This is a genomic window from Massilia sp. SYSU DXS3249, assembly GCF_053668055.1.
On the sequence record NZ_JBSIPX010000002.1, the window covers coordinates 114794 to 172118 of the forward strand.

Consider the following 57325-nt stretch of genomic DNA (forward strand, 5'->3'; position numbering starts at 1 on the left):
CGCCGTCGTCGCTGTCGATCTGCACGTCGATGCCCTGGCCGTGATAAGGCTCGCCCGTCGCGCGCACCCGGTCGAGGATGGCGGTGAAGCCCTGCTCCACCATTTCCGGCAGCGCCAGGCGCACCGGCTTGCCGACCACCTGGCGATGCTGCACCAGCTTCAGGTAGGCGTCGTTGGCCAGCTCAAAGACATGATCGGGCCCGGTGACCACCGCCATGAAGCTGGGCGCCTGGCGGAACAGGGCGTTGAGGAAATCCATGTCCCCGGCCAGCTGGCGGTTGGCCTGCTCGAGCCGCACGCGCAAGGCGTCGAGGTCGGCGTTGGCCTGGCGCAGGTGCTCTTCCTGGCGCGCGCGCTGGCGCTCGCCCTCGATGCGCGCCGTCGTCTCGATCACGGTCGAGATCGCCCCGCGCACGCGGCCCTCCTCGTCGACGACCGGCGAGTAATACAGGTCGAACCAGGCGTCTTCCGCGCCGCCGTCGCGCTCGAGCACGAAATGGCGGTCGCGGAAGACCCGCTCCCGGCCCGCGTAGCAGGCGTCGTAGACGCTGTCGTTGAAGGCGCGCGCTTCGGGCCAGGCGTCGGACACCGCCACGCCGAACATGGCGGGATGGCGCACGCCGGCAATACCCGCATAGGCATCGTTATAGATCAGGACGCGATCCTCGCCCCAGACCACCACCATCGCGACCGGCGAACGCAGCACCATGTCGACCATGCTGCGCAGCGCCTGCGGCCAGGCGTGCGTGGGACCGAGGGACGTGTTGCTCCAGTCGTGGCTGCGTACCAGGGCGGCGGTCGCGCCACCACATGCCGGCCAAACGATCGTGCTCATATGTGCCTTACGTGGTGGAGGTTGGAGGATCGCCGGGGAGTCGACGGGACGAAATCAAGGGCAACAGTGTATCACCGGAAAAAGCTTCCACTGCATGGATGGCCGGCGCCGGCTGGCGCGTGCCCCGCTTGTTATCGAACTGGTAGCATTTGTTCCGCACCGATTCCGATCCATGGCCCTGGGCCGACCCCGTCGAAAGGACTGTTCAATGTTAAGAGTAGGAAACACCGATAACGGGCTGGTGGACCGGCTCGGCACCCTCGCCGCCCGCGCCGTCGAGGACGCGCTGGCCTCGGGCCTCTCCTGGGACGAAGCCATCGTCGCCTTCGGCATCGCCAGCAAGGCCCTGGCCGCCAAGGCCGCCACCCAGGGCACCGGCACGCTGGAAGAATGCACGGCCCATGCGCAGGGGCGCCTGCAGTTCGGCATGGAGCACAGTGCGGAGGTGCTCAGGGCCTTGCTGCGCTGACCGCAGGTTCGGCCGGCCCTCTTGTGGCCTTGCCGGGAGACCCCATCTGGCTTCTGCTTCGTTTGCTCCCGGGCTCTCCCCCGGAACTCGCCCATGTGGCCAAACTGGTATCATGCGCGTTTTTCGGACCCTGGCCCCGATCCTGTCTGACAGCGCGCCGGTCCCTTACCTTACAGAACATCAAGAATGAGCACACCGACCCAACTGCCCTCTTTCTGGAGCCGGCTCTCCCTGGCCTTCGGCACCTTCTTCAAGACCGTCGGCGATGCCGAATTCGCCGCGCGCGTGCGCGATGACCAGGTCGGTCCCGTCGCCGCACCTCCTTCGGCTGCCCCTGCCCCTGCACCAGCGCCGGGCCCGGCCCCGGCTCCCGTCCAGCTGCGCGTGGCGACGCCGGACGCGGCCCTGCAACTGCTGACCCTGCTCCAGCGCGAAGCGCGCCTGGTCGACTTCGCCCACGAGAACCTGGCCGCCTATGCCGACGCCGACATCGGCGCCGCGGCGCGCGTCGTCCACGAAGGCTGCGCCCGCGTGCTGAAGGAGCACTTCACGATCCAGCCCGTGCGCAGCGAAGCCGAAGGCGCGCGCCTCACGCTCGAAGAAGGCTTCGATGCGGCCAGCGTGCGCCTGACCGGCAACGTGGTCGGCAAGGCGCCCTTCAAGGGCACGCTGTCGCACCGCGGCTGGCGCGCCACCGACGTACGCCTGCCGCAACTGGCCAAGGAACACGACGCAACCGTGATCGCACCGGCGGAGGTGGAACTGTGAGCGCCCGCTACGCCATCGGCATCGACCTCGGCACCACGCACAGCGCGCTGTCCTGGGTCGACCTGGAAGCGAGCGACGGCGAGAAGACCGCCCACGGCGTGCTGCCGGTGCCGCAGCTGACCGCGCCGGGCACGGTCGACGCCCTGCCCCTGCTCCCGTCCTTCCTCTACCTGCCGCACCCGGACGAACTGGCGCCGGGCGAACTGGCCCTGCCGTGGGGCAGCAGCGAAGCGACCGTCGCCGGCGAAATGGCGCGCAGCCGCGGCGCCACCACGCCGATCCGACTGGTGTCCTCGGCCAAGAGCTGGCTCTCGCATCCGAGCGTGGACCGCCGCGCCGCCATCCTGCCGTCCGACGCGCCGGAAGAAGTCACGCGCGTCTCGCCGCTGGAGGCCTCCACGCGCTACCTGCAGCACCTGCGCAGCGCCTGGGACAGCGCCCATCCGGAAGCGCCGTTCGACCAGCAGCAGGTCACCGTCACCATCCCGGCGTCGTTCGATCCGGGCGCGCGCGAACTGACCGCGGAAGCGGCGCGCAACGCCGGCTACAGCTCGGCCACCCTGCTCGAAGAACCGCAGGCCGCCCTCTACAGCTGGATCCAGGGCAGCGGCGGCGCCTGGCGCAAGCAGGTCAAGGCCGGCGACATCGTGCTGGTGGTGGACGTGGGCGGCGGCACCAGCGACTTTTCGCTGATCGCCATCCTCGAGCGCGACGGCAAGCTGGAACCGCACCGCGTGGCTGTGGGCGACCACATCCTGCTGGGCGGCGACAACATGGACCTGGCCCTGGCCCACCTGGTGGCGAGGAAGCTCGCCGCCAACGGCACCCAGCTCGACGCCTGGCAGATGCGCGCCCTCACCTATGGCTGCCGCGGCGCCAAGGAGCACCTGCTGGCCGACGCCAACGCCACTACCTGGCCGATCGTGGTGCCGAGCCGCGGTTCGAAACTCATCGGCGGCTCGATCCGCACCGAACTCACGCGCGAGGAAGTCACTGCCTTCATCACCGACGGCTTCTTCCCGCGCGTCGAGGCCAGTGCGCGTCCCGCGACGCGCACGAGGGCCGGTCTGACACAACTCGGCCTGCCGTATGCGCACGACGCCGCCGTCACGCGCCACCTGGCCGCCTTCCTGGCACGCCAGGCCGGAGCGACCGCCGAGCTGGAAGGTTTCGAAGGCCGCGTCAATGCCGAGCACTCTTTCCTGCATCCGAGCGCGGTGCTGTTCAACGGCGGCGTGTTCAAATCAAGCATCCTCGCCCAGCGCGTGATGGACACCATCAACGACTGGCTGTACATGGAAGGCGCGGAACCGGCGCGCATGCTGGAAGGCGCCGACCTGGCTCTCGCCGTCGCCCGCGGCGCGGCTTACTACAGCTATGCGCGGCGCGGCGGCGGCGTGCGCATCCGCGGCGGCACGGCACGTTCCTACTACGTGGGCGTGGAGTCGTCGATGCCGGCGATTCCCGGCATGGAGCCGCCGATCCAGGCGCTGTGCGTGGCGCCTTTCGGCATGGAAGAAGGCGGCGAACTCGAACTGCCGGGCCAGGAGTTCGGCCTGGTGGTGGGCGAGCCGGTGCACTTCCGCTTCTTCGGCTCGACCACGCGCCGCCAGGACCAGATCGGCGACGTGCTCGACTTCTGGGGCCCGGACGAGCTGCAGGAAATGAACGAGATCCAGGCCACCCTGCCGGCCGATGGCCGCATGCCGGGCGACGTGGTGCAGGTGAGGCTGCACGCGCTGGCAACCGAGGCGGGCACCCTGGAACTGGCGGCGGTGGCGCAGGACGGCCAGCGCTGGAAGGTCGAGTTCGACGTCCGCAACGCAGCGTGATGTCCTGGCTGGTCGGCATCGATCTCGGCACCACCAACACGGTGCTGGCTTACACCGCACCAGGTGCCGAACGGATCGAGCTGTTCCCCGTCGACCAGCTGGTCGCCCCTGGCGAAATCGCCGCGCAGCCGCTGCTGCCCTCGAACCGCTACCATCCGGCCGAGGGAGAACTGGCCGCCGGCGACCTCCAGCTGCCCTGGCGCCAGGATGATGTGGCCGGCGTCGAGCGGGTCGCCGTCGGGCGCCTCGCACGCCAGCTCGGCGCCGCGACGCCCGGCCGGCTGGTGGCCAGCGCCAAGAGCTGGCTCTCGCATCCGGGCGTCGACCGCATGGCGCCCATCCTGCCCTGGGGCGCCGAGCCCGAGGTGCCGAAAGTCTCCCCCGTCGCCGCCAGCGCCAGCTACCTGGCCCACCTGCGCGCCAACTGGAACACCCGTTTTCCCCAGCAGCCGCTCGAACGCCAGGAACTGGTGCTCACCGTTCCCGCCTCGTTCGACGAAGGCGCGCGTGCGCTGACCCTGGAAGCGGCGAAGCTGGCCGGCCTGCCCCACCTGCGCCTGCTCGAAGAACCGCAGGCCGCGCTCTACGACTGGCTGTACCGCCACCGCACAAGCCTGGCCGAGAACCTGGCCGGCACCCGGCTGGTGCTGGTGGCCGACGTGGGCGGCGGCACCACCGACTTCAGCCTGGTCAAGGTCGAGCTGGAGGATGGCGAACCGAAGCTGACCCGCATCGGCGTCGGCAACCACCTGATCCTCGGCGGCGACAACATGGACCTGGCGCTGGCGCACCTGGCCGAATCGCGCATGGCCGGCGGGGATGGCGCGCAACGTGAACGCCTGTCGGCTGCACGCCTGGCACAGCTGACCGAACGCTGCCGCGCGGCGAAGGAACAGCTGCTGGCAAGCGACGCGCCGGAAGCCGTCACCGTCACCCTGCTCGGCGCCGGCTCACGCCTGATCGGCGCCAGCCGCAAGGCCGAGCTGCGGCGCGAGGACATCGAACGCATCGTGCTGGACGGCTTCTTCCCGCTCAACGAGACGCAGGAAGGGGCGAAGCGGGCGCGCGCCGGCATCGTCGAATTCGGCCTGCCGTATGCGAGCGACCCGGCCATCACGCGCCACCTGGCGGACTTCCTGCGCCAGCATGCGGCGGCGGCGCGCGAGGCGCTCGGACTGCCGGACGATGGGACTTCGCCTGTCCCCGATACCCTGCTGCTCAACGGCGGCGTCTTCCGCGGCACGGCCATCTCGAACCGCCTGGCCGACACCCTGGCGCGCTGGCGCGGGCAGCCGCTGCGCGTCCTCCACAACGACAATCCGGACGTTGCCGTCGCGCGCGGCGGGGTCGCCTATTCGCTGGCACGCCAGGGGCAGGCGCCGGGCATCGAAAGCGGCGCGGCGCGCAGCTACTACCTGCTGCTCGAAGGAGAAAAAGGCGCGGCCGGGACCCTGCGCGCGGTCTGCCTGCTCCCGCGCGGCACGCCGGCGGCGATCGAGGTCCGCCTGCACGAGCGCAGCTTCGCCCTGCGCCTGGGTCGCCCGGTGCGCTTCCACCTGGTCTCGACGATTGCCGACGCGGGCCACCCGCCGCAGCCGGGCGAACTGGTCGACCTGGCGCCGGCGGACGTCGTCCGTCTGCCGCCGATCGCCACCGTGCTGCGCGCCGCGCCCGGCGCCGCCGCCCGCAGCGACATCGCCGTGCAACTGGTCGCGACGCTGAGCGAAGTCGGCTCGCTGGAAGTGCATTGCGTGGCCGAAGACGGCAGCGGGCGCTGGCAGCTCGCCTTCGAGCTGCGCGAAGCCGAAGGGGCGGACGCCGCCGAGCCGGTGGATGATGGCTTGCCGCCGCAACTGGACGCGGCCATCGAGCGGATCGACCGCATCTTCGGCACCCGCTCGAAGGCCGTCGACCCGAAGGAAGTGCGCCAGTTGCGCGCCAGCCTCGAGCACCTGCTGGGCGCGCGCGAGCGCTGGGCCACGCCGCTCCTGCGCCGCCTGTTCGATGCACTCATGGAGCGTGCCAAAGGCCGGCGCCGCTCAAGCGAACACGAACGCGCCTGGCTGAACCTGGCCGGCTATTGCCTGCGCCCCGGCTTCGGCGACCCGCTCGACGGCTGGCGCATCGAGCAGCTGTGGGCGATGTTCGAGACCGGTGTGCAGTACCACAAGGACACGCAGGTGCGCGCCGAGTGGTGGACGCTGTGGCGCCGCGTGGCCGGCGGCCTCGACACCGAATCCCAGCTGCGCCTGCTCGACGACTTCGCCTTCAACCTGCAGGCCGACGCCTCCGAGCGGGGCAAGCGCCCGGTCACCCTGGTCGACGGCAGCGAGGACGACATGCTGCGCCTGGGCGCCTCGCTCGAGCGCATCCCGGCGGCCTACAAGGCGGAGATCGGCAACTGGATGATGGAGCAAATCGAGGCAATTCCGTCCGCCGGCGCCAAGCTCGATGCGAAGACCGCGGCTGCCTACACGCGCTACCTGTGGGCGCTGGGTCGCGTCGGCGCCCGCCAGTCCTTCCACAGCAGCGCGCACGAGGTGGCGCCCGTCGAAGCGGCCGAGGCCTGGCTGGGCAAGCTGCTGCTGCTCGACTGGAAAAAGGTCGAACCGGCCGGCTTCGCCGCCAGCCAGATCGCGCGCATGACGGGCGACCGCTCGCGCGACATCGGCGCGGCGGTGCGCGAGCAGGTCCTGCGCCGCCTGCTCGCCACCGGCGCCCCCGCCACCTGGGCCACGATGGTGCGCGAAGTGGTCGAACTCGACCAGGCGAGCGAAACGCGCATGCTGGGCGAGGCGCTGCCGCCGGGGTTGAAGCTGCTGCGGTAGGGTGGGCACGGCCGAGTACCAGACCCGTAGGGTGGACGGCTACACCCGACGGGCTGCTTTAACGCTGCGTGAACGCCGTCCACGCGTTCAACCAACCTGTGCACTGTCGGGTCGTTTCGACCGTTGGTTGAACGCGTGGGCGGCGCGAGAGCCGCGTTGATGCATCATGCGGGGTGGAGCCGACCACCCTACGTCCTGCTGCACGCACTCCATAGATGCATGCTTCAACCAAACGGAATGATCGAACCGTCTTACTCCACCCTGATCGCCAGATCCCGCCCTTCCAGCGCGACCTGCCCCGCGTAATCGGCGGCATAAATGCGCAGGATGTAGTCCCCCGGCGCCAGCGCCCCGATCTGCCAGCTGCCGGGCTCCACCTCCCCGTCGCGCAGCCGGTTGTTGACCGCGTAGGCGAAGCGCGTCGCCTTGCTGCCGTAGACGGTGATGCCGCTGTTGGCCGCATACACCAGCTTGACCGCTTCGCGCTCGCGCGGCAGGCGGTCGTAGACTTGGGTGACCAGGGGCTGCTCGTAGCCGGCGGCCGGGCGGCCGTCCGCGTGCAGCAGCTGGTAGCCCAGCTTGTAGAGGCCGAGGCGGCGGCGCGCCAGGTTGCCGTCCATCTGGTCGTAGCCGTCGGCCACGATCGCCACCTCGCCCAGCGTGCGCGCGAGCTTCACGGGCTGGCCGCGCTTGGCCGGAATGCGGCGGCCGATGCTGTCGTACAGGGCCACGCCCTGGATGCGCGGCGCGATCGTGTCCTTCAGGCCGGCGAAGGGCAGCGTCTGCGGGTTGACCAGCGCGCCGCCCGGGTAGTACTCCATGTGCACGTGGGCCATGCTGTTGATGGTGCCGAGGGCGTCGCCGACGGCGAAGCGGGTGCCGCGCGGGACCCGGACGCGCATCGGCTTCCCGCGCGCATCCAGCAGGAGCTGGAAGCGCGGGTCCAGGGCCCGGTCGCGGCTGTCGCGCCCGACGCGCATGTGGATATACGACAGCGGCCCGACGGCGATGCCTTCGCTGAGCGTGCCGTAGCCCCAGTTCGCGTAGGGGTCGCTCACCTTCGAGGGCGTCACCGCCAGCACCGGGGAGCCGATGTCGGCGCGGATGTCGAGCCCGGCGTGAAAGTGGTCGCGGCTTTCTCCGTTGTAGCTGCCGCGCACCTCGCCCATCAGGCCCACGACCTCGTGCACCTGGTCCTGCGGCCCTACCGGCCAGGGCATGGGCGCGGTCCTCGCCGGCTGGGCCGGCGGTGCAAACGACGGCGCCGCTTCGCCCCGTACGGGCGGCGCCAGGCGCAGCACGCGCAGCGCCAGCGCGTCGGCCACCAGCACGGCGCCGCCCGGCTCGACGGCGATGCCGCGCGGCGCGTACAGGCGCACCGTGCCGTCGCTGGCGTAGCGCGACTCGGGCGGCCGGTCGGCGTCTGGCAGCGCGCGCAGTGCGCCGTCCGGGGACAGTTGCAGGATGCGCCCGCCGGCGCCGCTGGCGATGTAGAGGTAGCCGTCGTTCGTCACGGCCAGGCCGGCCGGGCGCCGCAGTACCGGGTCAGGCTCGCCCTCGACCGGCGCCGCAACGGTCGACACGGTGCCGTCCGGCGCGATCTGCCGGATCGCGTTGTTGCCGGTATCGGCGACGAACAGCGTGCCCTGCCTGTCGACCGCGATGGCGCTCGGCGTGTCGAAGGCGGCCATGAGGGCCGGCCCGTCGGCATTGCCCGGCTGGCCGCTGCCGGCGAGCGTCGTGACGCTGCCGTCGGGCGTGATCCTCCGGATGCGGTCGTTGTAGGTGTCGGCCACGTACACATTGCCGCGCTGGTCGACCGCGATGCCGACCGGCGCATGGAAGCGCGCGGCCCGTCCCTGGCCGTCGGCGTGGCCCGGCTGGCCGTCGCCCGCGAGCGTGGCGACGCTGCCGTCGGGCGCGATCTTGCGGATGGCGTGGTTGCCGGTGTCGGCCACGTAGAGGTTGCCGCGGCGGTCGAACGCGAGCGCGGACGGGGTGTGGAAGGCGGCGGTGGCGCCGGGACCATCGCGGAAGCCTTCGCTGCCGCCGGCGAAGGTGGAGACCATGCCGTCCTTGCCAATGCGGCGGATGCGGTTGCCCTCGCCGCCGTCGGCCACATACACGTCGCCGTGCGCGTCGAGCGCCACGCCGAAGGGGTCGCTGAAGCGGCTGGCGGCGTGCGGGCCGTCGACGACGCCGCTGTGGCCGCTGCCTGCAATCGGCGTCACGCGCGCCGCCCAGAAAGCCTGGGTGGGTGCGGGCGCCGGCACCAGGACGGCCTGGCGCGGGGCGGATGGGTCGCGCTGTTTCAGGAACACATATCCGCCCACGCAGGCGGCCAGCACGCCGGCGCCCGCCAGCGCGGCGATGATCGATTGTCGGTTCACTCTGTTGCCTGCGGATTGTACAAACCGCAAGTCTAACCGATGGGTCCGGCGCGCACGGCAGGCGCGTATTCAATGATGTTCACGGGTGAATTGCCAGCTTTATACTATCGGGCTGACAACATCACTTCTTGCCTGCGATGACGAGCTTTGCGCTTTACAACTCGACGTGGAGAAATGCGGCCGATGCGGCCGTGTGGACAGTCGCGTCGCTGCCCTTGCTGTTCGGCATGGTGTTCAAGCCGATGTGGTGGGCGTCGCCCGGCTTCGCCCTGCTCGCGCTGGCGGCGGCCGTGTCATGGGGACGCGCCTTCGACCGTTCGCTCCAGGCACGGGTGGACGGGAACGGCATCTGGACGAAGCGCTACGGCATGATCTCGTGGAGCGAGATGGCCGAGGCCCGGGTCGTCCCGGGCAAGATGAGCTATCTCCGGATCACGTTCAGGGAGGTGGAGCCATGGAAGTCGCGCGCGAGCCTGCTGCGGCGGCTATTCCACGGCCGCATCAAACAGGGCCCGTTCCTGGTCAGCCTACCACTGCAGCACACGGGCGTGGACGCAGCCGCGCTGAGCCGCTTCCTGAAGGAACGCTCGCCGAAATCAGCGCTTGCCTAGCAGGCGCGCGAACAGCGAGGACAGCGAGCGGGTCGGGATCCGTTTGGCCAGCGGGCCAGGATGGTTGCAGCGTGCGGTAATGGTCATGGTTGTAGGCTCCGAAACATTGCTTAGCAGGATAGCCACACGGTTGAGTTCGCTCTGTGCGCCATTTCGCTTAGCGTCGCATAGCAGCATGACGGGCCCATGACAAGCGCGCGCGCCTCGGCACGTTTGAGCCATATCATGGGTATTGCAAGGCCGCGCCCTACCCTGTTGGAAGGGCCAAGGCTTGCAGGCGTTGTCAAACACAGACCAGGGAGAAACGAGATGAGCTACGCAGATCGTGACAAATATGGGATGTACAAAGGCACCGGCCACGCCGGCCCAGGTCCGGCACTGATGGGGGCGGACACGCTGATCGGCGACGACGTCGTCAACGGTTCCGAGGAAAGCCTGGGCGACATCAAGGAAATCATGCTCGACATGAACACCGGCCAGGTGGCGTATGCGGTGCTGGCCTTCGGCGGTTTCCTCGGCATGGGCGAAAAACTGTTCGCCGTGCCCTGGCAGGCGCTGCACCTCGACACGGCCAACCACCGCTTCGTGCTGAATGTCGAGAAGGAGCGCCTGAAAACCGCTCCCGGCTTCAACAAGGATGCCTGGCCCGACATGAGCGACATCAACTGGGCCAACCAGGTCCACACCTTTTACGGCACCGATCCCCGCGGCGGCGCGCCGACCATGGCGCCGGGTGTGGGCATGCGTACCGGCATGACCGAGGGCGGCGGTGCAGGGATCGGCTCAGGCATGGGTGCCGGCTACGCGGGTAGCGCAGGCCCGGGCGCCGGCGCCGGCAGCGGCATGACGGGGGGCGGCGCAGGCGGCGGTATGGGCAACACGGAAGCTTCGGTCCACGGATCGGGCGCCAGCGCCGACCCGCGTTCAGGCAACCTGGGCGACGACAAGGACATCAGCCGGATCCGGGGCAGCAACATCGGCTGAGGAGCGAAAGGTGGACGGCTCGTCATTCAGGCCAGGAGCGTGAAGGACAAACCGTTCACCCCACCGCTCACCTGATCATCGACTCCCACACCTTCTGCAGCCGCTTGGCCGACACCGGCATCGGCGTACGCAGTTCCTGCGCGAACAGCGACACGCGCAGCTCTTCCAGCATCCAGCGGAATTCCGTCATGCGCGGGTCGTTGCTCTTGCCCGGCTGCTTGGAGATGCGCTGGAACTGGCTGGCGGCGTTCTGCCATTCGGCCATCAGCTGGGCGTCGCGCGACGGGTTGCCGCGCAGCTTTTCCAGGCGGATGTTCATCGCCTTCAGGTAGCGCGGGAAATGCGCCAGCTGGCTGTACTCGTTGTCGGCGATGAAGCGCTTGTGCACCAGGCCCGCCAGTTGTGCCTGCATGTCGGCGGCCACCGCCTGCGGCAGCCCGTTCAGGCGCTTCGGCATGCCGTGGAACTCGGACAGAATCGAGCCCACCAGGCGCGCGATTTCGTTGATCAGGAGGCCGATGCGCCCCTTCCCTTCGTCCTTGCGCTTGTTGAAGGAAGCCGCATCGAGCGGCAGCGGGTCCTGCAGGCAGGCGATGTCGATCGCCTTCTGGATGATCTGGTCGCGCAGCTCTTCCTGCGAGCCGACCGACATGAACTGCATGCCCATCCCCTGCAGGCCCAGGATGTTCTTCTCGGCGAATTTCAACTGGTCCTTCAACTGCAGCGCGAACAGGCGGCGCAGGCCGACGCGGTGGGTGCGCGCCGCCACGTTCGGGTCGTCGAACACCTCCAGGTCGCAATGCGTGCCCTTGTCGACCAGGGCCGGGAAGCCGATCAGCGTCAGCTTGCCCTGGTTGATCTCGAGGAGCTCGGGCAGGACGCCGAAGGTCCAGCTGGTGAGATTCGTATGCTGGCTGACCGCCGGCGCTGCCGCACCCGGCGTGGCGGCCGGCGCCGCGCCGCCCTTGGTCTTGCCAGGCTGCGCAGCCGGCGTCGCCGGTGGCGCCCCTTTCCCGCTGCCCCAGGACGCCGGCGTGGCCACGCCCTGCTTGGCGGCCGCACCCGGCGCCGCCTCGGCCAGCTTCTGGAAGCTCTGGCGCGCCTGGTTGCCGAGTTCCGCCTGCAGGCTCGACAGGTTGCGCCCCATCTCGAGCTGGCGCCCGTGCTCGTCGATGACCTTGAAGTTCATGAAGAGGTGGGCCGGCAGGGTCTCGAGCTTGAAATCGCCAGTCAGGACGTTGACGCCGGTTTCGGCCCGCACGTCGAGGATCAGCACGTCGAGCAGGTCGCCCCGTCCGAAGACCCCGGCCGCGTTGACGCGGTCGACGAAACGCGCCGCGTAGTCCGGCAGCGGCACGCAGTGGCGGCGCAGCTTCTGCGGCAGGGATTTGAGCAGCAGGTGGACTTTTTCCTTCAGCATGCCCGGCACCAGCCAGGCCACGCGTTCGAGCGGAATCTGGTTCAGCGCGAACAGCGGCACCGACAGGGTCACGCCGTCGCGCAGGCTGCCCGGCTCGAAGTGGTACGAGAGCCCCATCTCGATGCCGGTGACGTTCATCGTCTTCGGGAACAGCTCGGTCGTGACGCCGGCCGCCTCGTGGCGCATCAGCTCTTCGCGGTTCAGGTACAGCAGCTTCGGGTTGTCGCGCGCGGCGTCCTTGTACCATTTCTCGAAGCCGGCGCCGTTGACGACATCCTTCGGGATCTCGGCGTCGTAGAAGGCGGCGATCAGCTGGTCGTCCACCAGCACGTCCTGGCGGCGCGACTTGTGCTCGAGGTTCTCGATCTCGCGCACCAGCTTGTGGTTGTGGGCGTAGAAAGGAGCGCGCGTCTCGTAGTCGCCCGCCACCAGCGCGTCGCGGATGAAGATCTCGCGCGCCTCGTACGGGTTGTGCAGCGCGTGGTTGATGCGGCGGCCACTGTAGACGACGATGCCGTACAACGTCGCGCGCTCGAGGGCCGATACCTGCGCCGGCTTCTTCTCCCAGCGCGGCTCGCCCCAGGATTTCTTCAGCAGGTGCGCCCCCACCTTCTCTACCCACTCGGGCTGGATCTGCGCGATGCAGCGCGCGTACAGGCGCGTGGTTTCGACAAGTTCCGCGGCCATGATCCACTTGCCCGGTTTTTTCGTCAGCGAGGAACCCGGCCAGACGTGGAACTTGATGCCGCGCGCGCCCAGGTAGGCCGCGCCCGGCTCGTCCTCGCCCTTGAAGCCGATGTTCCCGAGCAGGCCGGTCAGCAGCGCCAGGTGCAGCTGGTCGTAGGTCGCCGGCGCCTCGTTCAGGCGCCAGCCCTGCTCGCGCACGATGGTCAGCAGCTGCGAATGCACGTCGCGCCACTCGCGCAGGCGCACCTGCGACAGGAAGTTGGCGCGGCAGTTTTCCTGCAGCAGCCGGTTCGATTTCTTGTGCTCGATCGCGTCCTCGAACCACTTCCAGATCTTGATAAAGCTGAGGAATTCGGACTTCTCGTCGGCGAACTTCTTGTGCTTCTCGTCGGCCTGCTGCTGGTATTCCATCGGCCGGTCGCGCGGGTCCTGCACCGACAAGGCCGAGGCGATGATCAGCATCTCGGACAAGCAGTCGTTGTCGAGCGAGGCCAGGATCATGCGGCCCACGCGCGGGTCGAGCGGCAGCCGCGCCAACTTGCGGCCCAGGGGCGTCAGTTCGTTGGTCTCGTCGACCGCGCCCACTTCCTGCAGCAGCTGGTAGCCGTCGGCGATCGCGCGGCCCTGCGGCGGCTCGATGAAGGGGAAGGTCTCGACGTCGGTCAGGTGCAGCGACTTCATGCGCAGGATGACCGCGGCCAGCGAGGAGCGCAGGATTTCCGGGTCGGTGAATTTCGGGCGCTGCAGGAAGTCCTCTTCCTCGTACAGGCGGATGCAGACGCCGTCGGCCACGCGGCCGCAACGGCCGGCGCGCTGGTTCGCCGCCGACTGCGCGATCGGTTCCACCTGCAGCTGCTCGACCTTGTTGCGGAAGCTGTAGCGCTTTACGCGCGCCAGGCCCGCGTCGACCACGTAGCGGATGCCCGGCACGGTCAGCGAGGTCTCGGCCACGTTGGTGGCCAGCACGATGCGGCGCGCATTCGTCGTGCGGAACACCTTGTCCTGTTCTTCGACCGAGAGGCGCGCGAACAGCGGCAGGATCTCGACGTGCGGCGGATGGTGCTTCCTCAGCGCCTCGGCGCAATCGCGGATCTCGCGCTCGCCGGGCAGGAAGACCAGCACGTCGCCCTGGCCGAGGCGGCAGAGTTCATCCACGCCGTCGACCACGGCGTCCATCAGGTCGCGTTTTTCGCGCGCCTGCTGCGCCGGTTTCTTCCCGCTTTGAGCGGGTTTGTTGTCGGCGCCGCTGCCGGCTTGAACAGGATCGCGGTCCACGGGGCGGTAACGCACCTCGACCTTGTACAGGCGGCCCGAGACCTCGATCACCGGCACCGGCTTCTTGCCTTCCTGCGTGAAGTGGCGCGCGAAGCGCTCGGCGTCGATCGTCGCCGAGGTGATGATCACCTTCAGGTCGGGACGGCGCGGCAGCAGCTGCTTCAGGTAGCCGAGCAGGAAGTCGATGTTCAGGCTGCGTTCGTGGGCCTCGTCGATGATGATCGTGTCGTAGGCCTTCAGGAGCGGATCGGTCTGGGTCTCGGCCAGCAGGATACCGTCGGTCATCAGCTTGATCGAGGCGCCCGGCTGCAGCGTGTCGTTGAAGCGCACCTTGAAGCCGACGTGCTCGCCCAGCGGTGTGCCGATCTCGAAGGCGATGCGTTTCGCCGTCGAAGACGCGGCGATCCGGCGCGGCTGGGTGTGGCCGATCAGGCCCTTCTCGCCGCGGCCCAGCTGCAGGCAGATTTTAGGGAGCTGCGTCGTCTTGCCGGAACCGGTTTCGCCCGAGACGATGATCACCTGGTTCTCCATCAGCGCCTTGGCGATCTCCTCGCGGCGGCTGGAGACCGGCAGGTCTTCGGGATAGGTGAGCGGCGGCAGCGGGGTCTGCACGCGCGGTGTGCGCGGTGCCCTGGATTCGTCACGCGGCGCGCGCTCGCGCGGTGCGCCTTCGCCCTGTGCAGACTGCGGACGTCCGCCGCGCCCGTCCTGCGTGCGCCGTTCGTTCTGGCCCGCGTCCTCTCCTTGCGGACGGGGCGCGCGTTGCGCACGGCGCTGCCCACCCTCGTTAGCTTCGCCCGCCGGGCGGCCCTGGGCGCGCTCGTTCGGGTGCCGGTGCTCCGGCTTGGTCTGCAAGGCGCCTTCACGCGTCTGCGTCATCGGCGCGCGCAACTCCCCCGCGGCGCGCTCGCGCGGCTGCTTCGGAGACTGGTTCGGGGATCCTGCGCGCGCCGTGTCCGGCGAAGGCTTGTTACTCTGTTCAGACATTGTTTTTACGAGGTATTTGGTGCGCAAGTCGCGCAGCGAATTATAATGCGGCAAATGGAAAACCCTACCCAATTCGTCCAGTGGTTGCGCTCTGTCGCGCCGTATATTCATGCCTTTGGCGGCAAGACCTTCGTCGTCGCCTTCCCCGGCGAACTGGTGGCCGCCGGCGCCCTGCCGGTACTCGCGCAAGACCTTTCCCTGCTGGTCGCACTCGGCATCCGGATCGTGCTCGTGCACGGCTCGCGTCCGCAGGTGGCCGAACAGCTTGGCCTGCGCAGCGTCGAGGGCCGCTTCCATAACGGCGTGCGCATCACCGACACGGCCGCGATGGAATGCGCCAAGGAAGCCGCGGGCGAACTGCGCCTCGACATCGAAGCCGCGTTCAGCCAGGGCCTGCCGAATACGCCGATGTCGAATGCCCAGATCAGCATCGTGTCCGGTAACTTCGTCGTCGCCCGCCCGCTGGGCGTGATCGATGGCGTCGACTTCGAGCTGACGGGCATGACCCGCAAGATCGCCGCCGACAAGATCGCCCCGATCCTGCAGACCGAGGACAACCTGGTGCTGCTGTCGCCGCTTGGTTTCTCGCCGACCGGGGAAGTCTTCAACCTGACGATGGAAGACGTGGCCGCATCGGCCGCCATCGCCCTGCACGCCGACAAGCTCATCTACATCACCGAAACGCCGATGATGTCCGACGCCGCCGGCACCGAAATCCGCGAACTGTCCTCGCACCAGGCCGAGGCCGTGCTGCAGGCGAACTTCCTGCCGCCGGATGCCGCGTTCTACCTGCGCCACGCGATCAAGGCCTGCAACAGCGGCGTCGACCGCGCGCACATCGTGCCGTTCGAGATGGACGGGTCGGCCCTGCTCGAGCTGTTCACCCATGACGGCGTGGGCACCATGATCAGCCACGAAAACCTGGAAAGCCTGCGCCAGGCCACAATTGAGGACGTCGGCGGAATTATCAAGCTGATCGAACCACTGGAAGCGGACGGCACGCTGGTCTACCGCGGCCGCGAACTGATCGAGCGCGAGATCGAACAGTTCTCCGTCATTGAGCACGACGGCGTGATCTTCGGCTGCGCCGCCCTCTATCCCTTCCCGGAAGCGAGGATGGGCGAAATGGCCTGCCTCACCGTGAACCCCGACGTGCAGGCCCAGGGCGACGGCGAGCGCATCCTGAAGCACATGGAAAACCGCGCGCGCGCCGCGGGTCTTACCAAGCTGTTCGTGCTGACGACGCGCACCGCGCACTGGTTCAAGAAGCGCGGCTTCCAGCCGGCGACCGTCGACGACCTGCCGAAGGACCGCCAGCACATGTATAACTGGCAGCGTAAATCACAGGTCTTCATCAAGACCTTATAATCGCCCTTTTACTCTTTACCGAATCAGGAGCACACCATGGCCCGTATGGTCCAATGCATCAAACTGAAAAAGGAAGCCGAAGGCCTGGACTTCCCGCCCGTCCCCGGCGAAATGGGCAAGAAGCTGTACCTGTCGGTGTCGAAGGAGGCCTGGCAGGGGTGGCTGAAGCACCAGACCATGCTGATCAACGAAAACCGCCTGAACCTGGCGGACGACCGCGCGCGTAAATACCTGGCGCAGCAGATGGAAAAGCATTTCTTCGGCGAAGGCGCCGACCAGGCTGTGGGTTACGTGCCGCCGACGGCGTAAGTTTCTCAAGTCGTCATCGCGACCTCAGGGCGGGCCTTCGGGCCCGCTTTGCTTTTGTGGGGTGGCTCATGATTGAAGCTCCCGGCTTCGATCACCCCACGCAGTCTGATATGCTGCGTTTCGATATGCATCTGCTAGACCGCGTGGGCTCAAGAGCCCACCCTACGAAATCAGCAGCAGCCTTCGCCATGGGGTGCATCCACTTCTCCCTCCTCTTCCGGCGGATACAAAATCCGCAAACCATCCACGCGCGCGAACTTGGTCAGCGCGGCCGGCCGGCGCTTGCCCGGATTGATGATGTGCTCGACCTGCACGCCCCGCACCAGCAGCGCGTCGGCCACCAGTGAGCGGTGGCAGCGCCAGGGCACCGACTCGGCACACATCAGCGCGCAGCGGGTGGTGGCGGCCAACTCAATCACCGCTGCCACGTTGTCCGCGAACTCGGGCGTCTGCATGTAGTCGGCATAGCCGCGGAAGGAGGTATTGCGCCAGCCGCTGTTGGGCGAGTCCTTCAGCGGGCGGCGCAGTCCGCCGAGGCCCGGCATTTGCCGGTATTCGATGCCGGCCGCGGCCAGCGACAGCGGCAGCTGGTCCTGCCCGAACTGTGGGTTGTGGCGCGACTTCGGGACGGTGCGCACGTCGAGCAGGCAGGCGACATCGTTTTGCCGCAACAAATCGATGAATTCTTCGATCGGACGATTCGAATGCCCGATGGTACAGACGATTTCCGTGTTCACTATGCAACTCCCAGACGAGTATTTCATTCTCTCGCGGATGAGAATATGCCGGCGCAGCGGAGCCCGGCGTAGAATCGGCTGCTGTGATGCCGGGGCCGTTCGCGCCGGCCAGGACGTCCACACTACAAAGAACATGAACATGCTTGCCGCATTCGACAACCTGCTGATGGACGCCCGGCCGCGCGACATGAGCCGCCTGCGGCGCGGCCTGGTCGAATTCCTGTATTTCGGTTTCAAGAACGCGCGTTCCTGCCTGTTCGTCGGCACCTTCCTCGCCGCGATGCTCCTGATGCCGCGCGCCGGCATCCTCGGCATTCCCCGCTACGACATGCTGCTGATCGTCGCGCTCGCGATCCAGTTCTGGATGGTCTACGCGAAACTGGAAACCTGGGACGAGCTGAAGGCGGTCTGCCTGTTCCACGTGGTCGGCTTCGCGCTCGAGGCCTTCAAGGTCTCGGGCAGCATTCAGTCCTGGAGCTATCCGGACTTCGCTTACACCAAGATCTTCGGTGTGCCGCTGTTTGCCGGCTTCATGTACGCCTCGGTGGGCAGCTACATCGTGCAGGCCTGGCGCATGTTCGACCTGCGCATCCGCCATCACCCGCCCTACTGGATGGCGGCCCTGATCGCCATCCTGATCTACGCGAACTTCTTTACCCACCACTACATCGGCGACTACCGCTGGTACCTGGCGGCCTGCGCGCTCGGCCTGTATTCGCGCACCGTCGTCATCTACCGCCCGCTCGACCGCGACCGCCAGATGCCGCTGATGCTCGGCTTCGTGCTGATCGGCTTCTTCATCTGGCTGGCCGAGAACATCGGCACCTTCTGGGGCGTCTGGCGCTATCCGAACCAGCTCGGCGCCTGGTCGCTCGTCCACCTGAGCAAATGGAGCTCTTGGTCGCTGCTGGTGATCATGACGTTCACCATCGTGGCCAGCCTCAAGCACATCAAGTCGAAAATCCACATCGCCGAAGCATGAGCATGAGCATGAAAAAACCACGCAGCAAGGCAGCCCGGATCGCCATCCGGGTACTCATCGTACTCCTCGTGCTGGGACTCGCCTCGCGCGTGGTGCGCTTCATCCTGCAATGAGGATGCGCTAAAGACGCGAACGCCCACGCACCTGCAGGCAGGGCGTGGGCATCCGGAGACAGTCAGGACAAAACCGGTACGCCGTACCGGCAGTGCTGATTACTTACCGTCTTGCATCTTTTCACCGGCACGCTCGACAGCCTTGCCGGCTTTATCGTTGATTGCGTCCGCGCCTTGACGGACTTCAGCGGCAGCTTCCTTGGTTTCCTGACGCACTTCGGCGCCGGCTTCGCGCATATTCGCGGCAGCCTTGTCGGTTGCCTGGTCGATGTTGGCGGCGGCCTTGTCGGCAGCCTGGTCGACGTTTTCGGCAGCACGCTCAGCGCTGTTCTCGATGGCAGCGCCAGCTTCTTTGGTTTCCTCGGCGACTTTCGCGCCAGCATTGTCGATCGCTGCGCCGGCTTCTTGTGCAGGACCGGTCGACGGATCGGCATCTTTCTTGCAGCCGGTGGCGAGAACGGCAACGGCGATCATCAGGGCGGAAATGGTGGCTTTGTTCATGGTTTGCTCCTTAGTAATTTGTTGTCATTAGATTACCCTTTTCGGAAAAACCATGCCACACGTTACACTTGTAACGTGCGCGCATGTTTCCAGCTTGGCTGCGTTCGCATTTCCACAGTTCACAGGAACGTCCATGGTTCGCATCTGCTGCCTGGTGGCTACTGCCTATGCCGCCACTTTCACTAACGCGCCAGCCCTTGCTCCGGCTGACGACACCGGTCAAGTCCGGACAGCGCACGGTAACAGGAAATTGCCATGCCGGTAGCACTCGACCCGGCCGAAGTCGAGTTCATCGCGATCCGGGCCCAGGGTCCGGGCGGGCAGAACGTCAACAAGGTCTCGTGCGCCGTCCACGCGCGCTTCGACATCCAGGCGTCCTCGCTGCCCGATTACGTGAAGGAACGCATGCTCGCCGCGCGCGATTCGCGCATCACCCGCGAGGGCGTGCTCGTGCTCAAGGCGCAGCAGTCGCGCAGCCTGGAGCAGAACAAGGAAGAAGCGCTGCAGCGCCTGCAGGCGCTGATCGACGCAGCGGCCGAGGTGCAGCTGGTGCGCCGGCCGACCAGGCCGACGCGCAGTTCGCAGCGGCGCCGGCTGGATGCGAAAACCCGCAGCGGCAACATCAAGGCCTTGCGCGGCAAGGTCACTGAATAGGCGGCAAGCCCTCCCTCACCTTGCGCGGCGGCCGCGCACGTTTCGCTTGCATCCCTTCTCATCCGCGTTAGAATGGAAATGAGAAGCATTCTCATTGACAAGAAGAATGCGCGTTTGCCGGTGCCTGCTTCGTGTAGCGCCGGCCAGTCCAACCGCGAAGGAAGACCATGTGCGACAAGCATAAGCGACCGCCATCCAGTCCCGAGGCCGCCAGCCCGCAGGGCTCGCGCCGCCGCCGTCTCTGGGAATTGCCCCACACCTGCCATTGCCCGCTGATCGGCGTCGGCTTGTCCATGCAGGGCCTGCGCAGGCTCGCCGAAAAAGTCGTCGGCGAAGCGCTCGAGCACGACGATTATGAGCTGCATGTCGGCGTCGTCAACGAGTGCATGACGCGCAAGACGCTGTCCGATGCCCTGCAAAAGGAGCTCGACCGCCGTTACGCCGCCGACGTCGCCCGCTTCCACAAGGCCAGGAACACGGCCGAGGTCAAGGCATTATGGGATGCGGCCGTTGCTGCGGGAAACGTCGCCGGCGCCTTCTGGGCCGGCCTCACCCACCCGCGCTGCACGGCCGAGCTGGAAGAGCGCATGACGCGCGACATCCACATGGTGCAGCACCAGGCCGGGGCCTGCGCCCGCGTGGACATGCAAAAGCACCAAGCCTTGCTCGACGAGCACGCCAGGCTGGGGCGCGAGCTGCTGAAATTGCAGGAACGCTGCAACGGGCTGGTCCAGGACAAGGCCGAGGCCGCGCGCGAGCACGAAGCCGCGCTGATGGGCTTGCGCGCGATCGCGATCGGCAAGGACACCGAGCTCGGGCAGGCACGTGCCGAGCTGGATGCCCTGCGCGCCTCGATACCGGAACTGGACACGCGCAAGCGCCTCGCGAACCGCCTGGCGCAGATGGAGTGGCGCGAACAGGTCTTGCGGGCGCAGCTCGATGCATTGAAGGACGAGGCGCCCGCGGCCACGGCGCCGGCGCCCGAGCCGGCGCCCGAGCCGGCGCCCGAACCGGCGCCGGCCACCGCCCCGCTGCCGGCATGCCTGGACAAGCAGAGCATCCTGTGCGTCGGCGGACGCAGCGGCAATGTGCCGATCTACCGCAGCATCGTCGAACGCGCCGGCGCCCGCTTCGCGCACCACGATGGCGGCCTGGAAGACAGCAGCGGCCTGCTCGACGCCAGCCTGGCCGCCGCCGACCTGGTCATTTGCCAGACCGGCTGCATCAGCCACGGTGCCTACTGGCGGGTCAAGGACCATTGCAAGCGCACGGGCAAGCGCTGCCTGTTCGTCGACAACCCGAGCGTGTCGAGCCTGGCGCGCACCCTGCAGGAAGTGGAAACGGCGCCCTGAAGGCGCCGTCGGCTGGGGTGCGAACTACATTTTGCGGCACTGGCGCAGCTCGCAGCGCGCCATGAACACCTTGCCGTCCGCACAGTGCAGGCGGTAGACCTCGACCGGGCCCGGCTCGGTCACCAGCCCGGCGCCCTGCCCCGTGCAGGCATGCCCGCGCGCCAGCTGCTCGACCGTGGCGGAGGACACGCCGACGCGGTAAGGCACGCGTTCGATGGGCGCGCCGCCGGCGTCCACGAGGGCTGCCGGCGCAGGCTTGACCGGGGCCGCTGCCGCCGGCATCGGCTTGGGTGCCTGGAAAAGCGTGCAGCCCGCAAGAGCTGCCACCACCGCCACCACTGCCGCCACCGCCAGTCGTTTCATCGCGCCCCCGGGATCAGAACGTGAGGGTCTTCACGCCGTCGGCCGTGCCGAGCAGGCAGACGTCGGCGCCGCGCTGGGCAAACAGGCCGACTGCAATCACGCCGACGATGCCGTTGATCTGGGTTTCGACGCCGCTCGGATCGGCAATCTCCATGCCGGCCACGTCGATGATCTCGCCGCCGTTGTCGGTGATGAAGGCGTCCGTACCGCCGGCTTTCGTGCGCAGGCGCGGCTGGCCGCCGAGGGTGGCCAGCTTGCGCATCACGGCCGCGCGCGCCATCGGGATGACTTCCACCGGCAGCGGGAACTTGCCCAGGGTCTGGACGAGTTTCGAGCCGTCGGCGATGCAGACGAACTGCTTCGACACCGAGGCGACGATCTTCTCGCGCGTCAGCGCAGCGCCGCCGCCCTTGATCATGGCGCCCGTGTCGGTGATCTCGTCGGCGCCGTCGATGTAGACGGCGATCGACTCGACCTCGTTCAGGTCGAACACGGGAATGCCGTGCCCGCGCAGGCGCTCGGCGGTCGCTTCGGAGGACGCCACGGTGCCCTTGATGCGGTCCTTGATCCTGGCCAGTTCGTCGATGAAGAAATTGGCCGTCGAGCCGGTGCCCACGCCGATGATTTCGCCGTCGACCACGTAATCGATGGCCGCGCGTGCCACGGCTTGCTTGAGTTCGTCCTGAGTCATGATGTCCGCTATGGGGGAGAGGGAAATGCCGACATTTTAACGGATCGCGGACGCGATCAGGGCGCGCGGCGGCTCTGCAGCCAGGCGCGCAGCCCATGCGTCAGCACCGCCGGGAACACGCTCGCGTGGTCCTCGCCTGGGAACACGGCGAGCCGCGTGCGCAGGCCGGGATAGCGGCGCGCCTTGAGCGCGGCGTCGAACTCCCGCAGGTCGGCGACCATGTCGGCCTCCTCTTCCGAACGCGAACGCCGCTTGCCGGGCGCCAGCGTCTCGCTTGCGCCGATGCCGAAGAAGACCGAGGCCGGCAGGTCGCGGCGCGCACTTGCAGTGGCCTGCTCGCGCTCGAACATCACGCCGCGGTCGAACCACAGCGAGGGACTGCCGAGGATGTAGTGTTCGAAGCTGTCGGGCCGGGTCAGCAGCAGGTCCAGGCCCAGCAGGCTGCCGTAGGAATGGCCGATGAAGGCCTTGCGCCGCATGTCGGCGCGGTAGTGGGCGGCGATCACGGGGAACACCTCGGCGGCGATGAAGCGGCCGTAGGCGCCTGCTTCGCCGAAGGCCGGCGCGCGGCCCGGCATATCGGACGTGTGGCTGCCCAGGCGCGGCACGCTCGGCGTGTAGTCGCGGCGGCGGCTGTAGTTGCCGGTGTCGCCCTTCGCGTACGAGAGGCCGACGACGATCGCTTCCTCCATGCCGGCATGCCTTGCCAGGCGCTGGGCGATGCTGCGCACGAGGGGGAAGGCGTAGTTGGCGTCGGTGACGAACAGCACGGGATAGCGCCGGTTTGAAGCGGCGTACGAGTCGGGCAGCGCCACCATCACCTGGTAATCGCGCTTCAGGGCCGCGGGGCGGATGTCGCGCACTTCGGTGTTGTCCAGCATATAGGGAAGCGGTGCGGCAAGTGCGCCGCCGGCCAGGCAGCAGGCCAGGGCCAGTTGGAAGATCTGTCGTTTCAAGCGTGCTCCTTGTCGATGGTGGCGGGTGGCGGATGAGCGCGATTGTGCGGCGCAGCCGGCAGCAGGACAGCAAGAGGGTGACGAAACCCGGTTTCCGTGTGACGGCGGCCGCCGGCACCGGTCTCGGGCGATAGTTGCCGCTGCTATACTTTTGCCGATGAAACCAGGCCCTCCCCTCCCCGGCTCCCCTTGGGCGCTCCTGCCCGCAGCCCGGACGGCAGTCGTGGTCGTGCTCGTGTGGGCGATCATCAGCGCCCTGGGCGCGCTGCAGACCTACAGCGACAACCTGCGCAGCGGCGTCGACAGCCACTATCCCGCCCTGCTGTCCACCTGGTTCGTCGAGTACGCAGTCCCCCTGATCGTCCTGTCCACGGGGCTGGTCCTGGCGCTGGCGCGCTGGCCGGCGCTGATCGAGCGTCCGCGCCACGTGCTGGCCCTGTTCGTCGGCCTGGTGCTCGTGTTCCAGCCGGCCCAATGGATTTATATGGCCTGGCTGCGCGGCTACCTCGACCTGGCCGGGCCGGGCGGCCTGTGGGCGCTGCTGCGCAAGATGCTGCTGGTCGGCTGGTTCTCGACCACCGGCACCTTCGCCGCCATCCTGGCGCTGCACTACTGGCGCCGGGCGCGGGAGCGCGAACTGGCCTGGCAGCGCTCGCAGACCGACATGCTCGGCCTGCGCCTGGCGCTGGAAGAACAGCGCCTGCTGGCCCTGCGCGCCCAGCTCGAGCCGCACTTCCTGTTCAACGCCCTGAATGCCATCAGCGCGCTGGTGCGCGACGGCGACAAGGCGCTGGCCCTGGGCGGCATCGGCCGCCTGAGCGACCTGCTGCGCTACGCCCTGTCGGCCAGCACCCGCAACAGCGCGACCGTCGCCGCCGAGCTGCAGTTCGTGCGCGACTACCTCGACCTGCAGCGCCTGCGCTACGGCGAGCGGCTGCGCGTGCACATCGAGGGCGAGAGCGCGCTGCTGCACGAAGTCGACTGCCCGCCCCTGCTGCTGCAGCCGCTGATCGAGAACGCCCTGCGCCACGACCTCGACTGCCACGCGAACCCGAGCGACATCCGCCTCGGCTTTGCACGCGAGGTCGAGACGCTGTGCATCCGGGTCGCCAATCCGGCCAGCGCCCACGCTTCTCCGAATCCGGGCGCCGGGCTGGGCCTCGCCAACACGCGCGCCAGGCTGCGCCTGCTGCATCCGGGGGCGTCGCTGCACGCCGGCCTGCGGGACGGCCGCTTCGTCGCCGAAGTGCGCCTGCCGCTGGAGCACTAGCCATGGCCATCCCTCATTCCATCTCTTACCTGATCGTCGACGACGAACTGCCGGGCCGGCGCAACCTGCGCCTGGCGATGGCCGCCTGGCCCGGCTGGGTGCTGGCCGCGGAATGCGACAGCGCGGCCGCGGCGCGCACGGCGCTGGCCGGCCAGGACATCGACCTCGTCTTCCTCGACATCCAGATGCCGGCCGAGTCCGGGCTGGTGCTGGCGCGCGAGATCAGCCGCCTGCGCGAGCCGCCGCTGGTCGTGTTCGTGACCGCCCACAGCGAGCATGCGGTCGACGCCTTCGAGGTGCATGCCCTCGACTACCTGCTCAAGCCGCTGAGCGATGCGCGCCTGGCGCAGGCCGTCGAGCGTGCTGCCGCCATGCTGGGCGGGCGCCAGCGCGAAGCCTACGGCGCCGCGCTGCGCGACTATGTCGATGCGGGCGAGCGCGCCGACAGCGCCTGCATCGACCACCTGCACGTGCGCTCGGTCGGCCGCATCGAGCGCATCGGCATCGAGGAGATTGCCTGGATCGGCTCGGCGGGCAACTACGCCGAACTGCACCTGGCCTCGCGCACGGTGCTGCACCGAATCACGCTGAACCGCCTGGAAGCCCTGCTCGGGCCGGGCCGGTTCCTGCGCGTGCACCGCGGCGCCATCGTCCGCCGCGACCGGATCGCGCGGCTGGAACACTGCGGCGACGGCGGCCACCGCCTGCTGCTGCGCTGCGGCGCTGCTGTCCCCGTCAGCGAGCGTTACCTGGCCGCGCTGAAGGCGGCCATGTGACGAAACGCCGCATTGCCGGGATGGCGGCACTGGCCGCGACAAAGCCGCCTTCCTATACTCGACGGCATCGAACACAGGAGAACACCATGTCCACCCGCCGCCCCTTCCTCGCCATTGCGATGGCCTGTCTCTGCCTGGCCCCGGCCCGCGCCGCCGATGCGGACGCCATGCGGTCCCTTGTCGACCGCGCCGTGCGCCCGCTGATGGCGCAGCACGACGTGCCGGGCATGGCGGTCGCCGTCACCGTCGACGGCAAGGCGATGTTCTTCAGCTACGGCGTCGCATCGAAGGAGGGCGCAAAGCCGGTCAACGAGCACACGCTGTTCGAACTCGGCTCGATCAGCAAGACGTTTACCGCCACGCTGGCGGTCCACGCCGCGCAGCTCGGCAAGCTCTCGCTCGGCGACCATCCGGGCGAACATATCGCGCAGCTGAAGGGCAGCCCGGTCGACCGCGCCACCCTGCTCGAACTGGGCACCTACACGGCCGGCGGCCTGCCCCTGCAGTTCCCGGACGAGGTCAGGGAGGATGCGCAGATGCCCGCGTACTTCCGCGCCTGGCAGCCGGACGCCGCGCCCGGCGCCCAGCGCCGCTACTCGAATCCGAGCATCGGCCTGCTCGGACGGATCGCCGCGCTCGCGCTGGAAACGACTTTCGGCGACGCGCTTGAAGGCCGGCTTTTTCCCGCCCTCGGCCTGGCCCACAGCCATGTGCGCGTACCCGCCGCGGCGATGCCGGATTACGCCTGGGGCCACAATCGCACCAACCAGCCCGTGCGCGTCAATCCCGGCGTCTTCGCCGAGGAAAGCTATGGCGTGAAGTCGAGCGCCGCCGACATGATCCGCTTCGTCCAGGCCAACCTCGAGCCCGCAAGTCTGGCACCCGCGATGCGGCGCGCGGTGGAAGGAACCCAGGTCGGCTATTTCCAGGCCGGCCCCATGGTGCAGGGGCTGGGATGGGAGCAGTACCGCCCGCCCTACGCGCTCGCGGATCTGTTGGCGGGCAATTCGGACAAGATCATCCGCGAAGCCAATCCCGTGACCCGGCTTGCACCTGGACCGGCGCCACGCGGGACGCTGTTCAACAAGACCGGCTCGACGGGCGGCTTCGGCGCCTATGTCCTGTTCGTACCCGAGCGCCGGGTCGGCGTCGTCATGCTGGCGAATAAAAACGTACCGATACCGGCGCGGGTGACGGCGGCCTACGCCATCCTCGAGGGCCTGGCCCCGGCGGCACGCCCATGAGCACCACGCCGACAGAATACGCCACGCCCGCGCGCAATGCCGGCATCGACTGCCTGCGCGGCCTGGCCATCCTGCTGGTGATCGTCCACCACCTCGCCCTGCCCTTCCGCCTGCCGCTCGGCCCCAGCCTGCTGGGCGAATGGTGGCCGAAACGCCTGGTCAATGCACTCAGTTTCAATGGCTACGAGGCGGTGTTCGTCTTCTTCGTCGTCTCCGGCTTCCTGATCGCCACCCGCATCATCGAGCGCGACGGCAGCCTGCAGCGGGTCGAGCTGCGCGGCTTCTATGCGCGCAGGACCAGGCGCATCCTGCCGCTGCTGCTGCTGGTGCTGGCGGCGTTGACCCTGCTGGCCGGCCTCGGCGTTCCGGGCTTCGCACCCGAGGGCGAACAAAGCATCGTCGGCCTGCTCGGATCGGCGCTGAGCTTCACCTTCAACTGGTACGAAGGACGCACCGGCTGGGCCCCGGCGGGCTGGGATGTGCTGTGGTCGCTGTCGATCGAGGAAGCGTTCTATCTCGGCTTCCCCCTGCTGTGCCTGTGGCTGCCGCCGCGCCTGCTGGTCGGGCTGCTGGCCGTGTGGGCGCTCGCCCTGACGCCGCTGCGCGACCTGGTGCCCGCCAGCGACGAGGTGTGGCGCGAAAAATCCTATCTCCCGGGGATGTCGGCGATTGCCTGGGGCCTACTGGCGGCCCTGCTGGCGCGCCGCTGGACACCAACGCGGCGCGAAGCGCGCCTGACGGCCGTGGGCGGAGGGCTGCTCCTGCTGCTGGTGTTCGGCTGGGGCGAGCTCGTGCATCGCCACCTGTTCAAATCCGGGCTGTACTGCCTGTGCATCGGCAGCTGCCTGCTGCTGCTCGCCTTCCATGCGCATCCGCCCCGGCCCTGGCGCGTCCTGCGTCCGCTGGCGCGCATGGGTGCGCTGAGCTATGAGCTCTACCTGTCGCACATGTTCGTCGTTCTGGGAACGGTGGCGGCCTACCGCGCGCTGCTGGGCGAGAACCAGGCCTGGACCTTCATCGTTTACCTGCCGGTGCTGCTGCTGTGCCTGGTCCTGGCTCGCCTGCTGGAGCGGCTGCCGGCGCGTTTCGGCATCGGATCGCCGGGAAGACCGGCCTGGTCTTAAGTACGCAGCGTGCAGACCGGCCGCGCGGCCGCGTTGATCTGCTGGACGACAGGCTTGCCGCCCGGCCGGCGCACCAGGCAGAAGCGGGCTTCGTAGTGCAGCGGCGCCGCGGCATTGCGGCCGGGGCGTGCTTCGATCTGCACGGTGTAGACCTTGCCGTTTTCCAGCGCCCTGGCCGGCGCCTGCGGCAGCGCCGGCACGCGTCCGGCATAGGGGATGCACATGCCGTGCGTGACCGGGAAGGTCCGCTCGCGCGGCATGGCCATGCGCCACAACACGGCCTTGCCCGCCCCGCCCTCCGTCACCGTCACCGCCTGGAAGTCCGGCGCCCCGCCACGCCGCTCCTCGCGCTGCGAAATCGTAAAACAGGGCACGTCGTTGGCACCCGCCCGCACCTGCGCCTCGCCGACGCGGCGCGCGGCCTGGGCCGGAAAGGCGAGCAGGACGGCAAGGCAAAAGAGCAGCTTCATATCGGGCGCGGAAGACGGGTTTCGGGAAAACGCGGGATCGGAAAATGGGAAATTGGTGAGGAATAAGCCTACGATGTTGCCGCATGGCAGCATTGACGATGCTCAATAGCGAGGGGGTAGGAGTGGCGCGGCGCAGACGACTTTGCTTCATGCGGTCTGCATTGCGCAAACGCGCGCACCGGCGCCCGGTTCAGGCGCGCCGCCAGCGCGGCAGACGCGCCAGTTGCCGGGCCGGTCCACGGTGCAGGTGTTCCCGGCTGCCGGGGTCGCGCAGGAAGCCCGCCAGTACCTGTTCGTACAGCGCCAGGTCGTGCTGGTAGCGGCGCTGGCGCATCGCTTCCGGGCGGCCCAGGAATTTCAACACAAAATAATCGGCCAGCAGGTCGCCCTGCGCTTCCATGTTGTAGTCCGCCAGCGTCGCGCCTTCGGACAAATCGTAGTGGTAAGGGAGGCCGATACGCAGGGCGCCGCGCAGGCGTACCGGATAGCCGAGCTGGTGCTGCCAGACGTGGACCATCTCGTGCATGAACCAGTGCTGGCCGGTGAGGTTCGCCTGGGCGTAGTCGTCGAGGAAGCAGGACTGGTGGAAGTACATGCTGCCGTTGGGCGTCATCGCGCAGTTCTTCGGCTGCAGATAAGGCAGGTAGCGCCGGCTGTAGATGCGCACGCGCGCGTAGTCGACGGCGTCGCGGAACAGCAGCGAGGCCATGGTGGTTTCATCTGCGGTAAGGTGGCGCCAACGCTGCGAACGCAGGCGCCGCAAAGGTACGGCATCCATCGACTACTTTGCGAAAGTGAGAGGCACAGCGATCATAATTCAAATTGCTCAAATGCCGTTTTGAAGGGCTCTCACGAGCACACCAACTGACATCCGCCCTTCCCAAAGAGCGTCGCGAACGTCTACTAGCCACGACTAATCCGAGGCGGATGTTCCTGCTTACTCCGTGGCTCCGTCGCACATCTGTCGCTCTTCATCCCACCTGCCGCTACGGTCCAAGCAACTGTCTATTCGCACTTCGTTCCGCAACCACAGGGCAACGACGAGCAGTAACGCAAGCACGAACGCCCCAAATAGAACTTTTTTAGTGTTCATTCGTATTGGTCGGTAGAGATCAGGAGAGTTCAAAGGTTCTTTCCTAGCCGCATCAGGCCGTTTAGGGTACGACTGCTTACAACCTGAAGCACCCAACAAAAAGCAGTGACCTTATGAAAGCCATAGCAACCTGTCTTCAATGACCAGCCATTTGCCACCACGCTTTTCCAGATGATATACGTGGCCCGATGAACCTTCCGAGGAACGATAGTATCCGCCTGTAATGGCAACACTCGTATCAGATTTCCAAGAAACTCCCTCTACCCTCAGCACTAATCCAGGGTTATTGGAACCCTTTACAACAACACCGTTCCCTCTGTTGTAATCACAGTCGGACCCTTTTCGTACTTTATGACGCCCATCGTTAAGACGTTGAATCAATTCCTGCGGTGGGTCTGATCTGGGTGAAACGGCAGTGTCGGCAACTTCAACAATTTCGACACAGAAGATATCGACACCATCTGCAAGCCCAGGCTCACTATTCGTTAGCTGATAACGAATAACCGCTTCCCTGGCAGCGAGCGCGTCCTCGGGCGTACCAGCTTTTCCAGCAATAAGCAGAAGCGCCAACGGAAGCGCAAGTACAAGTGCAAGTGCAAGTACAAAGTAGCTGCGCAGTGTTGAAGTCGAAAACATACGCCCCTGTCTGGAGAAGTGAGCCGGCGTCCGCTCCTGGCCGATAGCGAATGGTTGCAATGCCTCAGTTTAGAGCGATGTTGCATGTAGAACAAGCAAGAAGTTTTTAGACGCAGCACGAGTTCATTTCGGTCGCTTGCACCTGGCTTAGTGGTGTGCAAACTGTCACAACAGTATTATCTCGTGCATGAACCAGTGCTGGCCGGCGAGGTTCGCCTGGGAGTCGTCGTCAAGGAAGCAGGAGTGGTGGAAGTACATGCTGCCGTTGGGCGTCATCGCGCAGTTCTTCGGCTGCAGGTAAGGCAGGTAGCGCCGCTTGTGGATGCGGACGCGCGAATAATCGATGGCGTCGCGGAACAGCAGCGAGGCCATGGCGGTTTCGCCTGCGGTGAGGGGGCGCCAGCGCTGTGAAGGCGGCGACGAATAGCTGGGGCATTCATTGCTTGTATGCGTAATGAGGGGGCTGAGCAATTCTCAATACGATTGCTCGATCGGTTCGATCTGCTGGCTTAGCGCCGGGCTTGAGTATGCTACTCCTGCCGGTCCAATCGCAACAGCACCGCCGCCATCATCTTCGCAATATCCTTCCTGACTGTGCCCGTTCCCACGATCCCCGGCACGTCGAACTTCGGCACGATGGTCGCGCTGTATTCCAGCCTGGTACCCGTGGCGCCGGCCACGGGACTCAGCACCCAGCTGGCGCGGTAGACCTTCATGTCGCCGTCGATCAGGCTGATGTCGATGCGGTCCGGCGCCCGTTCGTGCACTTGCACCAGGATGCGGATGGGCTGGCTGAAAAACAGGAAACGGGCGGTGCCCAGTTGTTCGACGATGACCCGGTCGCCATCGCGGGACACGACGCGCGCGCTTTTCAGGTTGGGCAGGTAATCGGCCAGATGCTGGTAGTCGGTGAGGATGCGCCAGACGACGCCTGGTGCGGCCGCCACCGTGCCGTTTGAAGTGATCCGGTAGACCTTGTCCCCTTCGCCGCCATCGACGCGCTCCACGTTCAGCTCGAACCTGGGCGCGCCAGGCTGCGCCGCCGGAGCAGCGCCCCAGGCCAGCAAGGACCAGCCGAGCAACACCATGTGTGAGATGCGAGGTGGCATGCGCCGAGCGTAACATGCGGATGGGCCCGCGTCGCAAGCGTGTACCAATTTTCATCGGCCGCCGGCTCTTCCGGTAGCCAGCGAAGGGCCGTCAGCGCCGCGCCACGATGTGGTAGCGCACCTCCAGCTCGTCCTGTACCGACAGCAGTCCGCGCCCGACCGAAAACGGCGTGATGCCGAAATCCGTTTGCTTCAGGCGCGCCGTTCCGCTCGCACTCACCTGCGCCGCGTCGATCCGGACGGTGGCCGGCAGCGCCAGCGAGCGCGTGACGCCGTGCAGTGTGACGGCGACGTTCAGCCGGCCGTCGGCCTGCCGCTGCGCATGCAGGGTGACGACCGGATAGCGCTGCGCCTCAAGCACCGGACCGAGCATGTTGGTGCGCGTGCCCTCGACCGCCTCCGGCGAGGGTTGCCTGGTGATGCCCGCGTCGCGCAGCAGTTGCGGCTCGTCGACGCTCATCTGGTCGAGACGAAAAGACAGGTCGGCGCTGCCCGCGCCTGGTGCGACGTGGCCCGCCAGCGTGCGGCTGGCCACCACGTGGTCGTGCCCGAGCCGCGCCATCAGGCCCGCGCGGCGCACCGTGACGGCCACCAGCGAGGCCTGCGGATCGACTGTGTAGACTCCAGCGTCGGTAGCCGCCCTTCCGCGGTACGCGCCCGGATCGACTCCGGGAACGGGCGCCGGCGGCGCCAGCTGCCGCCCGCAGGCGGTCAGCAGCAACAGCAATGGAAGGAGGCGCGTCATGGTGACCAGCGCCCCCCGCTGGTCAGGCGCGCAGCGCGGCCGCTGCACGGGCCAGTTCGGTGATGCGGTTCCAGTCGCCTGCGGCCAGGGCGTCCTTCGGCGTCAGCCAGGAGCCGCCGACGCAGGCCACGTTTTTACATGCCAGGAACGCGGGTGCGGTATCGATCGAGATGCCGCCGGTCGGGCAGAAGGTCACGTCCGGCAGCGGGCCGCCGATCGCGTTGAGCATGCCGACGCCGCCCGCCGGCACCGCCGGGAACAGTTTCAGCTGCCTGAAACCGGCTTCGCGCGCGGCCATCACTTCCGACGGCGTCATCACGCCCGGCAGCAGCGGCAGCCCGCTCTTTTTCGCCGCTTCGATGAGCGCCGGGGTCAGGCCCGGCGAGACGCCGAACAGGGCGCCGGCGTCGCGCGCGGCGGCGAATTCCTCGCCTTGCGTCAGGGTGCCGACGCCGACGATGGCGCCTTCGACCCGGGCCATGTCCCGGATCGCCTGCAGGCCGTGCGCAGTGCGCAAGGTCACTTCCAGCACGCGGATGCCGCCGGCAACCAGGGCTTTCGCGAGCGGCACGGCGTGATCGGGGTCGTCGATGGCGATCACGGGAATCACGCTCGCCGAGCGCATGATCTCAAGTACGGTCATAGTCGTAGTCATCTTATTTCTGGGTCCTGAACAGGAAGTCTTCGTCGGAGCCGGGCATGATCTCGCCGCTGTCGGCGCCCTCATGCAACGGCGTGGTGGTGTGCTTCGGCGACGGCAGCGGGAAGGTGGCCGCGCCCTCTTCCGCCGCGCTGCTCGAGTTGCGGAACATGGCGAACAGCTCGCGGCCCATGCCGATGTGGGACGACGAGATGTCGGCCGTGACCTGCTTGCGCGCGGCCCACACCTCGGCCGGGACCAGGGCTTCGAGCGTGCCGGCATGCGCGTCGACGCGGATCACGTCGCCGTCGCGCACCAGGCCGAGCGGGCCGCCGGACAGGATCTCGGGCGACACGTGGATCGCCGCCGGTACCTTGCCCGACGCGCCCGACATGCGGCCGTCGGTGATCATCGCCACCCGGTGGCCGGCGTCCTGCAGGTTCGACAGCGCCGGGGTCAGCGCATGCAGTTCCGGCATGCCGTTGGCGCGCGGACCCTGGAAGCGGATCACGGCCACGAAATCGCGGTTCAGGTGACCGGCTTTGTACGCATGCATGAAGTCTTCCTGCGAGTTGAAGGTCAGCGCAGGCGCTTCGACCACCTGGTGCTCCTTCTTGACCGCCGAGATCTTCATCACCGCGCGGCCCAGGTTACCCTTGACCAGCACCATGCCGCCGTTGTCGCTGAACGGGTTCGACGCCGGGCGCAGCACCGAGTCGTCGCCGCTCTGCTGCGGCACGTCGCGCCAGACGACCTTGCCGTCCTCGCCCAGGAAGGGCTCCTTGCAGTGGTTGCGCAGGCCGTGGCCGAGGATGGTGTTGACGTCCTCGTGGGCCAGGCCCGCGTCCAGCAGCTCGCGGATCACGAAGCCCGGGCCGCCGGCGGCCTGGAAGTGGTTCACGTCGGCTTCGCCGTTCGGGTAGATGCGCGTGAGCGACGGCACCACCTTCGACAGTTCGTCGAAGTCGTTCCAGTCGATGACGATGCCCGCGGCGCGCGCAATGGCGACCAGGTGCAGCGTGTGGTTGGTCGAGCCGCCGGTCGCGTGCAGCGCGACGATGGCGTTGACGATGCTCTTCTCGTCGACGATCTGCCCGATCGGCATGTAGTTGCCGCCCTGCTGGGAGATCGCGACCGCCTGGTGCGAGGCGGCGGCCGTCAGCGCATCGCGCAGCGGGGTGCCCGGCGTGATGAAGGCGGCGCCCGGCAGGTGCAGGCCCATCATCTCCATCAGCATCTGGTTGCTGTTGGCGGTGCCGTAGAAGGTGCAGGTGCCGGCGCCGTGGTAGGACGCCGATTCGCACTCGAGCAGTTCCTCGCGGGTGGCCTTGCCTTGCGCGTAGAGCTGGCGCACGCGCGCCTTTTCCTTGTTCGACAGGCCGGAGGTCATCGGGCCGCCCGGCACGAACACGCCCGGGATATGGCCGAAGTGCAGCGCGCCGATCAGGAAGCCCGGCACGATCTTGTCGCAGATGCCCAGGTAGAGGGCAGCGTCGAACATGTTGTGCGACAGCGCGACGGCGGTCGACATGGCGATCGTGTCGCGCGAGAACAGGGACAGTTCCATGCCCGGCTGGCCTTGCGTGACGCCGTCGCACATGGCCGGCACGCCGCCCGCGAACTGGGCCACGGCGCCAATGTCGCGCACGGCTTCCTTGATCACTTTCGGGAAGTATTCGAAGGGCTGGTGGGCCGACAGCATGTCGTTATAGGACGAGACGATCGCCACCGAGGGCTTCTTCTGCTCGCGCAGTTTCAGTTTGTCGTTCTCGGGGAAGGCGGCGAAGCCGTGGGCCAGGTTGGTGCACGAGAGCGCACCGCGCTGCACACCATGGATGCGCGCCGCCTCGAGGTGCGCGAGGTAAGCGGCGCGCGAAGCGCGGCTGCGCTGGATGATTCGGTTCGTTACCTGTTCAACTACAGGGTGGAGCGCCATTATCGTTCCTTCGAAAATTGTTTTCTGAAATTTTACTACAGAATTCTGTTGGGGGTGTGGTGGGGTCGGTTTTGCGGCTGCGCGGCGGTTTCAAACGCGTGGAGTCGGGACTCCACCCTACGTGAACCGGTACCTGTGCAGGGTCGCGCCCGTAGGGTGGAGTCCCGACTCCACGCGCTGCAACGTTTGCATATCGATCAGCGTCTGCGAAACCCGGCTCAAGCATTTCGTAGTGAATTTACGGACGATTCCTGTATTATTCGATAATCTGTCCAAAACAACATCGTACGCCCAACATGACCGCCCTGCCCCTCACCAGCACCGCCTCTTTCCAGGCCCTCGAAACCCATGCCGTCGAAGCCGAAGACTGGCAGATGCGCAGCCTGTTCGCGGCCGATCCGCAGCGCTTCGAGCGCATGTCGATCGAGGCCGCCGGCCTGTTCCTAGACTATTCAAAAAACCGTCTGGACGGGCGCACGCTTGAACTGCTGGCAAGCCTGGCGCGCGAGCGCGGCGTGGAAAGCCGGCGCGATGCGATGTTCGCCGGCGAGAAGATCAACAACACCGAAAACCGCGCGGTCCTGCATACCGCCCTGCGCGCTCCGCGCGACCTGCAGTTGAGCGTCGACGGCCAGGACGTGGCCGCCGACGTGCACGCCGTCCTCGCCCGCGTCAAAACCTTCACCGACGCCGTGCGCAGCGGCCAATGGCTGGGCTACACCGGCAAGCCGATCACCGACATCGTCAACATCGGCATCGGCGGTTCCGACCTCGGCCCGAAGATGGTGTGTCTCGCGCTGCGCCAGTACAGCCACCCACGTTTGAAAATGCACTTCGTCTCCAATGTCGACGGCCACGACATGGACGCGGCGCTCGAGCAGGTCAATCCCGAGACTACCCTGTTCATCATCGCCTCGAAAACCTTCACCACGGCCGAGACCATGATGAACGCGCAGACCGCGCGCATGTGGTTCCTGCACGATGCGCCGGAGGATGGGCTGGCCAAGCACTTCGTGGCCGTCTCGACCAACGTCGAGGCGATCAAGACCTTCGGCATCGACCCGGCCAACATGTTCCCCTTCTGGGACTGGGTCGGCGGCCGCTACTCGGTCTGGTCCGCGATCGGCCTGCCGGTGGCGCTGGCCGTCGGCTTCGGCTACTTCAGCGACTTCCTGGCCGGCGCCCATGAGATGGACCAGCACTTCCGCAGCGCCCCGGTCGAGCAGAACATGCCGATGCTGCTGGCCCTGGTCGGCTTCTGGAACCGCCAGTTCCTCGGCTGTAGCTCGGTCACGATCGCGCCCTACCACCAGGACCTGAACCGCTTCCCGGCCTACCTGCAGCAGCTCGACATGGAGAGCAACGGCAAGCGCGTCACGCGCGACGGCGAGCCGGTCGACACCCCGACCTGCCCGGCGATCTGGGGCGAGCCGGGCACGAATGGCCAGCACGCCTATTTCCAGCTGCTGCACCAGGGCACCGACGTGACGCCGATCGACTTCATCGCCGCGCTGCGCCCGGCCCACGAGCTGCACAACCACCACACCGCCCTGCTGGCGAACTGCTTCGCCCAGTCTGAAGCCTTCATGAAGGGCAAGACGATCGACGAGGTGCGCACCGACCTGCAGCAGCAGGGACTGTCCCTGAGCGAGATCGAACGCCTGGCGCCCCATAAGACCTTCCCCGGCAACCGCCCGAGCAACACGATCCTGATGGAATACCTGACCCCGGCCACGCTGGGGGCCCTGATCGCGCTGTACGAGCACAAGACCTTCGTGCAGGGCGTGCTGTGGGACCTGAACAGCTTCGACCAGTGGGGCGTCGAACTGGGCAAGGTGCTGGCCAAGAAGATCGAGGCGGAACTCGCCGGCGATGCGCAACCGCAGGCGCACGACAGCTCCACCAACGGCCTGATCGCCCGCGCGAAGGCCGCCGTATGATCAGCAACAGCGGTGACGCCATGAAGAACCTGAAGATCGACGTCGTCCACGACGCACCGATGCTGGTCGGCGAATGCCCGCTCTGGCACGACGTGGAATCGGCCCTGTACTGGGTCGACATCAACGGCCTGACCGTCAACCGCGTGCACCCGGCCAGCGGCAAGTTCTCGAGCTGGAAGATGGGCTCCGAGCCCTCGGCGATCGCGGTCGACGGCGACAACAACCTGGTGGTCGCCACCCGCAACGGCTTCGTGCGCCTGAACACGACCAGCGGCGACATCGCCGACATCTGCCCCGCTCCCTACGACACGGCAATCACCCGCTTCAACGACGGCCGCGTCGACCCTGCTGGACGCTTCTGGGTCGGCACCATGTACGAGCCGCGCGACAAGCCCGCCGCCGAGATGTACGTGCTCGAGCGCGACCGCCTGCGCCTGGGCTGGTCGGGCGGCATGACCAACTCGAACGGGCTGGCCTGGTCGCCGGACGGCGGAACGATGTACCACGCCGACACCACCAGCCACCGCATCGACCGCTACGACTTCGATGCCGCGGCCGGCCAGGTGGCCAACGGGCGTACCGTCGCCAGCTTCTCGCTCGACAAGACTGCAGCCGACTACGGCGGCCGCCCGGACGGCGCGGCGGTCGACAGCGAGGGCAATTACTGGGTCGCGATGTTCGAGGGCGGACGCCTGCTCAAGCTCTCCCCGGAGGGCGAACTGCTGCGCGAGATTCCCCTGCCGGTGCGCTGCCCGACCGCCGTCGCCTTCGGCGGCAGCGACCTGCGCACCCTGTACGTCACCAGCGCCAGCCATGGCCGGTCCGAGGCCGAGTTGGCGCAGTATCCGCTGACGGGCAAGGTGCTGTGCATGCGGGTGGATGTGGCGGGGCAGGTGCAGGCCGAGTACCGGCGCTAAGCGATAACGCATCTGTAGGGTGGGCGCCCCGTGCCCACGCGGTACGCACGGGTCCGATAGTTGTTCGCAGTACCGACTCGCTCTGCAGCGCATGCATCATCGTGATCGTTGGCGGGCGCGACGCTTGCGAGCGATGCATCCCGATCCGCAGCCGCGTGACGCACACGTAGCGCGTGGGCACAGGGCGCCCACCCTACGGGTCTTACTGCTCATGCCATTCACCGCAGAGCCCCTCCGTTTTACCCTGACAACCCGGACGCCCCCTCCACCCCGCTTGTGGCACCATCACACCCGTCCGCGGCACATTTGCGTAGTAGAATTTCTTGCTAAGAGCATATTCGTGTAGTAAATTTACACGAACAGCTCACCTTTCTATTTCGACCAGAACACACTATGGCTCTTTCCGATTTCGACCTCGTTCTCTTTGGCGGCAGCGGCGACCTTGCGATGCGCAAGCTGCTGCCTGCGATGTATGCGCGCGACGTCTGCAGCGACCTGCCGCCGACCGCCCGCATCATCTGCGTCGGCCGCGACCAGAGCACGCAGGAAGACTTCCTGTCCTTCGTCGACAGCCACTCCAAGCAGCACATCAAGGACCAGGACAGCGTCGACGAAGGCAAGTGGCAGCGTTTCCTCGAGCGCGTCACCTACGTCGCGCTGGACGCCACCAACGTCGACACCTACGCCCCGCTGGTCGAGGTCCTGCGCAAGGAAGAGGCGATCACGCGCGTCTACTACCTCGCTACGCCGCCGCACCTGTTCGCCCGGATCTGCGACAACCTGGCGGCCACGGGTCTCGCCACCCCGCATTCGCGCGTCGTGCTCGAAAAGCCGCTGGGGCGCGACCTCGAATCCGCCAAGCAGATCAACGCCGACGTCGGCAAGGTCTTCGCCGAATCGCAGATCTACCGGATCGACCACTACCTCGGCAAGGAAACCGTGCAAAACCTGCTGGCGCTGCGCTTCGGTAACGTGCTGTTCGAGCCCCTGTGGCGCCGCGAATGGATCTCCGACGTGCAGATCACCATCGCCGAGAAGATCGGCGTCGGCAACCGCCTCGGCTACTACGACACCTCGGGCGCACTGCGCGACATGCTGCAGAACCACCTGCTGCAGCTGCTGTGCATCGTGGCGATGGAGCCGCCTACCTCGATCTCGCCAGACGCGGTGCGCGACGCCAAGCTGCAGGTGCTGCGCTCGCTGAAGCGTTTTACCCCGACCACGCTGTCGCAGAACATCGTGCGCGGCCAGTACCGCGCCGGCTTCGTCGACGGCAAGGCCGTGCCGAGCTACCGCGACGAGCCGGACGCCCCGAAGCAGTCGAAGACCGAGACCTTCGTCGCCATGAAGGCCGAGATCGACACCTGGCGCTGGGCCGGCGTGCCCTTCTACCTGCGCACCGGCAAGCGCATGGCCGACCGCCTGGCCGAGATCGTGGTGCGTTTCAAGCAGATCCCGCACTCGATTTTTAATCAACCGACGTCGAGCTTCCAGCCGAACAGCCTGGTGATCCGCCTTCAGCCGGACGAAGGCCTGTCGCTGAACCTGATGGCCAAGACGCCAGGCGATTCCATGCGCCTGAAGCAGGCCGAGCTCGAACTCGACTTCCGCGAGCAGTTCAAGGCGCCGCGCATGGAAGCCTACGAACGGCTGCTGCTGGATGTACTGCGCGGCCAGCTGACCCTGTTCATGCGCGGCGACGAGCTGGAAGCGGCCTGGGAATGGGTCGAGCCGATCCTGGATCACTGGGAGCAGGACGACACGGCGCCGGTGCCCTACGCATCCGGCACCTGGGGCCCGGCGGCATCGTCGGCGCTGATCGGGCGCGACGGCCTGCAGTGGCGCGAAGAAGCTTTGCCTGAGGACTGACCGGGATGCTGCTCGATTCGATCCGGACCCAGCTCGATTCGCTCTCCAAATCCGAGCGCAAGGTCGCGCTGGCGGTACTGGAGGCGCCTGCCACCACGGTCAGCCAGAACATCACGGCGCTCGCCAAGAGCGCGCAGGTGTCCGAGCCGACGGTGGTGCGATTCTGCCGCACCCTCGGCTACGACGGCTGGCACGAATTCAAGCTGAAGCTCGCCCAAGGCCTGGCGCTCGCCCTGCCCGCCGCCAACGAGCAGCCGGCCCAGGACGACCTGGCCGCGGACCTGGTGAACAAGATCTGCAGCCGCTCGATCAATACCCTGCTCGACCTGCGGAACAACCTCAATGCCGAGTCGGTGCAGAAGGCGCTCGACATCCTCTCGCGCGCCAACAAGATCGAGTTCTACGGCCAGGGCACCTCGGGCATCGTGGCCGCCGACGCGCAGCACAAGTTCTTCCGCTCAGGCGTGCCGACGGTGGCCTATGCCGACCCGGCGATCCACTCGATCGCGGCCTCGCTGCTGCGCGAAGGCGACGCCGTGGTCGCCATTTCCCAGCGCGGCAACAACTCGGCCCTGGTGCGCTCGGCGAAACTGGCCCGGCGCGGCGGCGCCGACGTCATCGTGCTGGCGCCCTCGGGCACGCCGCTGGCCGACATGGCCAGCGTGCTGATCCCGATCGACCTCGTCTTCAACATCGACCCCTACACGCCGATTTCGGCGCGCCTGGCCTACCTGGTCGTGATCGACGTGCTGGCCGTCGGCCTCGCCCTGCAGCGCGGGCCGGAGTTCCGCAAGAAGATGCAGAACGCGCAGAAGGCGCTGGAGGAGTTTGATATGCAGTTCGATTCGTTTATTGGTTGATGCGAGCAACGCGTGGAGTCGGGAGGCTCGGCGCCCCCCTCACACCCTACGCATCGCGCCAGATGTAGGGTGGGGTCCTGACCCCACGCGTTTCAAAGCCGGCAGAAATCAGCGCCCGCCGGACACCTCGATGAAGCTGCCAGTGGTATACGACGCCTCATCCGAGAGCAGCCACAACACCGCCCGTGCCACCTCTTCCGGCTCGCCCCCGCGCCCCATCGGCGTCGTCGACTGCAGCCGCTCCACCCGCCCCGGCTCGCCCCCATCCGCATGCATGGTCGTATGGATCAACCCCGGCCGCACGCCGTTGACGCGAATACCCTCCCCTCCAACCTCCTTCGACAGCCCGATCGTCAGCGCGTCGAGCGCCGCTTTCGAAGCTGCATAGTCGACATACTCTCCCGCCGACCCCAGCACGGCCGCGCGCGAAGACACGTTGACGATCGCGCCGCCCTGCCCGCCGTGCCGCGTCGACATGCGCCGCACCGCTTCGCGCGCGCACAGGAAGCTCCCGAGGACGTTGGTCGCCAGGATGCGCCCGATGCGCGCCGCGTCCATCTGGTCCACGCGCAGTTGCGGCGCCAGCACGGCGGCATTGTTGACGAGGGCATCAAACCGGCCGAAGCGTTCGTCCACCTGCGCAAACATGCGCTCCACCTCCGCCTCCTGGGCCACGTCGGCCTGGATGGCGAAGGCCGTACCGCCGGCGTCCTCGATGGCGCGCACGACCCTAAGCGCCGCCGCGCCGTCGCTGCGGTAGTTGACGCAGACCTGGTAGCCCCGTTCGGCCGCCAGCCTGGCGCAGGCGGCGCCGATGCCGCGCCCGCCGCCGGTGATGAGCACCGTTTTCATGCCGCCTCCCTCGCAATGTGTTGTGAAAGCATAGCATCGGCGTCCCCGGCCCTGCCAAGGGCAATGGGCCGCAGTTTTATGGCGCCGTTTCAACCTATAATGCCTTTTTGCCAAAAGGCTGAGTCATGCGGTCGACTTCCGGTTTCACCCTCTCCCTGCGCCGGCTGCTGGTCGTGCTGAGCGCGATCGGCCTGCTGCCGCTGGCGGCGCTGGGACTGTGGTCGCTGCACACCGCCAGCGGCTACCAGCAGCGCGAGCAGGAGCGCGCCATGCTCGACCTGGCGCGCGCCCTCTCCAGCGCCGTCGACGCGGAACTCGACGGCACCGTCGCCACCCTCGCCAGCCTGGCGCGCACGCCCGCCATGGGCAAGGGCGACCTGCAGGCCTTCTACGACATCGCCCGCGCGCAGGTGGCGGCCCAGCCGGAATGGCAGGCGATCATCCTCACCGACGCCTCGGGCAACATCGTGTTTCGCACGGCTAGTCCTTTCGGCACCTCGGGCGGGCGCATCGCCGATCCGGAAAGCCTGCAGCAGCTGCTCGCCGTGCAGCGGCCCCTGGTCGGGCGCGTGGCCCGCGGACCGCGCGGGCGTCCGGCGTTCCCGGTGCGGGTGCCGGTGCGCGACGACGCCGGCCGCCTGTACGTGCTCACCGCCGTCGTCAAGCCCGACCGCATCCTCAGTGTCCTCAAGCGCCAGCGGGTGCCGCAGGACGCGGTCATCTCCATCATCGATGGTTTCGGCGCATTCGTCGCGCGCTCGAAAGACCACGAGCGCAGGGTGGCCGGCCCGCCCACGCCCTCCTTCGCCCGGCTGATCCGCAGCCCGGCGCCCGAGGGCGCCGGCCAGGTCGTCAACCTCGAAGGCACCCAGCTGGCCAGCGTCTACACGCGGGTGTCGCGCTATGGCTGGACGGTGGGGATCGGCGTGCAGCAGCCTGGCCTGGGCAGCGGCATTGCCCTCTACGGCGCGGGCCTGGCGGCCTCGCTGCTGGCCTGCATCGGCATCGCTTCTCTGCTGTCGAACCGCATCGTGCGCACGGTCGGACGCCTGCAGGCGGGAGCGAGCGCGCTGGGCGCCGGCCAGCCGGTGGCGATCGCGCGCTCGCGCATCCGGGAGATCGACGTCATGGCCGGGGCGCTGGAAGCGGCGGCACGGCAGCGTACCGCGCACGAGCTGGAACGCTCGCAGCTGCTGGCCTCGCTCGAAGAAGCGCTGGCGGCCAGCCGCGACGCCGGGCGCGTGAAGGACGAGTTCCTCGCCATGCTGGGCCACGAATTGCGCAACCCGCTCAGCCCGATCGTGGCGGCGCTGGACCTGATGGACCTGCGCGACGAGAGCGCGAGCCGGCGCGAGCGCACCATCATGCGGCGCCAGGTGAGCCACCTGAAACGCCTGGTCGACGACCTGCTCGACGTGTCGCGCATCGCGACGGGCAAGATGCAGGTCGAGCGCCGTCCCCTGAACCTGGCCGACATGGTGCGCCAGCTCGTGGGCGCCCGCCCCGGCCCGTCCATCGAACTGGCCGCGCCGGACGCCGCCTGGGTGCTGGGCGACGAAAGCCGCCTGTCCCAGGTGCTGAGCAACCTGCTGTCGAACGCGGAACGCTTCGGCCAGGGCTCGATCCGGGTCGAGCTGGCGGTAGACAAGGGCACGGCCAGGCTCGAAGTGGGCGACCGCGGCATCGGGATGGAGCCGGAGCTGCTGGCGCGCATCTTCGAGCCCTTCTACCAGGCGCCCCAGCAGCTGGCGCGCGGCACCGGCGGGCTGGGACTGGGCCTGGCGATCGTGCGCAAGATCGTCGAGCTGCACGAAGGCCGGGTGTCCGCCCATAGCGACGGTCCCGGTCACGGCAGCCGTTTCGTGGTCGAGCTGCCCACGATCGACGCGCCGCCCGCAGTGACGGCGCCCATGGCGACGCCACGCAGGACTGGAGTCCCCATCCTGCTGGTGGACGACAACGTCGACGCGGCCGCGACGACGGCGCTGGTGCTCGAGCAGCTCGGCCACCAGGTGCAGGTTGCGCACAGCGCTGCGGCGGCCCTGGGCAGCGCCGCGAACCTGCGGCCGGCAGTGGCCATCCTCGACATCGGCCTGCCCGACATGGACGGCTATGCGCTCGCCGCCGCCATCCGGCGCATGGGAGCGAATACGGATGCGCCCCTGCGCCTGGTGGCGCTCACGGGCTACGGCCAGCAGGCCGACGTGGATCGCGCGGCCGCGGCCGGGTTCGACCTGCACCTGACCAAGCCGGCTTCGCTCGAGGACCTCGAGCAGGCCGTGTCCGGAGCCGCCACCGAAACGGAATGACATGCATAAAAAACTGACCTTCTGGGGCGCCGACGAGAACGACGACAGCCTTGTGCGCGAAGTGATCGCCGGCCGCAAGACCGTCACCGCCGACACGGTCGAGGACTATTACAAGGGATACGGCGAGCTGGGCGACGGCGGCTACGAAGCCGGCGACCTGATCGACGTATTCGACCTGAAGGGACGCCGGCGCTGCACGATCCGGGCAAAGGAGGTGCGCATCATCCGCTTCGGCGACATTCCGGAAGACGTCTGGCGCGGCGAGACGTTTTCGAGTGCGCAGGAATTTCGCGACGTGCATGTGCGCTGCCTGCCGCACCTCGACCTGCATGACGCATTCGAGTTCGTGACGCTGCATTTCGAGCTGGTGGACGTACATATCTAGACAAAATGGTCTAGAATAAAAGCTCCCACATCCAGGAGCTTCGACATGCGCGTTTTTGCCCCGTTGTTTGCGGTCCTCGTCCTTTTTTTCCCGGCAGGCGCCGGCCAGGCTGCATCCCAATTCGTGTTCCCGAATCCGTCCGGCCCGTTCGCCGTCGGCTTCAAGGCGGTGCACCAGTACGACCACGCGCGCGCCTACCGCAGCGACGTCGACGCCGCGACCGGCAAGCGCTACGAGGGCGAACAGGCGCGGCCGGTGCAGACCCTGGTCTGGTATCCCGCCGGCGCGCCCGGCAAGCCGATGGTCTACAGCGACTACCTGCGCCTGATCGGGAGCGAGGATGATTTCGGCCGCACCGAGGCGCAGGCCGGGGCGCTGGCGGACAGGTTTGTCCGCGACGGCTACCTGGCGGTATCGGGACTGGAACAGGGACAGGCGGCGCTGCGCGACCCGATGCGCGCCCAGCGCGATGCCGGCACCGCGCCAGGCAGCTTCCCGGTCGTCATCTACGCCCCCAGCATCAGCGCGCCGGCGGCGGAGAACGCCGACCTGTGCGAATACCTGGCCAGCCATGGCTACATCGTCATCGCCAGTCCCAGCCTGGGCACGCGCGGACGCGAGATGGCCAGCGACCTGGAGGGCGCGGAAACGCATGCGGCCGATATCGCCTTCCTGGTCCGCTACGCGCATACGCTGCCCCATGCCGATCCGAAGCGCCTGGCCCTGGCCGGCTATAGCTGGGGCGGCCTGGCGAACGTCCTGGCCGCGGCGAAGGACCGGCGCATCAAGGCGCTGGTCGACCTCGACGGCTCGGTGCGCGCCTACCCGGAACTGGTCGCCGCGGCGAAGTACCTGTCTCCCACCAGCCTGCGCGTGCCGATGCTGTTTGCCGGAGGGCGCCCGGCGTCGATGGAAGCGCTCGCCCAGCGGGGCAAGCCGGCCTCGGGCTTTCTCAACGATGTCAAACATGCCGACCTGTACAAGCTGACGATGTACCCGATGCAGCATTTCGCCTTCTCCTCGACCTACCTGCGCTTCGCCCCCGAGTCGATGTTCAACCAGTACCCGCGCGCCGAGGTGAATCGCGCCCACGGCTGGGTCGCCGACTACGTGCGCCATTTCCTCGACGCCTACCTGAAGGACGACGGCGCCGCCCGGGCCTGGCTGGCAGCCACGCCGGCCAGCCACGGCATGCCGGCCTACGCGGTCACCCTGGAAGCGCGGCCGGCGGCGCCAGCGCCTCCTACCCGCACGGAACTGGCGGCCGAACTGGCGCGCCGCGGTTTCGAGCACGCGCACGCCGCCTACGAGGCGCTGCGCGAGCGCGACAAGAACTTCATCCTGCCTGAACCCGAACTCAACGAATGGGGCTACGGATTGCTGCGGGCCGGCCAGCCGAGGCAGGCGGTCCAAATCTTCCGCCTTGCCACCCTCCTGCATCCGGACAGCGCCAACGCCTTCGACAGCCTGGCCGACGGCCTGGAGCAGGCCGGCGACAAGGCGGGGGCGATCGCGCATTACCGGCGCTCGCTGAAGCTCAATCCCGGCAACAGGAATGCCGAGGCGCGCCTGCAGATGCTCGGCGCGGCGCGGCAGGCGGGCAAACCGGCAGCCAACCGGGCAGGCGTCCGGTGACGGGGGAGCGAGCAGGATAGTCCGGGCTGGCTGTAAAATAGCGCTTTTCGTCCAGCTCCACGGCCCGCCCATGCACATCAATCCAGAACGCAGCACCCGTCCCGACTATGACCTGCTGGTGCGCCAGGTCGCCAGCGTCCTCGAGGGCGAGCGCGACCTGACCGCGAACGCTTCCCAGTTCTCCGCGCTGGTGTATGACACCCTCGCCGACCTGAACTGGGCCGGCTTCTACCTCACCGTGCCGTCCAGGAAGGGCGAAGGCCAGGACCTGCTGGTCGGGCCTTTCCAGGGCAAGCCGGCCTGCGCGCGCATTCCCTTCGGACGCGGCGTCTGCGGCACGACCGCCGTCGAACGCAAGACCATCGTGGTGCCGGACGTGCACGCGTTTCCGGGGCATATCGCCTGCGATTCGGCGTCGAACTCGGAGATCGTGCTGCCGGTGATCAAGGATGGCAAATTGATCGGCGTGTTCGATATCGATAGTCCTGTTTTGGACCGCTTCTCGGAAGAGGATCGGGTCGGGCTCGAGGCGATGGTGGCGGCGTTTGTCGACGCGACCGATTGCTGATGCAAAGAATATTTGGCAATATTACAATTTAGGCAAATGATATGAATCAACTAGACCAACTCAAGCAATACACCACCGTCGTTGCCGATACCGGCGACTTCCAGTCGATCAAGGCCTACGCGCCGCAGGATGCGACGACCAACCCTTCGCTGATCCTGAAAGCCGTGCAGAAGCCAGAATACCTGCCGCTGCTGCAGAAGGCCGTGGCCGAGTCGAATGGCGGCTCCACCGAAGAGATCGTCGACCGCCTGCTGATCGCGTTCGGCGTCGAGATCCTCAAGTACGTGCCGGGCCGCGTGTCGACCGAGATCGATGCCGCCCTCTCCTTCGATACCGAAGCCACCGTCGCCAAGGGCCGCGAGCTGATCGCCCTGTACGAAGCGGCCGGCGTGTCGCGCGAGCGCGTGCTGATCAAGATCGCCTCGACCTGGGAAGGCATCCGCGCCGCCGAGATCCTGGAAAAGGAAGGCATCCACTGCAACCTGACGCTGCTGTTCTCGCTGTGCCAGGCCGTGGCCTGCGCCGAAGCGGGCGTGCAGCTGATTTCGCCTTTCGTCGGCCGTATCTACGACTGGTACAAGAAGTCGACCGGTACCGATTACCAGGGCGCGGACGATCCGGGCGTGCAGTCGGTCAAGCGCATTTACCAGTACTACCGCAAGTTCGGCTACAAGACCGAGGTCATGGGCGCAAGCTTCCGCAACACCTCGCAGATCCTGGAACTGGCCGGCTGCGACCTGCTGACCATCTCGCCGGACCTGCTGCAGAAGCTGGCCGACACCGAGGCGCCGGTCGAGCGCAAGCTGGTGGCGGACGCGAATGCGGACATCGAGAAAATCGCCGTCGACGAAAAGTCGTTCCGCTTCATGCTCAATGAAGATGCGATGGGGACCGAGAAGCTGGCCGAAGGTATCCGCGCGTTCGTGGCGGATTCGAAGAAGCTCAAGAAGATGATCGAAGAAATGCGTTGATGTTCCTGGCCGCCACGGATGCGCGTGGCGGTTCATTCACAGCAATGCGAACGCCGGCGTGATGCCGGCGTTTTTTTTTGCGGAGCCACACACCGGCATGCCGGCGCCGTACCGCGTGCGCACGAGTGCGCACCCTACGAACGGGCGCGGACTCCGTCGAGCATGGTCCCGATCATCTTGCCGCCGAGCTCGACCAGGCTGAACGAGGTCGGCTCGAACATCCAGTTGCGGATCAGGCCATCCATCAGCGCCCACAGGCCAACCGCCAGCAACTGCGGATCGACGTCCTGCCTGATCTGCCCGCCGTCCTGCGCCAACCGGATGCGTTCGATCACCTGGTCGGTCAGGTCGCACTTGCTCTGGCGGCGGCGCACGCGCACCGCGTCCATCTCGCTGACGAATTCCACCTTCAATGAGGCGATCTCGAGCACGCGGCGCGCCTGCGGGTCGGTCTCCGTAACACGGAAAATTTCCACGAAAAAGCGGCACAGGTCATCCATGACGGTAGCCGAATCCGACTTGGGAAGACGGCTCAGCGCGCACTCGAAGGGCAGCGTCACCCTTTCCATCATCGCGTTGAACAAGGCGCCTTTGTCGTCAAAATGCCAATAAATCGCACCGCGCGTCACGCCCGCCTCGGTTGCGATATGCTGCAAGGTCGTTCGTGACACACCTTGTTCGACAAACAATTTCTCTGCAGCATCTAAGATGCTGTCGCGTGTGGCCGCCGCTTCTTCTTTTGTTCTTCGGGCCATGTCTTCTCCGTTTTTGAGTGGTCCTGCACGTTAAACATACACTCGTGATAGTATATATAAAAATCCATAAATGCCAGTGATGCAGCCGTGCGCAGGGACCTCCGGTTCTTGGGGACGGCTGCATTTTCTCCAAAAAAAACCGAAGGAAGCACACGTAATGCGCTCTGCCCACTCCTCTACATTATCCCTGACTCGGATTGCCGCCAGCACACTGATGGCTGTCGCCCTGCTCTCCGCCTGCGGCAAGAAGGACGCCGCCCAGGCCGGCCCCGGCGCCGGCGGCCAGATGCCGGCGCCCGAAGTCGGCGTCATCACCACCAAATTCGAATCGGTCGCCCTGACGACCGAACTGCCGGCCCGTGCCGAACCGGTACGTACCGCCCAGGTCCGCGCCCGCGTCAACGGTGTGGTGCTCAAGCGCCTGTTCACCGAAGGCAGCGAAGTCAAGGAAGGCCAGTCGCTGTTCCAGATCGACCCGGCACCTTACCAGGCCCAGCTCGCCGCCGCCCAGGCCGACCTCGGCCGCGCCCAGGCGACGCTGACCCAGGCCGCCGCCCAGGCCGAGCGCTACAAGCCGCTGGTCGAGGCGAACGCGATCAGCAAGCAGGAGTATACCAATGCCGTCGCGGCGCAGAAACAGGCCGAGGCCGCCGTGGCGGCGTCGCGCGCCCAGGTGCGCATTGCCCAGATCAATTCGGGCTACGCCAACGTGAACGCCCCGATCTCGGGCCGCATCGGCCGCGCACTGGTGACCGAAGGCGCGCTGGTCTCGGCGACCGAAGGCACCGAACTGGCCGTGATCCAGCAGACCAACCCGATGTACCTGAACATCACCCAGTCGGCCACCGAGCTGCAGCGCCTGCGCAAGCAGGCCGGCGGCGGCGCGAAGGATGCGCCGGTCAGCGTCGTCCTCGACGACGGCACCGAGCTCGCTACCCGCGGCCGCCTGCTGTTCTCGGACGTCACGGTCGACCCGGGCACCGGCCAGGTCACCCTGCGCGCCCAGGTCCCGAACCCGGACAACGCCCTGCTCCCGGGCCAGTACGTGCGCGTGCGCCTGGCGCAGGCCCAGCTGCCGAACGGTATCGTCGTGCCGCAGCAGGCGGTCACCCGCGGCGGCGCCCAGGGCGACACGCTGATGGTGGTCGGCGCCGACAACAAGCCGGCCCCGCGCACCGTCAAGATCGGCTCGCAGCAAGGCTCGAACTGGGTCGTCACCGACGGCCTGAAGGAAGGCGAACGCGTGATGGTCGACGGCTTCCAGAAACTGCAGATGCTGCCGCCGGGCACCCCGGTCAAGGCAGTGCCATGGCAACCGGGCACGGCGACCACGGCCGCCGCAGCGCCAGCAGCCGCGCCGGCTGCGCCGGCCGCCAACGCCGGCCAGGCTGCCGCCGCCACCGCGCGCCAGCTGCCTGCCTCGGCCCCGTCGGGCTCCACCGCCGGCGCCGCGCCGGCCGCCGCTTCGACCGCCCGCTAAGCGCCCAGGTATAGAACAGGACTACTGCAATGGCACGTTTTTTTATTGACCGCCCTATTTTCGCCTGGGTGATCGCGCTGTTCATCATGGTGATCGGCGCGGTCTCGATCACCCAGCTGCCGATCGCCCAGTATCCGAACGTGGCTCCGCCATCGATCGTGATCAATGCCGCCTATCCGGGCGCATCGGCCCAGACCCTGGAAGATTCGGTCATCTCCGTCATCGAACGCGAGATGAACGGCTCCCCGGGCCTCGTCTACATGGAATCGAGCAGCACCGCCAACGGCAGCGGCTCGATCACCCTGACCTTCGAGACCGGCACCAACCCGGAACTCGCCCAGGTCGACGTCCAGAACCGCCTGTCGCGCGCGGCCCCGCGCCTGCCGGCGGCGGTGAACCAGCAGGGCGTGCGCGTCGACAAGGTGCGCGCCAACTTCCTGCTGTTCACCATTCTGTCGTCGGACGATCCGAAGTGGGACCCGATCGCGCTGGGCGACTACGCCTCGCGCACGGTGCTGCCCGAGATCCAGCGTATTAAAGGCGTCGGCACCGCGCAGCTGTTCGGTACCGAGCGCGCGATGCGCGTCTGGATCGACCCGGCCAAGCTGGTGGGCTTCCGCCTCTCCCCGGCCGACGTCAACAACGCGATCCGCAGCCAGAACGCCCAAGTGGCATCGGGCACCATCGGCGAACTGCCGCTGGCGCAAGGCCAGGAAATCACGGCGACCGTCGTCGTGACCGGCCAGCTGAGCACCGTCGAACAGTTCGGCAACATCGTGCTGCGCGCGAATCCGGACGGCTCGACCGTACGCCTGAAGGACGTGGCCCGCATCGAAATCGGCGCCCAGGCCTACGGCACCTCGGCACGCCTGAACGGCAAGCCCTCGACCGGTATCGGCGTGCAGCTGGCGCCGTCGGGTAACGCGCTGGAAACGGCGCGCCTGGTGCGCGAACGCGTCGAGGAACTGTCGAAGTTCTTCCCGGCCGGGATGAAGGCCACCGTGCCCTTCGACAGCTCGAAGTTCATCGACATCTCGATCGAGCAGGTGGTGCATACCCTGATCGAAGCGCTGGTGCTGGTGTTCCTGGTGATGTACCTGTTCCTGCAGAACTTCCGCTATACCATCATCCCGACCATCGTCGTCCCGGTCGCGCTGCTCGGTTCCCTGGGTACGCTGCTGGCATTGGGCTATTCCATCAACGTGCTGACGATGTTCGGCATGGTGCTGGTCATCGGTATCGTCGTCGACGATGCGATCGTGGTCGTCGAGAACGTCGAGCGCATCATGAGCGAGGAAGGACTGCCGCCGCTGCAGGCCACCCGCAAGGCCATGGGCCAGATCTCGGGCGCCATCATCGGCGTGACCGTGGTCCTGATGTCGGTGTTCGTGCCGCTGGCCTTCTTTGCCGGCGCGGTCGGCAACATCTACCGCCAGTTCGCGGTCGTCATGGTGTCCTCGATCGCCTTCTCGGCCTTCCTGGCGCTGTCGCTGACCCCGGCGCTGTGCGCGCACCTGCTCAAACCCGTCGAAGCGGGCCACCACCACGAGAAGAAGGGTTTCTTCGGCTGGTTCAACCGCCGCTTCGCACGCACCGCCAAGGGCTATGAAGGCTGGGTCGGCAAGCTGATCCGCGGTTCGGGCCGCGCGCTGGTCGCCTTCGTGCTGGTGGTCGGCCTGGTCACCCTGCTGTTCACGCGCATGCCGAACTCCTTCCTGCCGAACGAAGACCAGGGCTACGTGATCGCCAACATCCAGCTGCCGCCTGGCGCGACGCTGGAGCGCACCAACGAAGTCATGCGCACCGCCGAAAACTTCATCATGAAGCAGCCGGAAGTGGCGAACATGGTCAGCGTGCTGGGCTTTTCGTTCTCGGGCGCCGGCCAGAACATGGCGCTGGCCTTTATCCCGCTGAAGGACTGGAGCGAGCGCAAGGGCGAAGACTCGAGCGCGGGCGCGGTCGCCAACCGCATCATCGGCGGCCTGTCGGGCGTGCGCGATGCCTTCATCTTCGCCTTGTCGCCTCCGCCGATCCCGGAACTGGGCCGCGGCACGGGCTTCAGCTTCCGCCTGCAGGACCGCGGCGGCAACGGCCACAACGCCCTGCTCGCAGCCCGCAACCAGCTGCTCGGCATGGCCGCGCAGAGCCCGATCCTGGCCGGCGTGCGTCCGGAAGGCCTGGAAGACGCGCCGCAGGTCATGCTCGACATCGACCGCGACAAGGCGCAGGCCCTGGGCGTGACGTTTGACGCGATCAACACCGCGATCTCGACCTCGCTCGGCTCGTCCTACGTGAACGACTTCCCGAACGCCGGCCGCCTGCAGCGCGTGGTGGTGCAGGCCGATGCGAAGGACCGCATGCAGCCGGACGACCTGCTGCGCCTGAACGCCCTGAACGTCCAGGGCCAGCCGGTGCCGCTGTCCTCGTTCGCGACGACCAAGTGGGTCACCGGCCCGATGCAGACCCTGCGCTACAACGGCTATCCGGCGATGAGCATTTCGGGCGACGCCAAGCCGGGTTATTCGACCGGCGACGCGCTGGCCGAGATGGAGCGCCTGGCAGGCCAGCTGCCACCGGGCTTCGCCTTCGAGTGGACCGGCCAGTCGCGCGAGGAACAGCTCTCCGGCGGCACGATGGGCATCCTGATGGCCTTCTCGCTGCTGGCGATCTTCCTGGCCCTGGCGGCCCTGTATGAAAGCTGGTCGATCCCGGTGTCGGTGCTGCTGGTGGTGCCGTTTGGTATCCTTGGCGCCGTGCTGGCGGCCATGTTGCGCGGCTACCCGAACGACGTGTACTTCAAGATCGGCCTGGTGACCATCATCGGCCTGGCGGCGAAGAACGCGGTGCTGATCATCGAGTTCGCGAAGGACCTGCAGGCGCAGGGCAAGTCGCCGATGGACGCGGCAATCGAAGCGGCCCACCTGCGCTTCCGCCCGATCATCATGACCTCGCTGGCCTTCATCCTCGGCGTGCTGCCGCTGGTGATCGCAGGCGGCGCCGGTTCGGCATCGCAGCGCGCCATCGGTACCGGCGTGATGGGCGGCATGATCACGGCGTCGACGCTCGGCGTGCTGTTCGTCCCGATGTTCTTCGTCGTGGTGCGCAAGATCTTCAAGGGCAGCGATCGCCAGCGCAAGAAGTACGCGCATGAAGAAGACAAAGACACCGCTACCGTAGTTCAGGAAAAAATATGATCGATACGATGAAAAAACTGACTCCCCTGGCACTGGCGATGATGCTCGCCGGCTGCATGTCGCTGGCGCCGAAGTACGAGCGTCCGGCAGCGCCGGTCGCACCAGGCTTCCCTGAAGTGCCGCGTGCCGGCGGCACCACGCTGCCGACGGCCACCTCGGAAGCGCCGGCCAACCTGGCCTGGCAGCGCTTCTTCGCCGACGCACGCCTGCGCCAGCTGATCGAGATGTCGCTGGCGAACAACCGCGACCTGCGCGTCTCGATCGCCAACATCGAGCAGGCGCGCGCCCAGTACCGCATCACGCGCGCCGACCGCCTGCCGACCGTCTCGGCGATCGTCAGCGGCAGCCGCCAGACCACCGGCGAAGACCAGCCGATCTCGAGCATCTACCAGGCGGGCTTCGGCGTCTCGGCCTTCGAGCTCGACCTGTTCGGCCGCGTGCGCAATCTGTCGCAGGCCGCGCTGGCGCAATTCCTCGCTACCGAGGAAGCGCGCCGCACCACGCAGATCAGCCTGGTCGCCTCGGTCGCCAACACTTACCTGGCGCTGCTGGCCGACGACGAGCTGCTGGCGATCACCCAGGAGACGCTGCGCACCCGCGAAGAGTCCGACCGCCTGACCCGCCTGCGCTTCGAAAACGGTGTCGTGTCCAAGCTCGAGCTGCAGCAATCGACCTCGCTGGTCGAGACCGCGCGCGCCACGCTGGCCCAGCTGCAACGCCAGCGCGCCCAGGACGCCAACCTGCTGACCCAGCTGGTGGGCCAGCCGATTCCGGAAAACCTGCCGGCGGGTGCTACCCTGGCCACGACCGAGCTGCCCGACCTGCCGGCCGGCCTGCCGTCCGACCTGCTGACTACCCGCCCGGACATCCGCGCGGCCGAGCAGCAGCTGATCGCCGCCAATGCGAACATCGGCGCGGCGCGCGCGAACTACTTCCCGCGCATCTCGCTGACGGGCAGCGTGGGCAGCGCCAGCACCGAGCTGTCGGGCCTGTTCAAGAGCGGTTCCTTCGGCTGGACCTTCGCCCCGCAGGCGGTGCTGCCGATCTTCGACCTGGGCCGCATCGGCGCCGGCGTCGACGCCGCGCGTGCCGGCCGCGACATCGCGGTCGCCCAGTACGAGCAGTCGATCCAGACCGCCTTCCGCGAAGTGGCCGACGCCCTGGCCGGCCAGGCCACCTTCAGCGAACAGCTGCGCGCCCAGCGCGCGGTGGCGACGGCCGAGCAGGACCGCTACAACCTGTCCGAGCTGCGCTACAAGAGCGGCGCGGCCAGCTACCTCGACCTGCTCGACGCCCAGCGTTCGCTGTTCCAGGCGCAGCAGCTGGCGGTGCAGGCGAATTTGCAGCGCCTGCAGAACCAGGTGACCTTGTACCGCGTGCTGGGTGGCGGCTGGAGCGAGCCTGCTTCGGAGGCACAGGCGTCACGCTGACGCCACGAAGGCAACATGCACTAACGGCCCGGTCGCTCGCGCGACCGGGCCGTTTTTCTTTAGGGCGGCAAAGCAATGCGCCCGGCGCGCGCGCAAATGCCGTGTCTCGATGCGCTTGTCAACGCTTTCGGCAGCCTGTGGCGACTTTCAAAAATTTTATCGTCCATGCAGAAAAATGTTGTTGACGATGCCACGGGCCAAACTTAGGATCATCTAGCGCTGAGCCCGCTACGCCTACCAGGCGTACAAGGGCCGCCGCGAATCGCGTTGCTTCTTATACCAAAACAAGATTGGAAAGAGAGACATGAAACACAACATCACCGCGCTGCCCGTTTGTACCCTCGCCATGCTGTGCTCGGTCGCCATGCTCGGGTTCGCTCCCAGCGCCGCCCAGGCCGCGCCGCAGACCCGTTACATCGTCGGCTTCAAGGCCGGCGCCGACAATGACGCGAACGCCGCGGTGATCCGCGCGCGCGGCAACGTCAAGCGCAAGATCCGCGGCATGGACGCCATGTCGGTCGAACTGGCTCCGGAGCAAGTTGAAGCGGTGCGCGCCGACCAGAACGTGGCCTACGTCGAAGTCGACCCGCCGCGCTACCTGCCGTCGATGGAAATGCGTCCGGACTACGTGGACACGGCTGCCGGCTCGGTTGCCAATCCGGCGTCCGGCAAGAATTACTTCCTGGGTCAGACGATCCCTTACGGCATCACGATGACCCAGGCCGACCAGCTGCCGAACGGCGGCTCCAAGGCTGGCAACCGCAAGATCTGCATCATCGATTCCGGCTACGACCGCAGCCATGAAGACCTGAACGACAACGGCACCGTGACCGGCGAGTACGACTCCGGCACCGGCTGGTGGTACACCGACGAGAACAGCCACGGCACGCACGTCGCCGGCACGATCGCCGCCCTCAACAACAGCGGCCTCGGCGTGGTCGGCGTCATTCCCGCCCGCCAGCTGAAGCTGCACATCGTCAAGGTATTTGGCGCCGACGGCTGGGCCTATTCGTCCGAACTGGCCGACGCGGCGAACCGCTGCGGCGACGCCGGCGCGAACATCATCAGCATGTCGCTCAGCGGCCCGGCCCCGAGCGGCACCGAGCAGGCCGCGTTCGACGCGCTGGCGGCCAAAGGCATCCTCTCCTTCGCCGCCTCGAGCAATGCCGGCACCACGGCGCCGCGCTGGCCTGCGGGCTACGCGAGCGTGGTCTCGGTTGGCGCCCTCGACAGCGACAAGAAGTGGGCGACCTTCTCGAACTACAACCCGAAGGTGGAACTGTCGGCGCCGGGCGTGCGCGTCCTCTCGACCGTACCGATGGGCACCGCGCTGGTCTCCTCGCTGACCGTCGGCGCCAGCAGCTACGAAGTCGGCTCGGTCACCGGTTCGCCGCGTGGGACCGCCACGGCACCGCTGGCCGATTTCGGCTTCGGCGGCGAAGTCAATCCCGCCATGGCCGGCAAGGTCTGCCTGATCTCGCGCGGCGCGGGCCTGGCCTTCGGCGTCAAGGTCGCCAACTGCCAGGCCAGCGGCGGCGTGGGTGCGGTCCTGTACAACAACGTGGCAGGCAGCCTGAGCCCGACCCTGGGAACGACCGTCACGACTATCCCGTCGGTGGCGGCGACCCAGGCCGAGGGCACTGCGATGCTCGCCCAGCTGGGCCAGTCGGCAACCGTGGCGGTCAAGGTCGGCAACTACGCCTACAACAACGGCACCTCGATGGCCACGCCGCACGTCTCGGCCGTCGCAGCCCTCGTGTGGAGCTACTTCCCGCACTGCAGCGCCGCGCAGATCCGCACCACCCTCGCCAAGTCGGCCGAGGACCTGGGCGACAAGGGCCGTGACGACAAGTACGGCTACGGCCTGGTCCAGGCGCGTGCCGCTTACGACCGCATTGCCGCCGCAGGGTGCAATAACTAAGTGTCATAGCTAGCGGCTGCACGCAAGAGACAGCCCCCAAGAGCCCGGTCGGTTTCCCGACCGGGCTTTTTTTCATCCGGACGAAGGCCTGCAAGTCCAGCCTCTCTACGCGACAGCGAGAACGCAGCAGCACAAAATGGTTGGCTGGATTCGTGTGGGCCTCCTGATGTGAACTTGGCTACACTGAGCCGGTCTACCAGTTGGTGCGCAATCCCGCGCAGAGAGACTGCCATGCGAAACTTTTTTCACTCACACTGGAAGGTCATCGTTGCGCTCATTCTCCTCATCGTGGTGGCTGTCTTGACGGTCCGCCCCAACACGGCCAACGCGGCGCCGGATCTCGCCGAGCGCATGCGCCAGCATGTGCGCGCGGTCGCGTCCGAAGAACACAACACGGGCACGCCCGAGCAGCTCGAGCGCGCCGCCGTCTACATCGAGACCGAGCTCAAGCGCGCGGGCTACCGGCCGGCGCGGCAGGAATACACCGCCGGCGGCCAGCGGGTGCGCAACATCGAGGTGGCGGTCGACAACGTCGCGGCCGGCAAACGGCCGGACCGCATCTTCATCGTCGGCGCCCATTACGATTCGGCGCCGGGTGCGCCCGGGGCCAACGACAACGGCAGCGGCACCGCCGCCGTGCTGGAACTGGCGCGCCTGCTGAAAACGATGCAGCCGCGCGCCGGCACCGAGGTGCGCTTCGTGTTTTTCGTGAACGAGGAGCCGCCGTATTTCATGGGCGCGGACATGGGCAGCATGCGCCATGCCGCGGAGATGAAGCGCCAGGGGCAGAAGGTCGAAGGCGCGCTGGTGCTGGAGACGATGGGGTATTACACGGACGCGCCGAACACGCAGAAGCTGCCGCCGGGGCTCGAGGGGCGCTACCCTTCGACCGGTAATTTCATCGCCTTCGTCGGCACGCTGGAATCGTCGAACCTGGTGCGCGACGCGCTGGCGGCGTTCCGGGCCTCGTCCGATTTCCCGGCGCACGGGCTGGCGGCGCCAGCGCATACGACCGGGGTCACGCTGTCGGATCATTCGTCGTACAACCGGCATGGGTATCCGGCGTTGATGATCACGGATACGGCGTTCATGCGGTATCCGTTTTATCACACGGCGGAGGATACGCCGGACAAGCTGGACTATGCGAGCATGGCGCGGGTGGTTACGGGCTTGTCAAAGACGATTGTGGCGTTGGCGGGGGCGAAGCAGGGATAGCGCATTGTGCCCCTGCCCATCGCTTGGGTTCGTGGTGTGGGCGGCGATGCGTCGTGAGGGCGCTGCACCGCGTGGACGGAGTCCACCCTACGAACCCAAGAACATCTCTTGGAGGTCGTTGAGGAAGCGCTGGCCGAGTTCCGTGGGTCGGATCAGCTTGAAATCGCGGGTCAGCAGGCCCTTCGCTTCGGCGGCGTCGAGCGCCTTGCTGATGGCGGTGATGGTCATGCCGGTGCGTTCGCCGAACAGGTTGGGGTCGAAGCCGCCGGTCAGGCGCAGCGTGTTGAGCATGAACTCGAAGCCCATGTCGGCGCGGGCGATCTCGTGCTCTTCCTGGACCGGGTTGCCACGTTTCGCCGCTTCCATGAAGGAAGCCGGCTGCTTGAAGCGGGCCTGGCGCAGGATGCGGTGCGGGAAGGAGATCTTCGAATGGGCGCCGGCGCCGATGCCGAGGTAGTCGCCGAAGGTCCAGTAATTGATGTTGTGACGCGCGTGGCGGCCCGGTTGCGCGTAGGCCGACACTTCGTAGTGGTTGAACCCGGCCGCGCCCATCGTCTCCGCGATCATGTCCTGCATGTCGGCGCTGGTGTCGTCGTCGGGCAGGCTTGGCGGATACTTGGCGAAGACCGTGTTCGGTTCCATCGTCAGGTGGTAGAGCGACAGGTGCGGCGGCGCGAACGACAGCGCCGTCTGCAAGTCGGCCCTGGCCTGCTCCAGCGTCTGCGAGGGCAGCGCGTACATCAGGTCGAGGTTGAAGTTATCGAAGGTCGAGCGGGCGATCTCCACCGCGCGCAGCGCTTCGCGCTCGTCGTGGATGCGGCCCAGCGATGCCAGGTGCTCGCCGTTGAAGCTCTGGATGCCGATCGACA

At 67.2% G+C, this 57325-nt stretch carries 48 protein-coding genes (2 of these 48 cut by a window edge); 29 read left to right on the plus strand and 19 right to left on the minus strand.

Features of this window, described 5'->3' with window-relative positions:
* A protein-coding gene (locus tag ACWCIA_RS02760; protein ID WP_454160754.1) for a response regulator crosses the window boundary here: on the minus strand, window positions 1-835 show its beginning. The gene continues 2132 nt to the left of window position 1, outside the view; the window shows 835 of its 2967 coding nt (coding positions 1-835); it begins with the start codon at window positions 833-835; its stop codon lies beyond the left edge, outside the window.
* Between the two features lie 208 nt (window positions 836-1043).
* On the opposite strand from ACWCIA_RS02760, the gene ACWCIA_RS02765 reads away from it, so the two are divergent.
* The 4 genes from ACWCIA_RS02765 to ACWCIA_RS02780 all read left to right on the plus strand — a co-directional run bounded on the left by ACWCIA_RS02765 (window position 1044) and on the right by ACWCIA_RS02780 (window position 6732).
* Entirely contained in the window at window positions 1044-1304 is a 261-nt protein-coding gene (locus tag ACWCIA_RS02765) for a hypothetical protein (protein ID WP_454160756.1), read from the plus strand.
* 186 nt (window positions 1305-1490) lie between these two features.
* Entirely contained in the window at window positions 1491-2072 is a 582-nt protein-coding gene (locus ACWCIA_RS02770) for a DUF2760 domain-containing protein (protein ID WP_454160758.1), read from the plus strand.
* On the plus strand, window positions 2069-3904 hold the full coding sequence (locus tag ACWCIA_RS02775) for an Hsp70 family protein (RefSeq protein ID WP_454160760.1): 1836 nt from the start codon (window positions 2069-2071) through the stop codon (window positions 3902-3904). Before ACWCIA_RS02770 ends, ACWCIA_RS02775 begins: the two co-directional genes overlap by 4 nt.
* The gene (locus ACWCIA_RS02780) at window positions 3904-6732 is read left to right on the plus strand and encodes an Hsp70 family protein (protein WP_454160762.1); all 2829 of its coding nucleotides are present in this window, start codon (window positions 3904-3906) and stop codon (window positions 6730-6732) included. The genes ACWCIA_RS02775 and ACWCIA_RS02780 overlap by 1 nt, the downstream gene beginning before the upstream one ends.
* Window positions 6733-6983: 251 nt before the next feature.
* Here ACWCIA_RS02780 and ACWCIA_RS02785 read toward each other — a convergent pair whose 3' ends face one another.
* Window positions 6984-9122 (minus strand): gluconolaconase, encoded by a 2139-nt coding sequence (locus tag ACWCIA_RS02785; RefSeq protein WP_454160764.1) that lies wholly within the window; start codon window positions 9120-9122, stop codon window positions 6984-6986.
* Between the two features lie 191 nt (window positions 9123-9313).
* Here ACWCIA_RS02785 and ACWCIA_RS02790 point away from each other — a divergent pair, with 191 nt between their 5' ends.
* Window positions 9314-9733: a hypothetical protein gene (locus tag ACWCIA_RS02790; protein ID WP_454160766.1), complete on the plus strand. Its 420-nt coding sequence runs from the start codon at window positions 9314-9316 to the stop codon at window positions 9731-9733.
* A gap of 309 nt (window positions 9734-10042) precedes the next feature.
* Window positions 10043-10717, plus strand: coding sequence for a PRC-barrel domain-containing protein (locus tag ACWCIA_RS02795; RefSeq protein ID WP_454160768.1), 675 nt, complete (start codon window positions 10043-10045; stop codon window positions 10715-10717).
* Window positions 10718-10784: 67 nt separating this feature from the next.
* On the opposite strand, the gene hrpA is transcribed toward ACWCIA_RS02795, so the two are convergent.
* A complete protein-coding gene (hrpA, locus tag ACWCIA_RS02800) occupies window positions 10785-15086 on the minus strand; it encodes an ATP-dependent RNA helicase HrpA (RefSeq protein ID WP_454160770.1) in 4302 nt (1433 codons plus the stop codon).
* Window positions 15087-15140: 54 nt separating this feature from the next.
* On the opposite strand from hrpA, the gene argA reads away from it, so the two are divergent.
* Entirely contained in the window at window positions 15141-16454 is a 1314-nt protein-coding gene (gene argA, locus ACWCIA_RS02805) for an amino-acid N-acetyltransferase (protein WP_454160772.1), read from the plus strand.
* A gap of 36 nt (window positions 16455-16490) precedes the next feature.
* Complete coding sequence (locus ACWCIA_RS02810; RefSeq protein ID WP_454160774.1) at window positions 16491-16763, plus strand: oxidative damage protection protein; 273 nt, start codon at window positions 16491-16493, stop codon at window positions 16761-16763.
* Window positions 16764-16933: 170 nt separating this feature from the next.
* Here the strand turns inward: ACWCIA_RS02810 and ACWCIA_RS02815 are convergent, their stop codons facing one another.
* Complete coding sequence (locus ACWCIA_RS02815; RefSeq protein ID WP_454160776.1) at window positions 16934-17500, minus strand: DUF488 domain-containing protein; 567 nt, start codon at window positions 17498-17500, stop codon at window positions 16934-16936.
* Between the two features lie 166 nt (window positions 17501-17666).
* Here ACWCIA_RS02815 and ACWCIA_RS02820 point away from each other — a divergent pair, with 166 nt between their 5' ends.
* Window positions 17667-18482, plus strand: a complete 816-nt coding sequence (locus ACWCIA_RS02820; RefSeq protein ID WP_454161246.1) for a DUF817 domain-containing protein — start codon at window positions 17667-17669, stop codon at window positions 18480-18482.
* 212 nt (window positions 18483-18694) lie between these two features.
* Here the strand turns inward: ACWCIA_RS02820 and ACWCIA_RS02825 are convergent, their stop codons facing one another.
* Entirely contained in the window at window positions 18695-19096 is a 402-nt protein-coding gene (locus ACWCIA_RS02825; RefSeq protein WP_454160778.1) for a hypothetical protein, read from the minus strand.
* A gap of 255 nt (window positions 19097-19351) precedes the next feature.
* Between ACWCIA_RS02825 and arfB the strand changes: the two genes are divergently transcribed.
* A complete protein-coding gene (arfB, locus tag ACWCIA_RS02830) occupies window positions 19352-19750 on the plus strand; it encodes an alternative ribosome rescue aminoacyl-tRNA hydrolase ArfB (protein WP_454160780.1) in 399 nt (132 codons plus the stop codon).
* A gap of 167 nt (window positions 19751-19917) precedes the next feature.
* Window positions 19918-21102 carry a DUF2325 domain-containing protein gene (locus ACWCIA_RS02835; protein ID WP_454160782.1) on the plus strand — a complete coding sequence of 395 codons (1185 nt, stop codon included), beginning with the start codon at window positions 19918-19920 and terminating at the stop codon, window positions 21100-21102.
* Window positions 21103-21126: 24 nt separating this feature from the next.
* On the opposite strand, the gene ACWCIA_RS02840 is transcribed toward ACWCIA_RS02835, so the two are convergent.
* Genes ACWCIA_RS02840 through ACWCIA_RS02850 form a run of 3 tightly spaced genes read right to left on the minus strand, consistent with a single transcriptional unit; the run spans window position 21127 to window position 23112 of the window.
* A complete protein-coding gene (locus ACWCIA_RS02840) occupies window positions 21127-21465 on the minus strand; it encodes a hypothetical protein (RefSeq protein WP_454160784.1) in 339 nt (112 codons plus the stop codon).
* Between the two features lie 13 nt (window positions 21466-21478).
* Window positions 21479-22156, minus strand: coding sequence for a ribose-5-phosphate isomerase RpiA (rpiA, locus tag ACWCIA_RS02845; RefSeq protein ID WP_454160786.1), 678 nt, complete (start codon window positions 22154-22156; stop codon window positions 21479-21481).
* 56 nt (window positions 22157-22212) lie between these two features.
* Entirely contained in the window at window positions 22213-23112 is a 900-nt protein-coding gene (locus tag ACWCIA_RS02850) for an alpha/beta hydrolase (protein WP_454160788.1), read from the minus strand.
* Window positions 23113-23335: 223 nt separating this feature from the next.
* Here ACWCIA_RS02850 and ACWCIA_RS02855 point away from each other — a divergent pair, with 223 nt between their 5' ends.
* The 4 genes from ACWCIA_RS02855 to ACWCIA_RS02870 all read left to right on the plus strand — a co-directional run bounded on the left by ACWCIA_RS02855 (window position 23336) and on the right by ACWCIA_RS02870 (window position 27526).
* Window positions 23336-24382 carry a sensor histidine kinase gene (locus ACWCIA_RS02855; protein ID WP_454160790.1) on the plus strand — a complete coding sequence of 349 codons (1047 nt, stop codon included), beginning with the start codon at window positions 23336-23338 and terminating at the stop codon, window positions 24380-24382.
* Window positions 24383-24384: 2 nt separating this feature from the next.
* Window positions 24385-25158: a LytR/AlgR family response regulator transcription factor gene (locus ACWCIA_RS02860; RefSeq protein ID WP_454160791.1), complete on the plus strand. Its 774-nt coding sequence runs from the start codon at window positions 24385-24387 to the stop codon at window positions 25156-25158.
* 86 nt (window positions 25159-25244) lie between these two features.
* Window positions 25245-26402: a class C beta-lactamase gene (ampC, locus tag ACWCIA_RS02865; RefSeq protein WP_454160792.1), complete on the plus strand. Its 1158-nt coding sequence runs from the start codon at window positions 25245-25247 to the stop codon at window positions 26400-26402.
* The gene (locus tag ACWCIA_RS02870) at window positions 26399-27526 is read left to right on the plus strand and encodes an acyltransferase family protein (protein WP_454160794.1); all 1128 of its coding nucleotides are present in this window, start codon (window positions 26399-26401) and stop codon (window positions 27524-27526) included. The genes ampC and ACWCIA_RS02870 overlap by 4 nt, the downstream gene beginning before the upstream one ends.
* Here the strand turns inward: ACWCIA_RS02870 and ACWCIA_RS02875 are convergent.
* The 8 genes from ACWCIA_RS02875 to edd form a co-directional block, all read right to left on the minus strand.
* Entirely contained in the window at window positions 27523-27996 is a 474-nt protein-coding gene (locus ACWCIA_RS02875; protein WP_454160796.1) for a hypothetical protein, read from the minus strand. The two genes, ACWCIA_RS02870 and ACWCIA_RS02875, sit on opposite strands and share 4 nt — an antisense overlap.
* Before the next feature lie 190 nt (window positions 27997-28186).
* Window positions 28187-28705: a Rhs element Vgr protein gene (locus ACWCIA_RS02880; protein ID WP_454160797.1), complete on the minus strand. Its 519-nt coding sequence runs from the start codon at window positions 28703-28705 to the stop codon at window positions 28187-28189.
* A gap of 495 nt (window positions 28706-29200) precedes the next feature.
* The gene (locus tag ACWCIA_RS02885; RefSeq protein WP_454160799.1) at window positions 29201-29725 is read right to left on the minus strand and encodes a hypothetical protein; all 525 of its coding nucleotides are present in this window, start codon (window positions 29723-29725) and stop codon (window positions 29201-29203) included.
* Between the two features lie 165 nt (window positions 29726-29890).
* Window positions 29891-30097, minus strand: a complete 207-nt coding sequence (locus ACWCIA_RS02890; RefSeq protein WP_454160800.1) for a hypothetical protein — start codon at window positions 30095-30097, stop codon at window positions 29891-29893.
* A gap of 158 nt (window positions 30098-30255) precedes the next feature.
* Complete coding sequence (locus ACWCIA_RS02895) at window positions 30256-30834, minus strand: SRPBCC family protein (RefSeq protein ID WP_454160802.1); 579 nt, start codon at window positions 30832-30834, stop codon at window positions 30256-30258.
* 91 nt (window positions 30835-30925) lie between these two features.
* A complete protein-coding gene (locus tag ACWCIA_RS02900; protein ID WP_454160804.1) occupies window positions 30926-31579 on the minus strand; it encodes a YceI family protein in 654 nt (217 codons plus the stop codon).
* 22 nt (window positions 31580-31601) lie between these two features.
* The gene (eda, locus tag ACWCIA_RS02905) at window positions 31602-32222 is read right to left on the minus strand and encodes a bifunctional 4-hydroxy-2-oxoglutarate aldolase/2-dehydro-3-deoxy-phosphogluconate aldolase (RefSeq protein WP_454161247.1); all 621 of its coding nucleotides are present in this window, start codon (window positions 32220-32222) and stop codon (window positions 31602-31604) included.
* A 13-nt stretch (window positions 32223-32235) separates the two neighbouring features.
* Complete coding sequence (gene edd / locus ACWCIA_RS02910; RefSeq protein WP_454160806.1) at window positions 32236-34155, minus strand: phosphogluconate dehydratase; 1920 nt, start codon at window positions 34153-34155, stop codon at window positions 32236-32238.
* A gap of 296 nt (window positions 34156-34451) precedes the next feature.
* Here edd and pgi point away from each other — a divergent pair, with 296 nt between their 5' ends.
* From pgi to ACWCIA_RS02930, 4 genes are all read left to right on the plus strand, one after another.
* Entirely contained in the window at window positions 34452-36095 is a 1644-nt protein-coding gene (gene pgi / locus ACWCIA_RS02915) for a glucose-6-phosphate isomerase (protein WP_454160808.1), read from the plus strand.
* A complete protein-coding gene (locus tag ACWCIA_RS02920) occupies window positions 36092-37012 on the plus strand; it encodes an SMP-30/gluconolactonase/LRE family protein (RefSeq protein ID WP_454160810.1) in 921 nt (306 codons plus the stop codon). Before pgi ends, ACWCIA_RS02920 begins: the two co-directional genes overlap by 4 nt.
* A 393-nt stretch (window positions 37013-37405) precedes the next feature.
* Window positions 37406-38881 carry a glucose-6-phosphate dehydrogenase gene (gene zwf / locus ACWCIA_RS02925; protein WP_454160811.1) on the plus strand — a complete coding sequence of 492 codons (1476 nt, stop codon included), beginning with the start codon at window positions 37406-37408 and terminating at the stop codon, window positions 38879-38881.
* Window positions 38882-38886: 5 nt separating this feature from the next.
* Window positions 38887-39741, plus strand: a complete 855-nt coding sequence (locus tag ACWCIA_RS02930) for an SIS domain-containing protein (RefSeq protein ID WP_454160813.1) — start codon at window positions 38887-38889, stop codon at window positions 39739-39741.
* 108 nt (window positions 39742-39849) lie between these two features.
* Here ACWCIA_RS02930 and ACWCIA_RS02935 read toward each other — a convergent pair whose 3' ends face one another.
* On the minus strand, window positions 39850-40593 hold the full coding sequence (locus ACWCIA_RS02935; RefSeq protein WP_454160815.1) for an SDR family oxidoreductase: 744 nt from the start codon (window positions 40591-40593) through the stop codon (window positions 39850-39852).
* 125 nt (window positions 40594-40718) lie between these two features.
* Here ACWCIA_RS02935 and ACWCIA_RS02940 point away from each other — a divergent pair, with 125 nt between their 5' ends.
* The 5 genes from ACWCIA_RS02940 to tal all read left to right on the plus strand — a co-directional run bounded on the left by ACWCIA_RS02940 (window position 40719) and on the right by tal (window position 46461).
* A complete protein-coding gene (locus tag ACWCIA_RS02940) occupies window positions 40719-42902 on the plus strand; it encodes a hybrid sensor histidine kinase/response regulator (RefSeq protein ID WP_454160817.1) in 2184 nt (727 codons plus the stop codon).
* A 1-nt stretch (window position 42903) separates the two neighbouring features.
* Entirely contained in the window at window positions 42904-43287 is a 384-nt protein-coding gene (locus ACWCIA_RS02945; RefSeq protein WP_454160819.1) for an ASCH domain-containing protein, read from the plus strand.
* A gap of 45 nt (window positions 43288-43332) precedes the next feature.
* On the plus strand, window positions 43333-44922 hold the full coding sequence (locus ACWCIA_RS02950; RefSeq protein WP_454160821.1) for a dienelactone hydrolase family protein: 1590 nt from the start codon (window positions 43333-43335) through the stop codon (window positions 44920-44922).
* A 70-nt stretch (window positions 44923-44992) separates the two neighbouring features.
* The gene (locus ACWCIA_RS02955; RefSeq protein WP_454160823.1) at window positions 44993-45490 is read left to right on the plus strand and encodes a GAF domain-containing protein; all 498 of its coding nucleotides are present in this window, start codon (window positions 44993-44995) and stop codon (window positions 45488-45490) included.
* 41 nt (window positions 45491-45531) lie between these two features.
* Window positions 45532-46461, plus strand: a complete 930-nt coding sequence (gene tal, locus ACWCIA_RS02960) for a transaldolase (RefSeq protein WP_454160824.1) — start codon at window positions 45532-45534, stop codon at window positions 46459-46461.
* Between the two features lie 134 nt (window positions 46462-46595).
* Here the strand turns inward: tal and ACWCIA_RS02965 are convergent, their stop codons facing one another.
* A complete protein-coding gene (locus ACWCIA_RS02965; protein ID WP_454160825.1) occupies window positions 46596-47216 on the minus strand; it encodes a TetR family transcriptional regulator in 621 nt (206 codons plus the stop codon).
* A 214-nt stretch (window positions 47217-47430) separates the two neighbouring features.
* On the opposite strand from ACWCIA_RS02965, the gene ACWCIA_RS02970 reads away from it, so the two are divergent.
* The 5 genes from ACWCIA_RS02970 to ACWCIA_RS02990 all read left to right on the plus strand — a co-directional run bounded on the left by ACWCIA_RS02970 (window position 47431) and on the right by ACWCIA_RS02990 (window position 56456).
* Window positions 47431-48696, plus strand: coding sequence for an efflux RND transporter periplasmic adaptor subunit (locus ACWCIA_RS02970; protein WP_454160827.1), 1266 nt, complete (start codon window positions 47431-47433; stop codon window positions 48694-48696).
* 29 nt (window positions 48697-48725) lie between these two features.
* Window positions 48726-51890, plus strand: a complete 3165-nt coding sequence (locus tag ACWCIA_RS02975) for an efflux RND transporter permease subunit (RefSeq protein WP_454160829.1) — start codon at window positions 48726-48728, stop codon at window positions 51888-51890.
* Window positions 51887-53320 (plus strand): efflux transporter outer membrane subunit, encoded by a 1434-nt coding sequence (locus tag ACWCIA_RS02980; protein ID WP_454160831.1) that lies wholly within the window; start codon window positions 51887-51889, stop codon window positions 53318-53320. The genes ACWCIA_RS02975 and ACWCIA_RS02980 overlap by 4 nt, the downstream gene beginning before the upstream one ends.
* Window positions 53321-53624: 304 nt before the next feature.
* Window positions 53625-55241, plus strand: coding sequence for a S8 family serine peptidase (locus ACWCIA_RS02985; protein WP_454160833.1), 1617 nt, complete (start codon window positions 53625-53627; stop codon window positions 55239-55241).
* 300 nt (window positions 55242-55541) lie between these two features.
* Window positions 55542-56456, plus strand: a complete 915-nt coding sequence (locus tag ACWCIA_RS02990) for a M28 family peptidase (protein WP_454160835.1) — start codon at window positions 55542-55544, stop codon at window positions 56454-56456.
* 87 nt (window positions 56457-56543) lie between these two features.
* Here ACWCIA_RS02990 and hemW read toward each other — a convergent pair whose 3' ends face one another.
* On the minus strand, window positions 56544-57325 hold the 3' portion of the coding sequence (gene hemW, locus ACWCIA_RS02995; RefSeq protein ID WP_454160837.1) for a radical SAM family heme chaperone HemW. It continues 454 nt past the right edge of the window; 782 of the gene's 1236 nt are visible here — the last part of the coding sequence; its start codon lies beyond the right edge, outside the window; its stop codon occupies window positions 56544-56546.

Excerpts from the sequence above, each read along its gene's own strand:
- ampC (WP_454160792.1), top strand. The coding sequence starts at position 25,245 with ATGTCCACCCGCCGCCCCTTCCTCGCCATTGCGATGGCCTGTCTCTGC.
- ACWCIA_RS02825 (WP_454160778.1), bottom strand. The coding sequence starts at position 19,096 with ATGAACAAAGCCACCATTTCCGCCCTGATGATCGCCGTTGCCGTTCTC.
- ACWCIA_RS02965 (WP_454160825.1), bottom strand. The coding sequence starts at position 47,216 with ATGGCCCGAAGAACAAAAGAAGAAGCGGCGGCCACACGCGACAGCATC.
- ACWCIA_RS02970 (WP_454160827.1), top strand. The coding sequence starts at position 47,431 with ATGGCTGTCGCCCTGCTCTCCGCCTGCGGCAAGAAGGACGCCGCCCAG.
- ACWCIA_RS02955 (WP_454160823.1), top strand. The coding sequence starts at position 44,993 with ATGCACATCAATCCAGAACGCAGCACCCGTCCCGACTATGACCTGCTG.
- ACWCIA_RS02935 (WP_454160815.1), bottom strand. The coding sequence starts at position 40,593 with ATGAAAACGGTGCTCATCACCGGCGGCGGGCGCGGCATCGGCGCCGCC.
- pgi (WP_454160808.1), top strand. The coding sequence starts at position 34,452 with ATGACCGCCCTGCCCCTCACCAGCACCGCCTCTTTCCAGGCCCTCGAA.
- ACWCIA_RS02860 (WP_454160791.1), top strand. The coding sequence starts at position 24,385 with ATGGCCATCCCTCATTCCATCTCTTACCTGATCGTCGACGACGAACTG.
- ACWCIA_RS02880 (WP_454160797.1), bottom strand. The coding sequence starts at position 28,705 with ATGGCCTCGCTGCTGTTCCGCGACGCCGTCGACTACGCGCGCGTGCGC.
- ACWCIA_RS02890 (WP_454160800.1), bottom strand. The coding sequence starts at position 30,097 with ATGGCCTCGCTGCTGTTCCGCGACGCCATCGATTATTCGCGCGTCCGC.
- zwf (WP_454160811.1), top strand. The coding sequence starts at position 37,406 with ATGGCTCTTTCCGATTTCGACCTCGTTCTCTTTGGCGGCAGCGGCGAC.
- ACWCIA_RS02770 (WP_454160758.1), top strand. The coding sequence starts at position 1,491 with ATGAGCACACCGACCCAACTGCCCTCTTTCTGGAGCCGGCTCTCCCTG.
- eda (WP_454161247.1), bottom strand. The coding sequence starts at position 32,222 with ATGACCGTACTTGAGATCATGCGCTCGGCGAGCGTGATTCCCGTGATC.
- ACWCIA_RS02765 (WP_454160756.1), top strand. The coding sequence starts at position 1,044 with ATGTTAAGAGTAGGAAACACCGATAACGGGCTGGTGGACCGGCTCGGC.
- ACWCIA_RS02820 (WP_454161246.1), top strand. The coding sequence starts at position 17,667 with ATGGACGCCCGGCCGCGCGACATGAGCCGCCTGCGGCGCGGCCTGGTC.
- ACWCIA_RS02940 (WP_454160817.1), top strand. The coding sequence starts at position 40,719 with ATGCGGTCGACTTCCGGTTTCACCCTCTCCCTGCGCCGGCTGCTGGTC.
- argA (WP_454160772.1), top strand. The coding sequence starts at position 15,141 with ATGGAAAACCCTACCCAATTCGTCCAGTGGTTGCGCTCTGTCGCGCCG.
- arfB (WP_454160780.1), top strand. The coding sequence starts at position 19,352 with ATGCCGGTAGCACTCGACCCGGCCGAAGTCGAGTTCATCGCGATCCGG.
- hrpA (WP_454160770.1), bottom strand. The coding sequence starts at position 15,086 with ATGTCTGAACAGAGTAACAAGCCTTCGCCGGACACGGCGCGCGCAGGA.
- ACWCIA_RS02885 (WP_454160799.1), bottom strand. The coding sequence starts at position 29,725 with ATGTTTTCGACTTCAACACTGCGCAGCTACTTTGTACTTGCACTTGCA.
- ACWCIA_RS02985 (WP_454160833.1), top strand. The coding sequence starts at position 53,625 with ATGAAACACAACATCACCGCGCTGCCCGTTTGTACCCTCGCCATGCTG.
- ACWCIA_RS02780 (WP_454160762.1), top strand. The coding sequence starts at position 3,904 with ATGTCCTGGCTGGTCGGCATCGATCTCGGCACCACCAACACGGTGCTG.
- edd (WP_454160806.1), bottom strand. The coding sequence starts at position 34,155 with ATGGCGCTCCACCCTGTAGTTGAACAGGTAACGAACCGAATCATCCAG.
- ACWCIA_RS02840 (WP_454160784.1), bottom strand. The coding sequence starts at position 21,465 with ATGAAACGACTGGCGGTGGCGGCAGTGGTGGCGGTGGTGGCAGCTCTT.
- ACWCIA_RS02795 (WP_454160768.1), top strand. The coding sequence starts at position 10,043 with ATGAGCTACGCAGATCGTGACAAATATGGGATGTACAAAGGCACCGGC.
- ACWCIA_RS02900 (WP_454160804.1), bottom strand. The coding sequence starts at position 31,579 with ATGACGCGCCTCCTTCCATTGCTGTTGCTGCTGACCGCCTGCGGGCGG.
- rpiA (WP_454160786.1), bottom strand. The coding sequence starts at position 22,156 with ATGACTCAGGACGAACTCAAGCAAGCCGTGGCACGCGCGGCCATCGAT.
- ACWCIA_RS02945 (WP_454160819.1), top strand. The coding sequence starts at position 42,904 with ATGCATAAAAAACTGACCTTCTGGGGCGCCGACGAGAACGACGACAGC.
- ACWCIA_RS02875 (WP_454160796.1), bottom strand. The coding sequence starts at position 27,996 with ATGAAGCTGCTCTTTTGCCTTGCCGTCCTGCTCGCCTTTCCGGCCCAG.
- ACWCIA_RS02835 (WP_454160782.1), top strand. The coding sequence starts at position 19,918 with ATGTGCGACAAGCATAAGCGACCGCCATCCAGTCCCGAGGCCGCCAGC.
- ACWCIA_RS02930 (WP_454160813.1), top strand. The coding sequence starts at position 38,887 with ATGCTGCTCGATTCGATCCGGACCCAGCTCGATTCGCTCTCCAAATCC.
- ACWCIA_RS02895 (WP_454160802.1), bottom strand. The coding sequence starts at position 30,834 with ATGCCACCTCGCATCTCACACATGGTGTTGCTCGGCTGGTCCTTGCTG.
- ACWCIA_RS02980 (WP_454160831.1), top strand. The coding sequence starts at position 51,887 with ATGATCGATACGATGAAAAAACTGACTCCCCTGGCACTGGCGATGATG.
- ACWCIA_RS02950 (WP_454160821.1), top strand. The coding sequence starts at position 43,333 with ATGCGCGTTTTTGCCCCGTTGTTTGCGGTCCTCGTCCTTTTTTTCCCG.
- ACWCIA_RS02810 (WP_454160774.1), top strand. The coding sequence starts at position 16,491 with ATGGCCCGTATGGTCCAATGCATCAAACTGAAAAAGGAAGCCGAAGGC.
- tal (WP_454160824.1), top strand. The coding sequence starts at position 45,532 with ATGAATCAACTAGACCAACTCAAGCAATACACCACCGTCGTTGCCGAT.
- ACWCIA_RS02975 (WP_454160829.1), top strand. The coding sequence starts at position 48,726 with ATGGCACGTTTTTTTATTGACCGCCCTATTTTCGCCTGGGTGATCGCG.
- ACWCIA_RS02920 (WP_454160810.1), top strand. The coding sequence starts at position 36,092 with ATGATCAGCAACAGCGGTGACGCCATGAAGAACCTGAAGATCGACGTC.
- ACWCIA_RS02870 (WP_454160794.1), top strand. The coding sequence starts at position 26,399 with ATGAGCACCACGCCGACAGAATACGCCACGCCCGCGCGCAATGCCGGC.